Annotated in this window: 58 protein-coding genes and 2 pseudogenes (2 of these 60 only partly in view); 32 read left to right on the top strand and 28 right to left on the bottom strand. The window is 63.8% G+C overall.

The genetic code is table 11. The features are described 5' to 3' along the window. Window positions 1-66 carry the 3' end of a nucleotidyltransferase domain-containing protein gene (locus KCG88_RS26165; protein ID WP_246882838.1) on the top strand. It extends 582 nt beyond the left edge of the window, so the window shows 66 of its 648 coding nt (coding positions 583-648); its start codon lies beyond the left edge, outside the window; its stop codon occupies window positions 64-66. A 116-nt stretch (window positions 67-182) separates the two neighbouring features. Here KCG88_RS26165 and KCG88_RS26160 read toward each other — a convergent pair whose 3' ends face one another. Continuing rightward, entirely contained in the window at window positions 183-965 is a 783-nt protein-coding gene (locus KCG88_RS26160; protein WP_210713446.1) for a DeoR/GlpR family DNA-binding transcription regulator, read from the bottom strand. Window positions 966-1,282: 317 nt separating this feature from the next. Between KCG88_RS26160 and KCG88_RS26155 the strand changes: the two genes are divergently transcribed. From KCG88_RS26155 to KCG88_RS26130, 6 genes are all read left to right on the top strand, one after another. After that, window positions 1,283-1,846, top strand: coding sequence for a fimbrial protein (locus KCG88_RS26155; protein WP_047336420.1), 564 nt, complete (start codon window positions 1,283-1,285; stop codon window positions 1,844-1,846). Window positions 1,847-2,201: 355 nt separating this feature from the next. Then, window positions 2,202-4,583 carry a fimbria/pilus outer membrane usher protein gene (locus tag KCG88_RS26150; RefSeq protein ID WP_210713445.1) on the top strand — a complete coding sequence of 794 codons (2,382 nt, stop codon included), beginning with the start codon at window positions 2,202-2,204 and terminating at the stop codon, window positions 4,581-4,583. Between the two features lie 14 nt (window positions 4,584-4,597). Continuing rightward, window positions 4,598-5,335 (top strand): fimbria/pilus periplasmic chaperone, encoded by a 738-nt coding sequence (locus tag KCG88_RS26145; protein ID WP_042941188.1) that lies wholly within the window; start codon window positions 4,598-4,600, stop codon window positions 5,333-5,335. An 83-nt stretch (window positions 5,336-5,418) separates the two neighbouring features. Continuing rightward, a complete protein-coding gene (locus KCG88_RS26140; RefSeq protein ID WP_210713444.1) occupies window positions 5,419-5,931 on the top strand; it encodes a fimbrial protein in 513 nt (170 codons plus the stop codon). Further along, entirely contained in the window at window positions 5,928-6,431 is a 504-nt protein-coding gene (locus KCG88_RS26135; protein WP_210713443.1) for a fimbrial protein, read from the top strand. Before KCG88_RS26140 ends, KCG88_RS26135 begins: the two co-directional genes overlap by 4 nt. 19 nt (window positions 6,432-6,450) lie before the next feature. Then, a complete protein-coding gene (locus KCG88_RS26130; protein ID WP_210713442.1) occupies window positions 6,451-7,281 on the top strand; it encodes a hypothetical protein in 831 nt (276 codons plus the stop codon). Between the two features lie 17 nt (window positions 7,282-7,298). Here KCG88_RS26130 and KCG88_RS26125 read toward each other — a convergent pair whose 3' ends face one another. Together KCG88_RS26125 and mqo are read right to left on the bottom strand one after the other, a co-directional pair. Beyond that, entirely contained in the window at window positions 7,299-8,021 is a 723-nt protein-coding gene (locus KCG88_RS26125) for a GNAT family N-acetyltransferase (RefSeq protein ID WP_210713441.1), read from the bottom strand. Window positions 8,022-8,276: 255 nt separating this feature from the next. Beyond that, window positions 8,277-9,914, bottom strand: coding sequence for a malate dehydrogenase (quinone) (gene mqo / locus KCG88_RS26120; protein ID WP_047285888.1), 1,638 nt, complete (start codon window positions 9,912-9,914; stop codon window positions 8,277-8,279). A 719-nt stretch (window positions 9,915-10,633) separates the two neighbouring features. Here mqo and KCG88_RS26115 point away from each other — a divergent pair. Together KCG88_RS26115 and KCG88_RS26110 are read left to right on the top strand one after the other, a co-directional pair. Further along, window positions 10,634-11,221 (top strand): hypothetical protein, encoded by a 588-nt coding sequence (locus KCG88_RS26115; RefSeq protein WP_241774722.1) that lies wholly within the window; start codon window positions 10,634-10,636, stop codon window positions 11,219-11,221. 104 nt (window positions 11,222-11,325) lie between these two features. Continuing rightward, window positions 11,326-11,820 carry a PaaI family thioesterase gene (locus KCG88_RS26110; protein ID WP_011060723.1) on the top strand — a complete coding sequence of 165 codons (495 nt, stop codon included), beginning with the start codon at window positions 11,326-11,328 and terminating at the stop codon, window positions 11,818-11,820. Window positions 11,821-11,847: 27 nt separating this feature from the next. On the opposite strand, the gene KCG88_RS26105 is transcribed toward KCG88_RS26110, so the two are convergent. Then, entirely contained in the window at window positions 11,848-12,303 is a 456-nt protein-coding gene (locus KCG88_RS26105) for a tautomerase (RefSeq protein WP_210713440.1), read from the bottom strand. Between the two features lie 98 nt (window positions 12,304-12,401). Between KCG88_RS26105 and KCG88_RS26100 the strand changes: the two genes are divergently transcribed. From KCG88_RS26100 to KCG88_RS26080, 5 genes are all read left to right on the top strand, one after another. Continuing rightward, window positions 12,402-13,361 carry a helix-turn-helix domain-containing protein gene (locus KCG88_RS26100; protein WP_210713439.1) on the top strand — a complete coding sequence of 320 codons (960 nt, stop codon included), beginning with the start codon at window positions 12,402-12,404 and terminating at the stop codon, window positions 13,359-13,361. Between the two features lie 79 nt (window positions 13,362-13,440). Then, window positions 13,441-14,136, top strand: coding sequence for a hypothetical protein (locus KCG88_RS26095; RefSeq protein WP_210713438.1), 696 nt, complete (start codon window positions 13,441-13,443; stop codon window positions 14,134-14,136). A gap of 100 nt (window positions 14,137-14,236) precedes the next feature. Next, window positions 14,237-15,082, top strand: a complete 846-nt coding sequence (locus KCG88_RS26090) for a CAP domain-containing protein (RefSeq protein ID WP_210713547.1) — start codon at window positions 14,237-14,239, stop codon at window positions 15,080-15,082. Between the two features lie 214 nt (window positions 15,083-15,296). Then, window positions 15,297-16,349, top strand: coding sequence for an NAD(P)-dependent alcohol dehydrogenase (locus KCG88_RS26085; protein ID WP_042941187.1), 1,053 nt, complete (start codon window positions 15,297-15,299; stop codon window positions 16,347-16,349). Window positions 16,350-16,544: 195 nt separating this feature from the next. Continuing rightward, window positions 16,545-16,763, top strand: a complete 219-nt coding sequence (locus tag KCG88_RS26080; protein WP_241774721.1) for a hypothetical protein — start codon at window positions 16,545-16,547, stop codon at window positions 16,761-16,763. A gap of 85 nt (window positions 16,764-16,848) precedes the next feature. Here the strand turns inward: KCG88_RS26080 and KCG88_RS26075 are convergent, their stop codons facing one another. After that, window positions 16,849-17,523, bottom strand: coding sequence for an ATPase (locus tag KCG88_RS26075; protein WP_210713437.1), 675 nt, complete (start codon window positions 17,521-17,523; stop codon window positions 16,849-16,851). Window positions 17,524-17,769: 246 nt separating this feature from the next. Between KCG88_RS26075 and KCG88_RS26070 the strand changes: the two genes are divergently transcribed. Both KCG88_RS26070 and KCG88_RS26065 read left to right on the top strand, forming a co-directional pair. Continuing rightward, complete coding sequence (locus KCG88_RS26070; RefSeq protein ID WP_047336409.1) at window positions 17,770-18,411, top strand: LysE family translocator; 642 nt, start codon at window positions 17,770-17,772, stop codon at window positions 18,409-18,411. 13 nt (window positions 18,412-18,424) lie between these two features. Further along, a complete protein-coding gene (locus KCG88_RS26065) occupies window positions 18,425-18,910 on the top strand; it encodes a hypothetical protein (RefSeq protein ID WP_210713436.1) in 486 nt (161 codons plus the stop codon). On the opposite strand, the gene KCG88_RS26060 is transcribed toward KCG88_RS26065, so the two are convergent. Together KCG88_RS26060 and KCG88_RS26055 are read right to left on the bottom strand one after the other, a co-directional pair. Continuing rightward, window positions 18,911-19,093, bottom strand: coding sequence for a DUF1289 domain-containing protein (locus tag KCG88_RS26060; protein WP_047285867.1), 183 nt, complete (start codon window positions 19,091-19,093; stop codon window positions 18,911-18,913). A gap of 3 nt (window positions 19,094-19,096) precedes the next feature. Next, window positions 19,097-19,468 (bottom strand): hypothetical protein, encoded by a 372-nt coding sequence (locus tag KCG88_RS26055; protein WP_047286088.1) that lies wholly within the window; start codon window positions 19,466-19,468, stop codon window positions 19,097-19,099. A gap of 112 nt (window positions 19,469-19,580) precedes the next feature. Between KCG88_RS26055 and KCG88_RS26050 the strand changes: the two genes are divergently transcribed. After that, window positions 19,581-21,458: an amidohydrolase gene (locus tag KCG88_RS26050; protein ID WP_210713435.1), complete on the top strand. Its 1,878-nt coding sequence runs from the start codon at window positions 19,581-19,583 to the stop codon at window positions 21,456-21,458. Window positions 21,459-21,524: 66 nt separating this feature from the next. Here KCG88_RS26050 and betA read toward each other — a convergent pair whose 3' ends face one another. From betA to speB, 4 genes are all read right to left on the bottom strand, one after another. Beyond that, window positions 21,525-23,216 (bottom strand): choline dehydrogenase, encoded by a 1,692-nt coding sequence (gene betA, locus KCG88_RS26045; protein WP_047285863.1) that lies wholly within the window; start codon window positions 23,214-23,216, stop codon window positions 21,525-21,527. A 2-nt stretch (window positions 23,217-23,218) separates the two neighbouring features. Next, window positions 23,219-24,787 (bottom strand): cytosine permease, encoded by a 1,569-nt coding sequence (locus KCG88_RS26040; RefSeq protein WP_210713434.1) that lies wholly within the window; start codon window positions 24,785-24,787, stop codon window positions 23,219-23,221. Between the two features lie 140 nt (window positions 24,788-24,927). Beyond that, on the bottom strand, window positions 24,928-26,436 hold the full coding sequence (locus KCG88_RS26035) for an aldehyde dehydrogenase family protein (RefSeq protein ID WP_210713546.1): 1,509 nt from the start codon (window positions 26,434-26,436) through the stop codon (window positions 24,928-24,930). 86 nt (window positions 26,437-26,522) lie between these two features. Continuing rightward, window positions 26,523-27,500: an agmatinase gene (speB, locus tag KCG88_RS26030; protein WP_047285859.1), complete on the bottom strand. Its 978-nt coding sequence runs from the start codon at window positions 27,498-27,500 to the stop codon at window positions 26,523-26,525. Between the two features lie 153 nt (window positions 27,501-27,653). On the opposite strand from speB, the gene KCG88_RS26025 reads away from it, so the two are divergent. Next, the gene (locus KCG88_RS26025; RefSeq protein WP_047285856.1) at window positions 27,654-28,580 is read left to right on the top strand and encodes a LysR family transcriptional regulator; all 927 of its coding nucleotides are present in this window, start codon (window positions 27,654-27,656) and stop codon (window positions 28,578-28,580) included. 38 nt (window positions 28,581-28,618) lie between these two features. On the opposite strand, the gene KCG88_RS26020 is transcribed toward KCG88_RS26025, so the two are convergent. Then, complete coding sequence (locus tag KCG88_RS26020) at window positions 28,619-30,187, bottom strand: L,D-transpeptidase family protein (protein ID WP_210713433.1); 1,569 nt, start codon at window positions 30,185-30,187, stop codon at window positions 28,619-28,621. A gap of 153 nt (window positions 30,188-30,340) precedes the next feature. On the opposite strand from KCG88_RS26020, the gene KCG88_RS26015 reads away from it, so the two are divergent. The 5 genes from KCG88_RS26015 (at window position 30,341) to KCG88_RS25995 (ending at window position 34,908) form a co-directional block, all read left to right on the top strand. Next, window positions 30,341-31,066 (top strand): murein L,D-transpeptidase catalytic domain family protein, encoded by a 726-nt coding sequence (locus KCG88_RS26015; protein WP_047285851.1) that lies wholly within the window; start codon window positions 30,341-30,343, stop codon window positions 31,064-31,066. 105 nt (window positions 31,067-31,171) lie between these two features. Further along, window positions 31,172-31,489 carry a hypothetical protein gene (locus KCG88_RS26010; protein WP_210713432.1) on the top strand — a complete coding sequence of 106 codons (318 nt, stop codon included), beginning with the start codon at window positions 31,172-31,174 and terminating at the stop codon, window positions 31,487-31,489. A 53-nt stretch (window positions 31,490-31,542) separates the two neighbouring features. Next, window positions 31,543-32,064, top strand: coding sequence for an alpha-ketoglutarate-dependent dioxygenase AlkB (locus KCG88_RS26005; RefSeq protein WP_015635171.1), 522 nt, complete (start codon window positions 31,543-31,545; stop codon window positions 32,062-32,064). Window positions 32,065-32,151: 87 nt separating this feature from the next. Next, window positions 32,152-33,033 carry an alpha/beta hydrolase gene (locus tag KCG88_RS26000; RefSeq protein ID WP_210713431.1) on the top strand — a complete coding sequence of 294 codons (882 nt, stop codon included), beginning with the start codon at window positions 32,152-32,154 and terminating at the stop codon, window positions 33,031-33,033. A 246-nt stretch (window positions 33,034-33,279) separates the two neighbouring features. Continuing rightward, entirely contained in the window at window positions 33,280-34,908 is a 1,629-nt protein-coding gene (locus KCG88_RS25995) for a methyl-accepting chemotaxis protein (RefSeq protein ID WP_210713430.1), read from the top strand. An 11-nt stretch (window positions 34,909-34,919) separates the two neighbouring features. Here KCG88_RS25995 and KCG88_RS25990 read toward each other — a convergent pair whose 3' ends face one another. Then, window positions 34,920-36,254, bottom strand: a complete 1,335-nt coding sequence (locus tag KCG88_RS25990; protein WP_210713545.1) for a PLP-dependent aminotransferase family protein — start codon at window positions 36,252-36,254, stop codon at window positions 34,920-34,922. A gap of 107 nt (window positions 36,255-36,361) precedes the next feature. On the opposite strand from KCG88_RS25990, the gene KCG88_RS25985 reads away from it, so the two are divergent. Next, entirely contained in the window at window positions 36,362-37,258 is an 897-nt protein-coding gene (locus KCG88_RS25985; RefSeq protein ID WP_047285841.1) for a DMT family transporter, read from the top strand. Between the two features lie 414 nt (window positions 37,259-37,672). Here KCG88_RS25985 and metE read toward each other — a convergent pair. Continuing rightward, window positions 37,673-39,959 (bottom strand): annotated as a pseudogene (gene metE, locus KCG88_RS25980) (5-methyltetrahydropteroyltriglutamate--homocysteine S-methyltransferase). 145 nt (window positions 39,960-40,104) lie between these two features. Further along, window positions 40,105-40,434, bottom strand: coding sequence for a hypothetical protein (locus KCG88_RS25975; RefSeq protein WP_015635164.1), 330 nt, complete (start codon window positions 40,432-40,434; stop codon window positions 40,105-40,107). Between the two features lie 280 nt (window positions 40,435-40,714). Here KCG88_RS25975 and yfcF point away from each other — a divergent pair, with 280 nt between their 5' ends. After that, entirely contained in the window at window positions 40,715-41,347 is a 633-nt protein-coding gene (gene yfcF / locus KCG88_RS25970) for a glutathione transferase (RefSeq protein WP_210713429.1), read from the top strand. Window positions 41,348-41,419: 72 nt separating this feature from the next. Here yfcF and KCG88_RS25965 read toward each other — a convergent pair whose 3' ends face one another. Further along, window positions 41,420-41,950, bottom strand: coding sequence for a DUF1993 domain-containing protein (locus tag KCG88_RS25965; RefSeq protein WP_210713428.1), 531 nt, complete (start codon window positions 41,948-41,950; stop codon window positions 41,420-41,422). A 187-nt stretch (window positions 41,951-42,137) separates the two neighbouring features. Here KCG88_RS25965 and KCG88_RS25960 point away from each other — a divergent pair, with 187 nt between their 5' ends. Beyond that, window positions 42,138-42,575, top strand: coding sequence for a hypothetical protein (locus tag KCG88_RS25960; protein ID WP_047285833.1), 438 nt, complete (start codon window positions 42,138-42,140; stop codon window positions 42,573-42,575). Window positions 42,576-42,588: 13 nt separating this feature from the next. Here KCG88_RS25960 and KCG88_RS25955 read toward each other — a convergent pair whose 3' ends face one another. Both KCG88_RS25955 and KCG88_RS25950 read right to left on the bottom strand, forming a co-directional pair. Next, on the bottom strand, window positions 42,589-43,050 hold the full coding sequence (locus tag KCG88_RS25955; protein ID WP_210713427.1) for an isoprenylcysteine carboxylmethyltransferase family protein: 462 nt from the start codon (window positions 43,048-43,050) through the stop codon (window positions 42,589-42,591). Between the two features lie 38 nt (window positions 43,051-43,088). After that, window positions 43,089-43,646, bottom strand: coding sequence for a hypothetical protein (locus KCG88_RS25950; protein WP_210713426.1), 558 nt, complete (start codon window positions 43,644-43,646; stop codon window positions 43,089-43,091). 117 nt (window positions 43,647-43,763) lie between these two features. Between KCG88_RS25950 and KCG88_RS25945 the strand changes: the two genes are divergently transcribed. Both KCG88_RS25945 and KCG88_RS25940 read left to right on the top strand, forming a co-directional pair. Then, the gene (locus KCG88_RS25945; protein ID WP_210713425.1) at window positions 43,764-44,165 is read left to right on the top strand and encodes a GFA family protein; all 402 of its coding nucleotides are present in this window, start codon (window positions 43,764-43,766) and stop codon (window positions 44,163-44,165) included. A gap of 31 nt (window positions 44,166-44,196) precedes the next feature. After that, window positions 44,197-44,562 carry a hypothetical protein gene (locus tag KCG88_RS25940; protein WP_210713424.1) on the top strand — a complete coding sequence of 122 codons (366 nt, stop codon included), beginning with the start codon at window positions 44,197-44,199 and terminating at the stop codon, window positions 44,560-44,562. Here KCG88_RS25940 and KCG88_RS25935 read toward each other — a convergent pair. Continuing rightward, the gene (locus tag KCG88_RS25935) at window positions 44,559-45,182 is read right to left on the bottom strand and encodes a cell wall hydrolase (RefSeq protein ID WP_015635157.1); all 624 of its coding nucleotides are present in this window, start codon (window positions 45,180-45,182) and stop codon (window positions 44,559-44,561) included. The two genes, KCG88_RS25940 and KCG88_RS25935, sit on opposite strands and share 4 nt — an antisense overlap. 438 nt (window positions 45,183-45,620) lie before the next feature. Here KCG88_RS25935 and KCG88_RS25925 point away from each other — a divergent pair. Then, a pseudogene (locus KCG88_RS25925) lies at window positions 45,621-46,736 on the top strand (TonB-dependent receptor); the annotation flags it as partial. Window positions 46,737-46,794: 58 nt separating this feature from the next. On the opposite strand, the gene KCG88_RS25920 reads toward KCG88_RS25925, so the two are convergent. The 3 genes from KCG88_RS25920 to KCG88_RS25910 are packed head-to-tail and all read right to left on the bottom strand — an operon-like array spanning window position 46,795 to window position 48,743. After that, window positions 46,795-47,241, bottom strand: coding sequence for an NUDIX hydrolase (locus KCG88_RS25920; RefSeq protein WP_169893659.1), 447 nt, complete (start codon window positions 47,239-47,241; stop codon window positions 46,795-46,797). 57 nt (window positions 47,242-47,298) lie between these two features. Beyond that, entirely contained in the window at window positions 47,299-47,928 is a 630-nt protein-coding gene (locus KCG88_RS25915) for a DUF4375 domain-containing protein (RefSeq protein WP_210713423.1), read from the bottom strand. Window positions 47,929-47,954: 26 nt separating this feature from the next. Next, window positions 47,955-48,743: a hypothetical protein gene (locus KCG88_RS25910; protein ID WP_210713422.1), complete on the bottom strand. Its 789-nt coding sequence runs from the start codon at window positions 48,741-48,743 to the stop codon at window positions 47,955-47,957. 434 nt (window positions 48,744-49,177) lie between these two features. Here KCG88_RS25910 and KCG88_RS25905 point away from each other — a divergent pair, with 434 nt between their 5' ends. The 3 genes from KCG88_RS25905 to KCG88_RS25895 are packed head-to-tail and all read left to right on the top strand — an operon-like array spanning window position 49,178 to window position 50,354. Next, window positions 49,178-49,558, top strand: coding sequence for a hypothetical protein (locus KCG88_RS25905; RefSeq protein ID WP_047285813.1), 381 nt, complete (start codon window positions 49,178-49,180; stop codon window positions 49,556-49,558). Between the two features lie 27 nt (window positions 49,559-49,585). After that, the gene (locus KCG88_RS25900) at window positions 49,586-49,915 is read left to right on the top strand and encodes a cyclic-phosphate processing receiver domain-containing protein (protein WP_210713421.1); all 330 of its coding nucleotides are present in this window, start codon (window positions 49,586-49,588) and stop codon (window positions 49,913-49,915) included. Window positions 49,916-49,919: 4 nt separating this feature from the next. After that, on the top strand, window positions 49,920-50,354 hold the full coding sequence (locus KCG88_RS25895; protein WP_047336387.1) for a hypothetical protein: 435 nt from the start codon (window positions 49,920-49,922) through the stop codon (window positions 50,352-50,354). Window positions 50,355-50,389: 35 nt separating this feature from the next. On the opposite strand, the gene KCG88_RS25890 is transcribed toward KCG88_RS25895, so the two are convergent. The 6 genes from KCG88_RS25890 to KCG88_RS25865 all read right to left on the bottom strand — a co-directional run. Beyond that, complete coding sequence (locus KCG88_RS25890; RefSeq protein WP_047285808.1) at window positions 50,390-50,965, bottom strand: GNAT family protein; 576 nt, start codon at window positions 50,963-50,965, stop codon at window positions 50,390-50,392. A 12-nt stretch (window positions 50,966-50,977) separates the two neighbouring features. Beyond that, a complete protein-coding gene (locus KCG88_RS25885; protein WP_210713420.1) occupies window positions 50,978-51,829 on the bottom strand; it encodes an EcsC family protein in 852 nt (283 codons plus the stop codon). A gap of 84 nt (window positions 51,830-51,913) precedes the next feature. Next, on the bottom strand, window positions 51,914-52,213 hold the full coding sequence (locus KCG88_RS25880) for a barstar family protein (protein WP_047285805.1): 300 nt from the start codon (window positions 52,211-52,213) through the stop codon (window positions 51,914-51,916). Window positions 52,214-52,269: 56 nt separating this feature from the next. After that, the gene (locus KCG88_RS31020) at window positions 52,270-52,440 is read right to left on the bottom strand and encodes a helix-turn-helix domain-containing protein (protein WP_246882837.1); all 171 of its coding nucleotides are present in this window, start codon (window positions 52,438-52,440) and stop codon (window positions 52,270-52,272) included. Window positions 52,441-52,626: 186 nt separating this feature from the next. After that, window positions 52,627-53,559 carry an alpha/beta hydrolase gene (locus KCG88_RS25870; protein ID WP_210713419.1) on the bottom strand — a complete coding sequence of 311 codons (933 nt, stop codon included), beginning with the start codon at window positions 53,557-53,559 and terminating at the stop codon, window positions 52,627-52,629. A 356-nt stretch (window positions 53,560-53,915) separates the two neighbouring features. After that, window positions 53,916-54,557, bottom strand: partial view of an AraC family transcriptional regulator gene (locus tag KCG88_RS25865; RefSeq protein ID WP_210713418.1) — the 3' portion only. Its footprint extends 252 nt past the window's final position; 642 of the gene's 894 nt are visible here — the last part of the coding sequence; its start codon lies beyond the right edge, outside the window; it ends in the stop codon at window positions 53,916-53,918.

Below are 54,557 nucleotides of genomic sequence, written 5' to 3'. Positions count from 1 at the left end.
GACCGCTTGCGGCAGATGGCGCAGTGGATGAGCCAGGCACTGGCCCCGCCGCCATCCAGGAATTGACCCATGCAATTGCACCGCACCCGGCCACGGCTGCATCAAGGGTTCGATACGGCTCAACCCCGCGAGGCGCTGCCCCATCTACTGCAAGCGGCGCCGGAACGGGGGTCGCTGCCGGATCAGACCTGCAGCACCTCGATCCCCAACTGCCGATAACCTTCGATGTCCACACCCGGCGCCTCCAGCTCGGTCACCAGCCGATGCAGGCGGTTGCATGGCACCACGACGAAGGGCTCCATGGCCCCGAGCTTGTCGGCGGTGGTCACGGCGATGACCTCGCTGGCACTGTCGAACATTGCCTGCTTGATCGGCACCTCGTCGAAATGCAGGGAGCTGATGCCGATCTCCGGGTGGATCGCGCAGACCCCGGTGAACATCAGGTCGGCCTTGATCCCCTGAATCATGCGCAGTGCTTCATGGCCGCTGGCGGACAGGGTTGCCGGGTTGAGCTGGCCACCGGCGAGAATCACCCTGACCTTGGGGTATTCGGCCAGGGCCACGGCAATCATCGGCGAGGCGGTGACCGCGGTCAGGCTGATGCCCGCCGGCAGCGACTGGGCGATGTGCAGGGTGGTGGAGCCGGAATCGAACAGCACCGTCTGGCCGTCCTGCACCCATTGCACGGCATATTGCGCCAGGCGCAGTTTCGCCTCATTGGTTTCGCCGACCCGGGTGAAATAGTCCTTGCCGCTGTCCTTGGGCCGCGGCAGCGCGCCACCATGGACCCTCTGCACCAGCCCGGCGGCATCCAGCTCCGCCAGGTCGCGGCGGATGGTGTCTTCGGACACCGCAAAATGCCGGGTCAGTTCGGCGGCCATGACCTTGCCGTCGCGCTCCAGCAGTAGAAGGATTTTCTGACGGCGTACCGAAGGGAGTTCGGCGTAATGATGCTGCTCTTGCATGTTAATGCCTGCTTTTGCATTTTTTTGCGAGATTAGCCAGGTCCGGGGGCAAGCACAAGTCATCCCCCGGCCGGAACAGTAGTCTGAATGCACCCACTGGCCCCCTCTAAAAACATATCCAGATACATTCAGTGACGTTGAAGTTACGCCTCACAAACTACTTACCATCTTGTAGGAAAGGTCCTACCCGTCCGTGGGCACGGCCCTCTTAGAAGTCACTCAGTAACTCCTTAATATCAAACCCATGCGCTACCCACCTATTTAAAGGATGTTGTTATACAGCGCATGGTTTCTCTGTTTTCGATTAAGGATGAAAAATGAACTTCAAGAAAGCGCCTCTGGCAATCTTCGCAGCACTGGTACTCGGCAGTGGCTCGGCTTATGCGGTCGACGATCCTGTAACTCCGCCTGCTACCAGCAGTGCCGGTGGCAGCGGCAAAGTAAACTTCATCGGTAGCATTATCGATTCCCCCTGCTCTCTGGATGCCAAGAGCAAGGACCAAACTGTTCGTATGGATGAAGTATCCAACAAGGTACTGGCCAACAATGGCGAGTCCTCCATTCAGAGCTTCAACATCGAACTTCGTCAGTGCGATATCAGCAAAATGAAGAAGGTCAAGGTCACCTTCGGTGGCGACGCCGACCTCACCGACAATACCCTGCTGGGTATCGCCGGTTCGGCCAAGGGCGCAGGCATTGCCCTGACCAACGGCTCCGGGGCCCAGGTCAAGCTGGGTGAAGCTTCCGTTGCCCGTGACCTGCTGGTGGGCGACAACACCCTGGCGTTCGGCGCCTTCCTGCGTGGCACGACAGCCAAGGATGTAGCGGTCACCCCAGGTGAGTTCACCGCCACGGCCAACTTCATGTTGTCTTACGAATAACCGAACCCCGGAAGCATTCTAATGCTTCCGGACTTGAATATTCGAAAATACCGAGACTTCAATGTCTCGGTATTTAAAAAATAGCAACTCCATACCCAACTAAAAAATTCCGACCAACTGTAATAGCAACACTAAAACCCCCACAAGACATCAACGGCGCACAGTGCCTTGAAAGTTATCCCCAGAAACATCGGAGTTCCAACACAAGCTCCACCCCGTTTTTTATGCCATCGACTGAATTAACAGCCGATAACAAGCCATTTTCTTCAGTATTCAAACTATGACCGCAGGGAAGATCACTCTATCAATAGGGGTGCTAGTCAGTTCGCTGGGCTGGCCATTGGTCTCAATGGCCGTGGACTTCAACCTCGACGTCATGGATGTGGACGAACGCAGCAGCATCGATCTCAGCCGTTTCAAAACAGCGCATTACGTCATGCCCGGCCAATACCTGATGGGTATTCAGATCAATGATCGCAAACTGCCCGAACGCAGCCTGAACTTCTATGCCGTGGACCCGCAAGCCTCTACCACCCGCGTCTGCATCCCCATGGACCAGGCTGCCAGCCTTGGCCTCAAGGAAGACGTCCTGAACCGGCTGGCCAGTTGGCACGAGTCGCAAAACTGTGCGGATCTGGAAAGCATCCAGGGGCTGCGACTGGTCCCGGACATGGAACAGGGCGTGCTGCGTCTCAGCGTGCCCCAGGCCTGGATGGAGTATCGCGATCCTAACTGGAGCCCCATCAGTGAATGGGATGAAGGCGTTTCCGGGCTCCTGCTGGACTACAGCCTCAATACCTCCGTGAACCGCTACGCTAGCTCCGGCAGCACCCGGCAGATCAGCGGCAACGGCACCCTGGGGGCAAACCTGGGCGCCTGGCGTCTGCGCGGGGATTTCCAGGGCAGTCGCTACCAGACCCACGCCTACAGCCGCCAGGATTTTTCCTGGAGCAGCTTTTACGCCTTTCGTCCTCTGCCGCGGCAAGGGGCAAAGCTGCTGGTGGGCGAAGTCAGCCTGAACTCCAAGCTGTTCGACTCCTTTCGCTATCGGGGCATCAACCTGGCTACCGATGACCAGATGCTGCCCCCCAGCCTGCGCGGCTATGCCCCGGAAGTGGTAGGCGTGGCCAAGGGCAACGCGCGGGTCACGGTGCGCCAGGACGAGCGCGTGCTGTATGAAACCACCGTGCCGCCAGGGCCCTTTCGCATTCGCGACATCAACAGCGCGGTCAGCGGCAAGCTGGACATCGAGATCCGCGAAGATGACGGCAGCACCCAGAGCTACCAGATGGAAACCGCCAACGTGCCCTACCTGAGCCGGCCAGGGTACATGCGCTACAACCTGACACTGGGCCGACCGACCAGCTATGACCGGGAAGACACAGGCCCGACCTTCGCCACTGGCGAGATGTCCTGGGGCCTGAACAGCGACTGGTCGTTGTTCGGTGGCAGCCTAGTGACCTCTGGCTATACCGCGCTCGCCGGCGGCATCGGGCGCAACCTTCACCAATTCGGCGTGGTGTCCCTGGACGTCACCCATACCCGTGCCGACGTCCCCGTGGAAGGGCAACTGCGTGGCAATTCCCTGCGCCTGAACTACGCCAAGCGCTTCGATGAATACGACAGCGAAATCAACTTTGCCGGCTATCGCTTCTCCCAGCGCAACTTCATGACCATGAACGACTTCATCAACGCGCGAAACCTTGAGCGCTACCAAAGCAACAGCAAGACCGCCTACACGATCCTGGCCAACAAATCGTTCCGCGATCTGGGCTTCAGCGCCCACCTGTCCTACACCCATGAAGACTACTGGGACCGCACGGCCACGGACTACATCAGCGCCAACCTGAGTCGCTACTTCGACGTGGGCCGCTTCAAGGGGCTGGCCATGACCCTGTCCCTGACCCAGACCCGCAACGTCTCGGAAACCGACAACAGCCTGTCGCTCTCCCTCACCCTGCCCTTCGGCGATGGCCAGCGCATCGGCTACGACGCCTACGCCAACGACACCGGAGTGCGACATGCGGCCAGCTATTCAAACTACCAACCGGACCGCAACTACATGATCCGCGCCAGCACCGGGCTCGACAGCGACGGAGTGCAAGGCTACTACAGCCAGCAGACCGCCAGCGCCGACTACAGCCTCAATGGCAGCTATCAGAATGACGGCAGCCAGAGCATCGGCCTGTCCGTGCAAGGTGGCGCCACCGTCACGGCCATGGGCGCCGCCCTGCACCCACCGACCTACAACGGCGGCACGCGGATCATGCTCGACACCGATGGCGTGGCCGGGGTGCCCCTGCAAAACGGCGAAACCCGCACCAACGCCATGGGCGTGGCGGTGCTGCCCGCCTTCACCAGCTACGCCCGCACCGATGTACAGATCGACCTCAATCGCCTGCCCGACGACATGGATGCGAGCAAATCGGTAACCGACGCCACCTTGACCGAAGGCGCCATCGGCTACCGCAAACTGACCGTCATCCAGGGCAGCAAGGCCCTGGTCACCCTGAAACTGGAAGACGGCTCCTACCCGCCGTTTGGCGCCAGCCTGCGGGACGCCTCCGGGCGCGAAGTGGCAATTGTCGCTGACAGCGGGTTCGCCTATCTGACCGGTATCAAAGCCGATTCAGCGTTCCAGGTGTTCTGGGGCAATGGCAAAAGCTGCAACGTCGCCCTGCCCGCCAACCTGCAGTCCGAGCAGCGCCAAACCTTGCTCTGCACAACCCGATTCTGACCCGAGGCCCCCTTATGCTTCTCCATTCCCGTTTCTTGAAACACCTGACCGTCATGGGCTGCCTGCTCCTCCCCGGAGTTGCCCCGCAAGCCGCCATTTCCCTGGACCGTACCCGAGTGATTTTCGACGGTGAAAACAAGTCACTGAGCATCCGCATCCGTAACGACAACAAAGAAATGCCCTACCTGGCGCAGTCGTGGATCGAGAATGATCAACAACAGAAAGTAACCGGCCCGTTGATTGTCCTGCCGCCTTTGCAACGGCTGGAACCGATGTCGGGTGGCCAGATAAAGCTGTTGAAGTCCGCAGAAGTCGAGCAACTGCCAAAAGACCGCGAGTCGCTGTTCTATTTCAACTTGCGCGAGGTTCCGCCGCGCGCGGAAACCGAAAACACCATGCAGATCGCGCTGCAGACAAAAATCAAACTCTTCTACCGCCCGCAGGGCATTACCCCGGAACGAGGGGTTATCTGGCAGGAGAAGTTGAGGCTGAAAAAAGCCGGGCAGGGTTTCAACGTCGAGAACCCTACGCCTTACTACATCACCATCAATGACCTGAAGGACCTCTCGGACAAACGCAGCGAGACGGATTTCAGCCCCGTGATGCTGGCGCCCTTCTCAGCCCGGGACATCCATCCCGACAAGGGCCAGATCACACAACCGGTGCTCACCTACATCAATGACTACGGTGGTTACCATCAACTTGCCTACCGCTGCGATCAAAGCGCGTGCCAGTTCAAAAAAACCGACTGACAGCACCTGATGCGCCAGATCAATAGATTGTTAATCCACAGTACTCGCCCTTCGGGTCGGGACTTCGGCCAGCAGGTGGCTCAATGAACAACATACTGATGGGATGCTTCGCACTGGGTGCAGTATTGCTGCCAGCCGGTTTTACCGGCGCTGACGAAATACGCCTGAACTTTTCCGGAAACCTGATTGTTCCCTCCTGCGAACTGACCGTGGAGAACCCGGAACAGATGGTCAAGTTCGATGGCTACAGCAAGAAAGAGTTGATGAGCAGCGGCAAGAGTACCGGGGTGCCGTTCTACATCAGGATTAAAACCTGCGCCCAGGCCAACAAGATCAACCTCACCTTCAAAGGGCAGGAGGAGCCGCTGCTCAGCGGCGCGCTGGCGATCACCGGGGCTGCCTCGGGAATCGCCGTGGGCCTGGAAACCTCGGCGGACCACCCCATCAGGATCAACAGCGACACCTTGAGCTACAACCTTTCCGAAGCGTCCCGGGAGGAACTGGCCTTCAAGGCCTACCTGCTCAAGATCAAGGATAAAACCATCGAAGGCGGCAACTTTTCCGCCGTCGCCAATTTCGAGCTGGCCTACCCATGAACCTGGCTAACCACCTCAAGACCCTCGGCGCGCGGACTCTGGCGCTGGCCCTGGCCCTGGTGTGCGGCACCTGCCTGGCGGGAACCTATAACGCGACGGCGAACATCTCCGGAAGCATTACCCAACCCGGTTGCAAGTTCAGCCTGGGCAACTCGCTGGATGTAAGGTTCGGTGATATCGACGTCACCAAAATCGCCGCCGAGCACTACAGCGTCCCCATTGAACTGGACATCGACTGCGGTGCCGGGCCCTCCTCGATCGTGTTGAAGTTGACCGGTGTTTCCGGCTACAGCCCGGACGTTATCCAGACCGATGTGCAAGGCCTGGGCATCAAGTTGACCAGTCAACGATTGGGGACGGTCTGGCAAGCCAACACCAGCTTTCGCACCACCACCACAAACAACAACCATATCAACGCGACCTTGACCGCACTTCCCGGCACGCAATTTCAAACGGGCGCGTTTTCAGCCAACGTGAGTATTTCGGCAGATTATGACTAGCTCAAATATGGACGACAGCATGTTTACCGATACTCCCCCAATACTGCGAAGTCCTTATATGAAGTTTTTAATCGGTACTGTTTTGCTGTTGCTGACGTTTCCCGCAATGGGCGGGTTATTGGTAGAATACAATGAAAGTAACGACACCTACCGCTTTGTTGGAGACATGGACGCTATTGCCGTCAGCAACCAGTCCAAACTACTCTTACCCAGCGGCCTGTTTGAGTGGCCCACAAAGAACGGCATCTGGGTTTTCGTGAGCTACGGCGCGAGATTCTCGCAACCGCCCATCTATGCAGCCCCCAACCTGAGCCCGACTGACAATCCCAAGACTGTCCTCAACCAAGTAGCCTCAAGTCAATTATCCACGGGTATCCCTATATTCTGGGGATGGGATGGCAAGACCCTGCTGGCTTTGCTGATCTGCGACTACAAAACCAATGACCCCATGATGCGCTGCAAAATGGCCAGCTCGGCCAAAGGCGAGATCCCGCCTCCAAAGCCCGCGGAGCCGACCACAAACTGCAGTATTGCCGGTAGCATCGACCTGCACCACGGCAACCTGAGCCTGGAAGCCGTCAATACCAACAGGGCCTACACCACGGCCTACGTCACCTGCAGCCGCAGCGCCACGGTGTCCATCGCCATCGAAGGGATGGTCAAGCTCAATGGCGTGGAAGGCCTGTACTCACAGTTGTCGGTGGGCGGCATGGCTGTTGGCAAAGACTATAGTTTCACCGCCGACAGCAGTTACACGCCGGTACTGTTCGAGTCAGTCCTGAGGAGCAGTGGCACCGTGACCCCGGGCAACTTCAGCGGCAGTGCCCGGGTGGTACTGACCTTCCCTTGAGCCCTGGCACAACCGGCTCAAATCAAGCGAGGCGCCCGCTGAGTATTGGACAGGGCCGCTTCCCCTAGGCGCTCGCGCACCAGCGCCTGGGCCTGGCGGGTCATCTGGTCCAGTTGCCGGTCGCGCTTTTTCTCCGCCTCCAGCATGGCCTTGCGCCCGTGCTGGGCCAGCAGGTAGGTGTGGATCTGCCGCACTTCCACCGACTGGTAGATCGGTGCCACATCCAGCACCGCCAGCAGGCCGTCGCTGCCGTGGCCCCGGGTGTTCATCAGCACCTGCGGGCCGCGGGCGCCCAGCAGCTGGAAACCCAGGGCCTCGAAACACCCCACCTTGGCCACGTTGCAGGCGAGTTCCGCATGGGGGTAACGCGCCAGCATGGCTTGCAGCATCTGCCGGGCAATGCCCTGGCGCCGATGACCTTGCCGCACCGCCATATAGGCCACGGCGCAGGCCTGGGGATCGTCCTTGACCGGCAGGTACAGGGTGAAACCCAGCACCTGGTCCGGGGCCTGCGGGTCGGTGGCCAGCACCAGCTCCACCGCGATCCCACGGGAACCGTCCATGGCTTGCAGGTACAGATGCACTTCATAGCCAACGCCGTACTGGTACAGGTTGTACAGCGGGTTGCTCGGGGCGATGGCCACCGCGCTGACGTCGGTGATGTAGTCCACCACCATCTGCTGGATCTGGCTCTGGATGGCTTCGGGCGGCGGGGCTTGGAACAGGGTGATGCTGGACATCGAGGCGGTGACTCCGAGGGTTGGGGCATGCCCGGCTAAGGCGGGCGCGCCATGATAACCCGGCGCGGGTAACACAGGCGCACAACCAGGCAACGCATCGGGTGCGTGCATCGGCGCAAAAGCGCGAATGGGATCGGGAGCAAGAGACTGGCGGGCTGCGGCTATGGCGGGGCCATGGCCGCAACCGGCACAGGAGGCGGATGCACCAGGGCATCCGCGGTGCCCCGCCCGACGAACGCGGGCGGGGCCGAGGGCTTACAGCGCCATGTCGGCCGCTGGGTTGCTCTCTGGCTTGGCCAGGCTGGCCGGAGCTTGAGGCGCCGCGCCCTTGACCGGCGGTGGCGGGGTCAGTTGCAGCACTTCAGCGGTGTAGGCCCATTCTTTGGCCACACGCTCAGGGCTGTCGTTCAGGGCCGTACCGTAGCTCGGCACGATCTGCTTGAGCTTCTCCTGCCAGGCCGGGGTCGCGACCTGGTCCTTGAAGACTTTCTGCAGCACGCTGAGCATGATCGGCGCGGCGGTCGAAGCACCTGGGGACGCGCCCAGCAGGCCGGCGATGCTGCCGTCTTCGGAGGCCACGATCTCGGTGCCCAGTTTCAGCACGCCGCCCTTCTCTTCGTCGCGCTTGATGATCTGCACGCGCTGGCCGGCCTGCCACAGGCGCCAGTCTTCCTGCTTGGCGTTGGGGAAGTATTCCTTCAGCGCGGCGAAGCGGTCGTCATCCGACAGCATCAGTTGGCCGGCCAGGTATTCCACCAGCGGGTACTGCTCGATGCCCACCTTGGTCATCGGCCAGAAGTTGTGGGTGGTGGTGCTGGTCAGCAGGTCGAAGTACGAACCTTCCTTGAGGAACTTGGTGGAGAAGGTAGCGAATGGGCCAAACAGGATCACCCGCTTGCCGTCCAGCACACGAGTGTCCAGGTGCGGAACCGACATCGGTGGCGCGCCGACCGAAGCCTTGCCGTAGGCCTTGGCCAGGTGCTGCTCGGCCACGCTGGCGTTGTCGGTCACCAGGAACGAGCCACCCACCGGGAAGCCGGCGTATTCGTTGGCTTCAGGAATGCCCGACTTCTGCAGCAGGTGCAGGGCACCGCCGCCGGCGCCGATGAACACGAACTTGGCGTCGGTCTCGGTTTTCGAACCGTCCTTGAGGTTCTTGTAGGTCACGCGCCACGAGCCGTCTTTATTGCGCTCGATGTCCTGCACTTCGCTGGACAGTTTCAGCGCGAAGTTGGGCTGGGCCTGCAGGTGGGCAACGAACTGGCGAGTGATCTCGCCGAAGTTGACGTCGGTGCCGATCGGGCTCCAGGTCGCAGCGATCTTCTGCGCCGGGTCACGACCTTCCATCATCAGTGGAACCCACTTCTTGATCTGCTCGGCGTCTTCGGAGTACTGCATGCCGCTGAACAGCGGGCTGGCCTGCAGGGCCTCGTAGCGGGCCTTGAGGAACTTGATGTTGTCATCGCCCCAGACAAAGCTCATGTGCGGGGTGGAGTTGATGAACGAACGTGGGTTCTTCAGGACGCCGTTCTTGACCTGCCAGGACCAGAACTGCCGGGAAATCTGGAACGCTTCGTTGATCTCGATGGCCTTGGCGATCTCGATCTTGCCGTCCTTGCCTTCCGGCGTGTAGTTCAGCTCGGCCAAAGCGGAGTGGCCGGTACCGGCGTTGTTCCAGCCGTTGGAGCTTTCTTCTGCGACGCCGTCCAGGCGCTCGACCATCTCCATCGACCAATCCGGCTGCAGCTCATTGAGCCAGACCCCGAGGGTCGAACTCATGATGCCGCCACCGATCAGCAGCACATCCACTTTCTTCGGCTCAGCCGCGTGCGCGGTCGTGAGGCCTATCGACATCGCCAGCCCGATCAGGGCCGTGTTCACTTTCTTAAACATTCTGAGTACCTACGATAGAACGCCATCCGCCGCCCCATCCTCGATCCTGCGTACTCCGGTGATTGCGAAACAGTCATTTCGCAGGTCCTGGACCAACACATTCAAAAGAACTGGAGGGTGGGCACACAAGGCCGACGAGACAGGCTCGACCTCAGTTTTATATCGCTCCGGCGCTGACTTCTTGTCGTTCTTGGCTTCAGCTACTTGAGTGACAGTGTTTCTCAGGGCACGTCACGGGACGCAACCAACAGGCAGTTTCCCCCGGCTCGACCTTGCGCGCCGCAAACTGCCGGACGAACAAGAATGACGCCCGCAACTGCGGGGGCCAACAGGAAATTAGGGGTCGGGTTCAACCAAAGAGGTAAACGAACACTGCCTGGCATTACATTCGGCGGGGTCGTGCAGACACTCCCACAGCCTTGCAAGGGACCCGAACAGGCCACTTGAAGCTAAGCACGGGTAAGGTATTTCTGCACAAACGATGAACCGATTCAGCGCAAGAATATCATTACGGCATCAGCCTGTCTTGGCCGGAGCCACGAGCCGCCCGCCCGGGAAAACCTCGACGCAGTACGACACCTGCCGCAATCAATGCGTCACAACGACGCTGGCCGCCCCTCATTCAAAGCGGCAAATGCACCTTCGCCAACAGGCGACCTTGATGCATGATGGCACCGCGCCACAACACCACTTTCACCCATTTACTGCAAAGGACGGCCATGCAAGGTATCGACAGTGTTGCAACAGAATTCCGCGCGTTCCTGAATTCCTGGGAACAGGAGCGCCCGCACCTTCCCTCGGCCCTCAGCGTGCTCGGCAATGGTTTCGAGGGCTGGCTGAAGTTCGAATTCTATTTCTGGCTGATCCAGCACCGGGGGTTGGCCGGGCCCCGCGACGGCTGGCTCGGCGACGTGGGCGTGGAATACAAGGTGGCCCTGGACCAGCGCTGGTCCGACATGGACATACACCATAAGCAATGTGACCTGTGGATCCGCGATGCAGACAAGCGGCGCTTCCACTTCATCGAACTCAAGGCGCCCTTTGCCAACGCCAACCAAGGCAAGTTGTTCATCTCGGCATCGGACGACTACTGGTACATGACACGCCTGAAGGCCAAGGAGGAAAAGGTCGCCAGCGGCAGCGTGATCATCTTCGGCGTCGGCTTCACAGAGGATAAATGGACAAAGCATCTGAAGGCGGTCGAGGAATACACCGGCTGGGTCGAACACGCCTCCCGCGATATTGGCGAAGTACCCGGGGTCGAGAACCTGCGCTGGGCCGTGCTGACCATGCACTACCCCAGCTAGCTGCAATCCGGCCTTCGATCGTTCAGGCAAATTGGATAGGATGCTGCGCTGCAACGCCGGGAAAGCACCCGGCGCCGCGCCCCCAAGAACAACAAGGAACAACCATGCACCCGACCTCACTGCAAGACACCACCGCCCCCGAAGGCGTGTGCTTCGGCTGCGGCAGCAGCAACCATCACGGCCTGCACATCAAGAGCCACTGGCACGAGGACGGTGTGCACGTGGTGGCCGAGCACCTGCCCGACGCCAAGTACTGCGGCTGGCCGGACCTGGTCTACGGCGGCCTGATCGCCATGCTGGTGGACTGCCACTCCAACTGGACCGCCATGGCCTACCACTACCGCAACGAACAGCGCGAGCCCGGCAGCCTGCCCCGCATCGACTGCGTCACCGGCAACCTGGGCATCAAGTTCATCAAGCCCACCCCCATGGGCGTGCCCCTGACCCTGCGCGCCAGGGTCGAGGGTGAAGTAGGCCGCAAGAGCCAGGTGATCTGCGAGGTGTATGCCGGCGATGTGCTGACCGCCATTGGCGATTCGGTCTTCGTGCGGGTCGATACCAGCCAGCTCGCGGCAGCGGCCCACGGTAGAGACGCCTGAGCCGAGGGCCTGGGAAGGCGCTCGGAACTATCGCCCATGTAGGTGGGACAGGTGCCGATAGCCCGCCGCTCGGGCAAAATCCGCCAGTTGCCACAACGAACCGTTGGCCCCCCAGGTGCCATCAGCCACGTCATCCAGCAGGATCGAGCTCATCAGCAGTCGCGGATCGTCCTCTGCCAGACAGGCGGCCAGCGCCTGATGCAAGCCCTCGACATAGGCCTGGCGCTGGGCAGCATCGAGCACGCCTGCCGGAACCTTGACCCGGACCATGCAAGGAACCATCTGGGCACTGGAGTCGGCACCGCCACAACTCCAGAAGCCCGGCGCCAGCTCTTCCAGCAGTACCCAGCACAACGCCCGCTGACGGGGGGCATCACCCACTTGCTCCACCCTCAGGGCCACCTGGGTAACCTCTTGCAGGACCTTGGCACGCTGCCGGGCATCGAAAGCGCCCTGGGGGATCTTGATCAGAATATTAGGCATCGGCATCACCACTTACACAGAAAAGGAGCAGCTATTGAGCCTGTGCTCATGCCTGGCCAACAGCGACCGATTCGACATCTTTCATGCATAATCCGCCAATGAACGATTTCACCGTCTTGCTCCTTCCCGGTGCCTTTGCCTCCAGCGTCGCCCTGACCCTGGACATGCTTTCCAGCGCCGCGCTGCTGGCCCCACGCCTGGGGCTCGGGGCTCCGCGTTGGCGGGTCTGTGCCTTGCAGGCTGGCCAGGTAGCCCTGGGCCAGGGCCTGCTGCTCGAGGTCGAGGCCCTGGATGCCGGGGGCGATGATCGGTCCTGCTGGATAGTCCCGGGGCTGGGCATCGACACCCCCGAGGCCATCGCCCAGCGCCTGCTGCAAGCAGACGTTGCCCCGTTGCTGGATGCGCTGCGCGATCACCTGGAACTCGGAGGCGAAGTGGCGGCATCCTGTTCCGCCGTTTTCTTGTTGCAGGCCGCCGGGCTCCTGCCCGGGCGCCGGGTTACGACCTCCTGGTGGTTGGCGCCGCTGCTGCAAGAGTGGGCCGTCGACACCAAGGTGGATCCGGACCAGATGGTTGTGGTCGACCCTCCGCTAACCACCGCCGGAGCAGCATTTGGCCAATCGGATTTGATGCTGCATCTGCTGCGCAGCCGTTTCGGCACGAGCTTGGCAGACGCGGTGGGGCAGACACTGCTGATTGATCGGCGGCAATTGCAGGCACCGTTTCGGGTACCGGCAATGATGGCCCAGGGCAGTAACCTGATCAGCCGGCTTACCGCCCATATCGAAGCCGGCTTGCCGAACCTGCCCAGCGTCGGCGAACTGGCTGCACAGTTCAGCATGTCCGAACGGACCCTGGGGCGCCAGATACGCAAGGTCACCGGCCACAGCAGCTTGCGCCTGATCCAGAATGTGCAACTGAACCGGGCGAGGGCTCTGTTGCAAGGCAGCAAATATTCGGTGGAGCATGTGGCCGAACAGGTGGGATACCAGGACGCCACGGCCCTGCGCCGGCTGATGCGCAAGTTGCTCAACGCCACTCCAAGGCAATTGCGTTGAGCCCACCACGGTCCCCAGGCACGAGGACTTTTGATACATTGCCGCTCCCTTTCTTTCGAACAGGACACCTGCCCTGACCATGGACATTCAGGAAATCCAGCGCCGCCTGGCCAAACCGGCGCTGCAATTGATTCCCGGCGGTTTTCGCCCCTCCGGCAGCGACGAGGAAAGCTGGCTGGGCCGGGTCTTTCTGTTTCGCGAGGATGAAGAGCTGCCGCGCAACAGCGCCGGGGAAACCCTGCTGCCGTTCGCCCAGCTCTATCTGCCGGCGCTGCCCTTCCACAGCCCGCTGCTGGAAGGCGTGCGGGTGCTCACGGTGTTCGTCGCCAACCCCTTTCCCGAGCCCCTGGAACCCATGGGCGAGCGCTGGCTGATCCGCGAGTACCGTGCCGAGGATGTGCTGGTGCGCAAGGACCTGACTGCCCCCGGGGCCTTTCTCAAGCCCTTCCCGCTCAAGCCCGAAGCCGTGCCCGCGGACTTCCCGCTGTGGGACGGCGGTGGCGTGCCGGAGGACCTGGAGCGGGAAATCCTCGAACTGGAAAACTCCGGGCAGATCGAGTGCTACTACGACCTGGTGAACCATTGCTACCAGCACAAGCTCGGGGGCTACCCCTCGTTCTGCCAGTCGGGAGTCGATGTCGGGGACGGCTTCGAATTCGTGATGCAGATTTCCTCCGACGCCAAGATCAACCTCAACGTGGTGCACGGCGGCAGCCTGATGTTCTGGAAACACCCCGCCAGCGGCGAATGGGCGCTGTACTTCGACTTCCATTGAGGCGCAGCGGCTAACACCGATTTCATCCAGCGGCGGATGAAATGCCCCGGCGCCGGGTGCATCATGGGCGCTGTCCAATTCCCGGGAGACTTGCATGCCCATGCGCTCACTGTTCTTGCCCGCCACAGCCCTGGCCCTGGGCTTGCTGGCGGCCACCGGCGCCGTCGCCGACGACCAGTCGCAACTGATCGAATCGATCAACGCCTACCGCAGCCAGCCGCAACGCTGCGCCAACCAGGCCTCCTCGGAGCTGCCGCCGCTGACCGGCGACCCACGGCTGATCCTGCCGGTGGACAACGTCGGTGACCTGCAGCAGGCCCTGGCCCGGGCGGCCTACCCCATGGTCAACGTGCAGGCCATCAGCCTCTCCGGCCCCCGGGATGCCCAGGCGGCGATGCAGGCGGTACGCGAAAGCTTCTGCCAGGTGGTGCTGGACCCGCAGTTCGTCGATATCGGTGTCAATCGCCAGGCCAACCAGTGGCGCATCGTGCTCGCGCGACCGCTGCTGTCCGCGCGCCTGGGGGACTGGCAGGCCGAGGGCCAGCAACTGCTCGCGCAGATCAACAGTGCCCGCGGCCAGCCCCGGCAATGCGGTGGCCAGGGTTTTGCCGCCACCGCGCCCCTGGCCTGGAACGCCACCCTGGGCACCACCGCCGAGGAACACAGCCGGGCCATGGCCAACCAGAACTACTTCGACCACAAGGACCGCGACGGCCGCACCCCGGGTGACCGCGCGGAACTGGCAGGCTATGCCGGCCAGCAGGTGGGCGAGAATATCGCCGCCGGCCAGGACACGGTGCGCAAGGTGGTGGACGGCTGGCTGGCCAGCCCCGGGCATTGCGCCAACCTGATGAACCCGGCCTACCGCGAGCTGGGCGCGGCCTACGCGGTGGACCCGAAAAGCGATGCCGGCATTTACTGGACCGCGATGTTCGGCGCGCCCTGAGCCCAGTGCCCGGGGCATGGCTGCCACGCCCTGAAGCTGCAACCGGGCACCCGCGACAACGAAGGAGCACCACTCACTCGCCCCGGCCTTTGCGGTGCGCGGCCGGTTGGCCCGCACAACCATCGGTCGGCCGTCCTCACGGTGCCCTCGGGGCTTCTATGCTTGTAGCCCTGCCTTCGGATCATTCGCTCTCCCTCACACAGGAACGCTGATCATGCAAACCTTCGGTTACGCAGCGCAGTCCGCCGGGGTTCCCCTGGCGCCTTTCACCTTCCAGCGTCGCGCCCTGCGCGCCAACGATGTGGCGATGGAAATCCTCTATTGCGGGGTCTGCCACTCCGACCTGCACCAGGCGCGCAACGACTGGGGCGCCAGCCGCTACCCCATGGTCCCGGGCCACGAGATCGTCGGCCGGGTCACCGCCGTCGGCCCCGAGGTCAAGCAGTACAAGGTCGGCGACAGCGTCGCCGTCGGGTGCATGGTGGACTCCTGCCAAGTGTGCGACCAGTGCCGCAAGGGCGAAGAACAGATGTGCCGCGAGCACAATACCCAGACCTACAACGGCCTGGACCGCATCACCCGCGAGGTGACCTACGGCGGCTATTCCAAGCACCTGGTGGTGCGCGAAGAATTCGTCCTGCGGGTGCCCGAAGGCCTGGACCTGGCCAAGGCCGCGCCGCTGCTGTGCGCCGGCATCACCACCTATTCGCCGCTGCGCACCTGGAATGTCGGGCCCGGCAGCCGGGTCGGGGTCATTGGCCTCGGTGGCCTGGGGCACATGGCGGTCAAGCTGGCGGTGGGCATGGGAGCCAAGGTCACGGTCCTGAGCCGCAGCGCCGACAAGCGCGCCGACGCCCTGGCCCTGGGCGCCGATGCGCTGCTGGTGTCCAGCGATCCGCAGGCCATGGCCCGCGCCCAGTCGAGCTTCGACCTGATCATCGACACCATTCCGGTGCGCCACGACGTCTCGCCCTACATGCCCCTGCTGGACATCGACTGCACCCTGGTGATCGTCGGCCAGGTCGGGCCGATCGACGAACAACTGACCCTGCCCATGCTCCTGGGCCGGCGCCGGCTGGCCGGTTCACCCATCGGCGGCATTGCCCAGACCCAGGAAATGCTCGACTTCTGCGCGCGCAAGAACATCCTCCCGGATTGCGAAATGATCGCCATGCAGGACATCAACCAGGCCTTCGAACGCATGGAACGGGCCGATGTGCGCTACCGCTTCGTGATCGACATGGCGTCCCTGGGCAGCGGCGCCTGAACCCGGCCTGGCGCCAGCAGTGAACGCTCGCAAGTGAATGAATGATCGATAGCGGCACCCTTGCCTATTGCTTTGCACCGCCGTGTCGATAACCCGTCACACCGCTCCCTCTGGCGCGCCGCTGCCCCCACCCGGGCCGCGGCGCGCCAGAGGGGGCGAGCGACCTTCATTCGATAGCGAGACGATTCAATGGTTATGTTGCTGATCCTGTCAGGGCTGGCCCTTATGGTGGCCATGCAGTTCGCGATTTTCTGCGTGGCCCTGAAGAATTCTTTGGGCAATGCCATCCTCAGCCTGTTCATTCCCTTCTATGTGTACGTCTACGCCAGGAAAGACCCGCAAGCCCGGCCTTTTCTCTGGGGCTGGTACCTGGGCATCGCACTGCTGATCGCGGGGGTTCTGGCCTCGGCCTAGGGCCCGCGCCCCAGGGCGAGGCCGGCCAGGCACAAAGCAAAAGCCCCGAACATTCGGGGCTTTTTTCATCAGGCCTGCCTGCAACTCATTGGTTGGCCGCCATCTGCCCCGCTTCGCCCTGGCTCATCAGGGCCTTGAGCGATGCGTCGAACTGCTTCAGGGCATCGACCTGCAACTCGGTCTGCTGGTTGATCTGCGCAGCGATCTCAGGCGCCGCCTTGCCCCGTACCCAGACCGACGGCAGTTCCTTGGCCTGGATCCCGGCTGCCTGGCCGATGTACTGCAGGTTGGCGTCATAGAACTTGGCGATGAAGCGCGCCTCGACCTTGCTGTTGCGCTTGGTCACCAGCTGGTTGTAGGTGTCGAGCATCACCACCACATCGGGGTGGGCCTGGACCACCGCGTCAAGGCTGTCATAGACGGTCACCGAGCCGAAATGCTTCTGCAGCGAAGCCATCAGCCAGTCGATGGCCCGTTTCGGGTCCGAGCTGTTGACGAAGGCTTGGCTGATGCGCGGATCGAGGCCGGCATTCTTCGCCCCGTTGAGCGCCACCGCATGGTAGTGCTCCAGGTATTGCAGGGTGCTGATGGTGTTTTCGCTGTACAGCACGCCTACCGACTGCGCGTGTTGCAGGTCGGCGCTGCTGTCGGCCATGGGCAGGAAGTGGCAGGAGGCGTCGTCAGTGGCGAGGGTGGCCGCAGAAGCCCCGGTTCCCGCGATCAAAAGCACCACAAGGGTCACTAGAGTCGAGATTTTCATCGGGTCTTTCCTTCTGCAGCAAGCACGGTGTAAACGCTATCTTCCTCCTTTGCCGAAAAAACGGAACCTGCACTTTTTGATGATAACTATCGATTGCAGCAATGGTTGACAATGGGCACCGATGCGCCCCGGAAGCGTTGGCCTCCGCCGCTCGCACCCTTCGATAAAACCGTCAATTTCTGGCATACAGCTCGCCCGCGCCCCGATAGAATCAAGCCCCCTTTTTCTGCAAGACGAGTCCGGACCATGGATGCTCACTCGATACTGACCTACACCCTGGTGGCCGCCATCGCCATCGCCAGCCCCGGCCCCGCTACCCTGGTGGCGCTGCACAACAGCGTGGCCTACGGCGCCAAGTCCACGCTCTGGTCATCGTTGGGCAATGTCAGCGGGCTGTTCTGCATGTCTGCCGCGGCCATGCTCGGCCTCGGGGCGCTGATCGCCAGTTCCGAATGGATTTTCAATGCGGTGAAGATCGTCGGTGCCGGCTACCTGTTCTACCTGGGTGCCAAGCAGCTGTTCAGCAAGAGCCCACTGCTGAGCGAAGCCAGCGCAGGCAGCGCCAAGGTCGGCAAGCCGCCGCGCCTGAAGCTGTTCAAGTCGGCCTTCCTGACCGCCGCCACCAACCCCAAGGCGACCATCTTCTTCACCGCCCTGTTCCCCCAGTTCATCGACCAGCACGCCGCGCTGCTGCCGCAGTTCTTCATCCTGACCCTGATCTTCATGGCGCTGTCCCTGACCTCCCTCAGCGTCTACGCGGTGCTGGCCTCCCGGGCCAAGGGCGTGCTGACCCGGCCGGCCCTGTCCAAGTGGGTCAACCGGGTGGTGGGTTCCACCTTTATCTTCTTCGGCACCACCATCCTGGCCATGCGCCGGCAAACGGCCTGAGCCCTCAGACGCGATGCAAATAGACCTGCTCAAGGAATCGCTGCTGGGCCACTGGGAAACCACTGCCGGCGTGCTGCAATGCGAATTGCAGTTCGGCAGCCGCCTGGTCTACGTCCAGCACCCCAGCAACGAACCGCCCCAGCGCCGGCTCGCGACCGCGCAGCAAGGGGTGCAGGCCGCCTGGGACGACATCCCCCAGGCCCTGGCCTTTGCCGAGCGCCTGTGCGTGCCCGGCATGCGCAAGGTCTGGCAGCTGTACGCACAAGGCCTGCTGTCGTGCCCTCCACTGGAGGTCTACTCGATTCATTTCCAGATCAACAGCCCTTACCCGTCCTACACCATTTCCCAGAACCCGGATTTCGACTGGGAGACCAGCCTGACGGTGGAGGACGAGCAGGGACAGGTGCACCGCCTGTCTCTGGCCGAGTACGAACCTGGGGAAGACTTCTGGCTGAGCGTGCGGCGCCTGGGCGCCGGCCAATTCCAGAGCGATACCTGATCAGCCCTTCTTTTTCTGCAAGGCCTTGAGCCGAATGCTGGCCCGCTGCACGGCGGCCATCTTTTCCGGGCGCTTCATGCGCTTCCATTTGCGGATGTCGTCCTTGCTGCGCCCGCAACTCAGGCACAGGTCGCCACTGAGCTGGCACAGGGCGATGCAGGGGTTGTCGATTTCCTTGGCCATGGCTCAACCCCGGCCCGGGCGCAGGCGCTTCAGGCGTTGCGCCCAATCGCCACCATTGACCCGCCGGCATTGCTCTTCGCTGTCGAAGAACACACGGGTTTCCAGGGCGTCGAGGTGAACATCGGCCTCTTCCAGGGCCCGGGCCGTCAGTTCGAGCATCCGCGCGCACTGCCCGGCCGCCAGGGCCTGCTCCTGGTGGGCCTGGGTGTCGAAGACCCAGACCACCACCAGGCTCGCCGCAAAGGCGGCGTAGTCCACTTCGTGGGTCAGCCAGGAAAAACCGATGATCTCTGCCTTGGCGGCTTCGCAGGCTTCGGTCAGGGTGGCGGCCAGCAGGCGCTCCATGGCGGCCTGCTGGCGTTTGTCGAGGGGCATGAGAACCTTGAGCAAGGAAAAAAGGATGCACAAGATACCTCAAACCAGTCACCTGCGACGGCGCTTTGCGGCTAGGCTAGTGCGCTCCTGCCCGCTTCAAGGAAGAACGCCCATGCAAAAGACCTGCTTCGCGCTGCTCATCGCAGCGCTCCAGCTCGCCAGTGCCAGTGCACTGGCGGCCACGCCGCCGGTGGCCGACGCCATCTGGTTCAACGGCCCGATCATCACCATCGATGACCAGCACCCCAAGGCCCAGGCAGTGGCGGTGAAGGACGGCAAGATCCTCGCCGTGGGTGACCGGCAACACGTACTCAAGAACAAGGGCCCGGCCACGCAGATGCTCGACCTCAAGGGCGCGACCCTGCTGCCGGGCTTCGTCGACCCCCACGGCCATGTGTCGATGGTGGGTTTCCAGGCTGCCAGCGCCAACCTGCTGCCGCCACCGGATGGAGCCAACAACAGCATCCCCGGGCTCCAGGAAACCCTGCGCCGCTTTGAACAGCAGTCACCGATCCCCAAGCAGTTCGGCGTGCTGTTCGGCTTTGGCTATGACGATTCCCAGTTGCAGGAACAGCGCCACCCCACCAAGGCCGACCTGGACGCCGTGACCCGCGACCTGCCCGTCGCCATCGTCCACCAGTCCTCGCACCTGGGGGTGCTCAACAGCAAGGCGCTGGAACTGGCGGGGATCGATGCATCGACCCCCAACCCGGAAGGCGGGGTGATCCGCCGTGTCGACGGCAGCCAGGAGCCCAACGGGGTGCTGGAGGAAAACGCCTTCTTCAACGCCCTGATCAAGGTCTTCCCCAAGCTCACCGCCGACCAGGCGGTGGACATGCTCAGCGCCGGGCAGAAGCTGTATGTCAGCTATGGCTACACCACGGTCCAGGACGGCCGCTCTTCCCCGGACCAGGTCAAGACCGCGATCAAGGCCGCAGGCGATGGCAAGTTGCTGGCGGACATCGTCTCCTACCCGGATATCCTCACCCCCGGCGTCAAGCAACTGATGGTCGCGCCCTGGTATCACCCGAGCAACCAGCCGGTGGTGTACAACCAGCACTTTCGCATTGGCGGGGTCAAGCTGACCCTGGACGGTTCGCCCCAGGGCAAGACGGCCTGGCTGAGCCAGCCCTACTTCAAGCCGCCCCAGGGCCAGGACGCCAGTTATGCCGGCTACGGCGTGGTCAAGGACGCCGACGCCCTGGCCATCTATAAAGAGGCCCTGGCCAACCGCTGGCAGATCCTCTCCCACGCCAACGGCGACCGCGCCATCGACCAGTTGCTCGGCTCCATGCGTGCCGCGGAACAGGCCTACCCCGGGGTCGATGTGCGGCCGGTAATGATCCACGGCCAGACCCTGCGCAAGGACCAGGTGGCCGAACTCAAGCAACTGAAGATCTTCCCTTCCCTGTTCCCCATGCACACCTACTACTGGGGCGACTGGCATCGCCAGTCGGTGCTGGGGCCCGAACGCGCGGAAAACATCTCGCCGACCCAGTGGGTGCTCCAGGCCGGGATGAAATTCACCACCCACCACGATGCACCGGTGGCGCTACCGGACTCCATGCGAGTGCTGGCGGCCACGGTCAACCGCACCACCCGTAGCGGCTACGTACTCGGCCCGGACCAGCGGGTGACGCCCTTGCAGGCGCTGAAGGCCATGACCCTGTGGTCGGCCTACCAGCATTTCGAAGAGGACCGCAAAGGCTCCATCACCCCGGGCAAGCTGGCGGACTTCGCGGTGCTCTCGGCCAACCCGCTGACCGTCAAACCCGAGACCCTGAGCGAGATCCAGGTGCTCAAGACCGTCAAGGAAGGCCGGGTGATCTATGAGCGTCCGGCAAAGGTGGCAGGCTTGCCGCCGCCGTTCGGGATGCATGGCGATCCGTCATTGTCGGTGCCCCAGGGCATCAAGGCCGTGGCCCAGGGCGACGGCGACCTGGGCCCGGCCCTGGATGTGATCTACGACCGGCTGGCGCCCGCCCAGTGAGGTAAAACCCAACGTCGGCTGTCGTGTTCTGTACACGGCAGCCGGCGCAGGTTTTCCCCCTCGCGGTCATTCAACCCTCACCTTGCGTACCGGCGCCCCCGGACGCTGGCGACTTTCCCAATCCGGGGCCAACCCCACCGCAACCTCGTCAGCCACCAGCAGCTTACGCCCGCGCACCAGGTCGGCGGCACGCTCGGCGAGCATGATCGTCGGCGCATTGAGGTTGCCGTTGGGCTCGCTGGGAAACACCGACGAGTCGATCACCCGCAGGCCTTCAAGACCGTGGACACGCAGTTCGGAATCCACCACGGCCATCTCGTCCTCGCCCATGCGACAGGTGCCGCAGGGGTGATAGGTGCTCTCCAGGTTCGCCCGCACGAACTCGTCGATCTGTGCATCCGTGTTGACCTGCGGCCCCGGCGCAATCTCGCCGTCGCGGTAACGGTCCATCGCCGGCTGGCCGATGATTTCCCGGGTCAGGCGCACACAACGGCGGAAACCCTCGCGATCCTCCTCGCGTTGCAGGTAGTTGAAGAGAATTTCCGGGTGCTCGTACGGGTCGCCGGACCGGGCCCGCACATGGCCGCGGCTCTTGGGTTTGTTGGGGCCGGTGAGCACCATGAAGCCATGCCCCTTGATGGGTTTGTTGCCGTCATAGCGCATGGCCGCGGGCAGGAAGTGGAACTGGATATCCGGCCACCCCAGGCCCTGCTCGGAACGAATGAAACCACCGGCCTCGAAGTGGTTGCTGGCCCCCAGGCCGTCCTTGAACAGCAACCAGCGCAAACCGATCAGCAGCTTGCTCAGCGGGTCCATCTTGCTGTTGAGGGTCAGCGGCTCCTTGCAGCCGAACTGGATGTAGACCTCGGCGTGATCCTGGAGGTTTTCCCCCACTCCCGGCAGCACGTGCCGAGGCTCGATCGACGCTTTGCGCAACACCTCGGCCGGCCCGACACCGGAGCGTTGCAGCAGGTGCGGCGAACCGATGGGGCCGGCGGCGACCAGCACCTCGCGGTTGCACCGCACTTCATGGACCTGCCCCTGACGGTCATAGGCGACGCCCACCGCGCGCTTGCCCTCGAAGAGGATCCGGCGCGTCATCGCCTGGGTCAGCACCGTCAGGTTGGGGCGCCCCATGGCCGGTCGCAGGTAGGCATTGGCGGTCGAGCAGCGCACGCCGTTCTTCACCGTCATGTGCATGGCGCCGAAGCCCTCCTGCATGAAACCGTTGCAGTCTTCGGTCCTGATGTAGCCCGCCTCGACACCGGCATCGATCCAGGCCCGGTACAGGGGGTTGTGCATGTTGTTGCCATTGTTAGTGTGCAACGGCCCGCCCTGCCCGCGGTAGCTGTCACCGCCGGCCTCGTAGTCTTCCGCCCGCTTGAAATACGGCAGGCAGTGCCGATAGCCCCAGTCCCGCGCCCCCAGGGCTTGCCACTCATCGAAGTCATGGGCGTGGCCGCGGATGTAGACCAGGCCGTTGATCGAGGACGAGCCCCCCAGTACCTTGCCCCGCGGGCAATGGATACGCCGGCCGTCGAGGTAGGGCTCAGGCTCGGTCTGGTAGCGCCAGTTGTACTTGCTGGTGTTCATCGGCATGGAAAAGGCGCTGGGCATCTGGATCAGCACGCTACGGTCGCTGCCCCCGAACTCCAGGACCAGCACCGAGGTGCCCGGGTCCTCGCTCAAGCGGTTGGCCAGCACGCAGCCGGCCGATCCGGCACCAATGATGATGTAGTCGAATGTTTGCCTGCTCATGGTCATCTCCCGACCGTCAATTGATTGAGAATCGGCAGCGCCTCGCGGGGTTGCGCGAGCCCTTCGGCGCACGCTCCCGCGGCGTCCTCAAGGCGCAGGATCACCGCCTCTTCGTGCGCCAGGTCCAGCGAACGGCTCAGGCCGTAGTAGGCCACCCCGGACACCACCAGCCCCACCAGCCAGGCAACGTCGATACTGCCCAGGGCCCTGGCCAGCGGGCCGACATAGACCTCGCGCTGCTCCACGCCGTCGTAGATGTAGAAGAAGGGGATCATGCTCGCGAAGCCGATGGCGTAGGCGACGATCCCGCGCAGGCCCCAGCTGCCGTAGAGGTTGCCCCGGGGCATGAAGAAGTGCGTGATGGCGTAGCGCCCCTTGCGCACGAAGAAGTAGTCGGTGAGGTTGACCGAGGTCCAGGGCACCAGGAAATACAGCATCACCACCAGGTAGATGCTCAGCACCGACAGCCCCTGGTTCGAGCGCTGGATGCTCAGGGCCACGCCCAGTTGCAACAGGATCACGAAGAGAATCGCCAGGACCCGAGCCTTGCGCGTCGGCTTGATGCTGATGATCGAGTCGACACAGGTCAGGGTGGTCAGCTTGGCGCTGTAGATGTTCATGGCGATTACCGGCAGGAACGCCAGGATGGTCACCAGCACCACCGCCGTGCCCACCAGCGGTGACAAGGTGTTGCCCACCTGCCCCAGTGCCACCAGCACATCGGTGGAATGCAGGTGGTCGGCCAGCCAGCCGCCCACGGCGATCATCCAGGCGCCGGACAACGAAGCCCCGAGGAACACCACGGCAATCAGTTTGCCGCTGTGGGTGTGCTTGGGCAGGTAGCGCGAGTAGTCGGACACATAAGGCGCATAGGCGATGTTGTAGCTGGCCGCAGCGGCGAACTGGGCGACGCCGCCGGACCAGTTGAAGCCCAGGGGCTGCGGAGCCACGCCGCCTGCCGCCACGGCCAGCGGTTGGGCATCGGGCACCCAGTGCATCAGTACCGCCAGGCTCACCAGGCCATAGAGCGGCAGCGACAGGTACAGCGCCCACTTGAAACTGCGGTGCATCCAGTCGTGGCCAAGAATCGCCAGGACCGCCCCCGGCACGGTCACCGCCAGGGCCACCAGCAGCGGATCGAAGCCGAACAACGTCTGCAGCCCCTGCATCATCAGCACCAGGTTGACGATGTTGAAACCGGCGAACACGAACAGGGTCGCCAGCAGCACCAGGATCACCCCGCGGTAGCCGAACTGCGCCCGTGACTGAATCATCTGCGGCAAACCCAGGTGCGGCCCCTGGGAACCATGGAAGGCCATGAACAAGGTGCCGAACATGATGCCCAGGGTGCCGGTCACCGTGGTCCAGAACGCCGTGAGGCCGACGCTGGGCCCGACAAAGCCGATGGTCATGGTGAAGAAGGTGAAGTTGCCCAGAAACCAGAACGGCCCCTGGCTGGAGAGCTTGTCGGTGCGTTCGTTTTCCGGGATGTAATCGATCGAATGGACTTCGACAACGGAGCCGTTGTCGGCATTGGAGACACTCGGAGCAGGCTGGGCATTAGTGTTCATGATGGGCTCTTATTGTTGGTCGATATCATGACGCGGCACTGGTGCGGTACTCGATGCCTGGGCACCTCCTGCAGGCTTTGATGGGGGGATGTACGGGCGCCCCAAGGGCGCCCGAAGTCGGTACAAGGCAGGCTCGCCTGTCAAGGCAGGGTGATCCAGACCGCCTTGGTTTCCATCAGGTGGTCGAGCTGCTCCGGCCCCAGGTCCTTGCCGAACCCCGACAGCTTGTAGCCACCAAAAGGCATCGCGGGGTCGATGGTGCTGTGGGCATTGACGTACACCGAGCCGGCCCGCAGACGCGGAATCAGGCTGTGAACCCGGCCCAGGTCGTTGGAGTAGATCGCCGCCGCCAGGCCATAGAGCGAGTCATTGGCCAGGGCCAGCGCCTGCTCGTCATCGTCGAAAGGCGCGGTGACCAGCACCGGCCCGAAGATCTCTTCCTGGACGATGCGCATGTCATTGCGGCAATGGGCAAAAATGGTTGGCTCGACAAAGTACCCCGGCCCCTTGAGCGGCTGGCCGCCGTAGACCAGCTGGGCGCCCTCGCCCTTGCCGATCTCGATGTACTCGCAGACCCGCTGTTTCTGCTGGGCCGATACCAGGGGGCTGATGAAGCAGTCCGGGTCCAGCCCCGGGGCCACCTTCAAGGTCCGGGTGTAGGCGATCAGCTCATCGAGAAACGCGGCATAGATGCTGTGGTGGATATAGGCACGGGTACCGGCATCGCAGACCTGCCCCGAGTTGAAGAACACACCGTTGGCCACGGCCTCGGCGGCCGCGCGCAAGTCGGCGTCGGCCAGCACGAGCACCGCCGACTTGCCCCCCAGTTCCAGGGTCAGGCGCTTCATGTCGTCCAGCGCCGCGCGCCCCACGGTACGGCCTACCGGGGTCGACCCGGTGAAGCTCAGTTTGTCGATCCCCGGGTGCGCGGCCATGGCCGCACCGATCACGCTGCCGCGCCCGCTGACAATATTGATCACCCCGGCGGGGATACCCGCCTCTTCCACCAGCTCGGCGAAGCGCAAGGCCGAGAGCGACGTCAGCTCGGCGGGCTTGACCACCACCGTACAACCGGTGGCCAGGGCTGCGCCCAGCTTCCAGGCCAGGGTCTGCAACGGGAAGTTCCAGGGCACTATCACCCCGACCACGCCCACCGGCTCCTTGCGCGTGTACGCCAGGTAATTGCCCGGCAACGAGGGCTCGACGGTGCGCCCGTGGAGCTTGCTGGCCCAGCCGGCGAAATAGCGCAAAGTGTCGACCGTGCCCTGGATATCGACATCCCGGGCACTGGCCACCGATTTGCCCATGTCGATCGATTCGATTTCCGCCAGTTCCGTAGCGTTGTCCGCAATCAGTTGCGCCAGGCGGTGAATCATCGCCTCGCGCTCCAGCGGCTTGAGCAGGCTCCATTCGCCGCCGTCGAACTGCTTGCGGGCCGCGCGCACGGCACGCTCCAGGTCCTCCACGGTGCCCATGGGAATATGGGTGAGCAGGCCCTCGGTGGACGGCTCGCGGACCTGCGCGGTCTGGCCGTCGCTGGCATCGACCCAGGCGCCGTCGATGAACATCTTCTGCGCCTTGCCGAGAAAGCGCTGAGTGGCCTCGCTGATTGCGAACTGTTGCAGGTACTGCTTGACGATCGTGTCCATGTTCATGCCCTCTGCCCGACGCTGGGCGTCGAGTCACTGTGCTTCGTTGATCGCCCCAGGTCGATGCCGGAGGCAGGTGTGTCTCATTACCGGGAGCGAGCCTGGGCGCGCTCATGGAAGATGAAACCGAGGCTGTTGAGCAGCAGCTGCGCCGCCAGAATCGAGGTGATGCCCGAGGGGTCGTAGACCGGCGCCACCTCCACCAGGTCCATGCCGACGATCCGCCCCTGGCTGCGCCTGGCCAGGGCCTGGATGATCTCCAGTACTTCGTAGTAGAGGAACCCGCCATGGCTGGGCGTGCCGGTGCCGGGGGCGATCGAGGGATCGAAACCGTCAATGTCGATGGTGATGTAGTAGTCGATGCCCTCGGGGATCAGCGCCAGCACGCCTTCGGTGCCCAGGCGCCGGACCTCGCGGACCGAGAGGATCTTCGACCCGGCGGCATGGGCCGCCTCGTAGTCGTCGCGGTTGGATGAGGACACGTTGCGGATCCCCATCTGGGTCATGCCGACAATGTGCTGCATCTCCGAAGCCCGGCGCAGTGGGTTGCCGTGGCCATAGCGCACGCCGTGACGCTCATCGACAAAATCCAGGTGGGCATCGAAGTGAATGATATGGATCGGCCCGCGCCCCTCGAACGCCTTGATCACCGGAGCGTGCACCGAGTGATCGCCCCCGAGCACCACCGGCATGGCGCCGGCCTGCAGGATCTTGCCCACGGCGAACTCGGTGTTGGCGTTGCTGGTGGCCATGTCGGTGTGAACGATATCCGCATCGCCCACGTCCACCATGCGCACATCCTCCGCGGTCAGGTACATCACATCGTCTTCGTGGTCGTAGGCCCCGGCGTGGCCGAAGGAAAACAGGGTAGACGCCTCGCGGATCCCGCGCGGCCCGAAGCGCGCACCGGAACGCCATTGGGTGCCCATGTCGTTGGGCACCCCGAGAATCGCCACATCGGCATCCAGGGTGTCCCAGTCGGTGCACACCGGGGATTTGGCAAAGGTGCAATGGCCCACGAAAGGCAGGTTCAGGCGGCCGGACTCATAACCGTGCTTCGACATGTTCAGCGTCTCCATTTCTTGTTATTCGCTGGGGCGGGCGGGTGCGGCCGCCGCCGTTGAATCGACTATGAGCGCTGGTTTATATGGAGAAAATGCTGAACATCAGATACTCATATCGGCATTGCCGATGTGTCCACAGGTGGGAGCTGTCCAGTGATTCAACTGCACGATGTCGATCTCAAGCTGCTCAGGGTATTTGCCACCATCGTCCGTTGCGGCGGCTTTTCCGCGGCGCAGGCGGCGCTCAATACCGGCCAGTCGACCATCAGCGAACAGATGACTCATCTGGAGACGCGGCTCGGGGTCAAACTCTGCCAGCGCGGACGCGGCGGGTTCCGCTTGACCGAGCAGGGGGTGGCGATTCATGAGGCGACCCAGCGCCTGCTGTCGGCGGTGGAGAACTTCTGCATGGACGCTGATGTGCTCAAGCAGCGCATCAGCGGCCAGCTCAACCTGGGGATCATCGATACCACCATCAGCGACCCCGACTCACCGCTGCCGCGGGCTACCCAGCGCTTTGTCTCCAGGGGGCATGACGTGCACCTGAATGTCTACGTGGGCACCCCGGCGGAGCTGGAAGAGCGGGTGCTGGACGGGCGCCTGCACCTGGCCATCGGGCACTTCCCGATCCACGTACCGGGCCTGTTGCACAGCGCCTTGTACCAGGAGGCCCTGGGGCTGTACTGCGGCCGCTACCACCCGTTGTTCGCCAGCCAGGCCGAGACCGTCGAACTGCTTGAGGAAGTGGCCGCGAGCCGGGTTGTCGCGCGCGGCTACATGCAGCAACACGACCTGCAATGCCTGGGTGTCAGCAAGGCCGCCGCCACGGTGGACAACATCGAGGCCCTGGCAATCCTGATCATCTCCGGCGCCTACCTGGGCTTTCTGCCCACCCATTTCGCCGCCCAGTGGGTCACCTGCGGCGACATGCGCCAACTGGCGCCCGAGCGCCTGCGGTTGATGTCACCCTTTGATGTGATCACTCGACGCGGCAGTACACCGCCGCCGATCCTCGAGGTCTTTCTGGAAGACCTCGCCGCCTGTTCGCGTAAACCCGGGCCCTCATACCCAGGAAGCTGACGCACCGCCCTGCCCCTGGCCCTTGCGGTCGCACGCCATCAGCGCGAGCCAAGGGCCAGTGCCAGGGGCATATCCCGCCCGTAGATGTCCGGGGCATACAGCAGTTGCCCATGGCTGTCGGCCTGCACCGTCCAGTAGCTGAGCAGGATCGGCACCGGCTTGGCCAGGCGGAACTCGTGGGTCAGGCCGGTGGCCAACAGCTCGTTGGTGCGCAACCGCTCCGCCGGGCTGAGCAGCCAGTCACGCAGTTGCAGGGCCTGCTCGACCCGCACACAGCCGGAGCTGAAGGCCCGCGGCCCCTTGCTGAACAGCGCCTGGCTCGGGGTGTCGTGCAGGTACACCGAGAACGGGTTGGGGAAGCGGATGGCGATGCGCCCCAAGGGGTTGCGCGGGCCGGCGCCCTGGCGCAGGAGGATGTTGCCGGGGCGGTCCCAGTCGATGTCTTCGGCCGCCAGGGGCTGGCCGTTGGCATCCAGCACCTGCAGATTCTGGCGGTTGAGGAAACCCTGGTCGCGGCGGATTTCCGGCAGCTTGTCTTCCTTGAGGATGGTCGGCGGCACGGTCCAGGTGGGGTTCAGGGTCAGCCGGGTGACCTGGGATTTGAGCAAGGGCGTCTGGCGCTCCGCGCGGCCGACCTGGGTGCGGGTCTGCCAGACCACCGCGTCGTGCTGATAGAAGGTCAACTGGGCGGCGGCAACGTTCACCAGCACCAGGTTCGGCTCGTAATCCTGGGCCAGCCAGCGCAGGCGTTCGAGGTTGATGCGCAACTGCTCGCGGCGCTCGGCCGGGCTGATGTTCATCTCTTTCAGGGTGCCTGCGCCAACCACACCGTCGGCCTGCAGCGAATGGCCCAGCTGGAAGTTCTTCACCGCGCTGACCAGCTCGCCGCTGTAGGCGTTGTCCGGGTTGACCACCGGGCTTTGCAGGTAGCCGCCGTGGTACAGGCGCAGGGCCAGGTCCGGCACCCGCTTGTCCTGCATGTCCGGGCGCAGCAACGGGCCGCCGGCCACGGCCTGCCACTGGGGCAAGGGTTGCTGGCGCTCATGGGCATAGGCCTGGCGCAGGTTGCGGTATTGCGCAAAGCTGGGGCGCGCCTGCTCGAAGGCCGTGGCGATGTGGGCGATGCCCGGCACGGCAATCGCCAGCAGCGCGCTCTGGCGATCGTCCGGCAGCGGCTGGGCCCGCCACATAGGCTCGAAGCGGCTTTGCGCCAGGCGGCCGTAATGCAGGTCCTGCAGGGCTTGCAGGTACTGATGGGTGATATCGATATCGCTGCACAGGCCATCTCCCGCCGGGCTCGCCTGCGGCAGGCGGTAGTGGCCCGGGTCCAGCCCGTCGTCCACCAGTTGCGCCAACTGCGCCTGCAAGCTGGCCAGGCGGCCCGCCACGGACCACACCTGCTGTTCGCCCTGTTGCTGGTAGAAGCCCTGCAACAGCTGCTGGGCCGGGGTATTGAGCCGCGGCGCCAGGGCCGGGCAGGCCACGGCCAGTTGCGTCAGCGCCGTTTGCATCGGGCTCGCCGACAGCTGCGGCAGCTCACCGGCCAGCGCGACCAATGGCGCAGCGAGCAGGCACAGGGTCAAGTAACATGCGGTTTTTTTGAACAACTGCTTTACTCCAATCCGTGGGCGCCCGGCGGGCGGCCAACCATTACGGCAGATGCGGAAAACAATCGGGCCTGGGCATTAAACATATAGACCAGACTGCCGGGGGAACGACAGGACGTCAGGAGCCAAAGTGACCATGGGGACGCTCTATACATGTTGAATTTCTTGTGCCGGTTCTGCCTGGTGGCCATTGCCCTGGGCGCCTTTTCCATTTCGTCCTACGCCGCCAGCAAAGTCCAACCCGCCGCCAGCCCGACGCTGTATGCCAGCCTCGCCCACGCCGCCCCGCAACTCAATCCCCAGGCCCTCAAAAGTGCCCTGAACGCCATGCAATGCGCGGTAGGCAGCGGCGCCCGACAAGCCCGCCACCTGGCGGTAATCGACTACTCGCGGCCCTCCACCGAACGGCGCCTGTGGATCTTCGACCTGCGGACCAAAAAACTGGTGCTGCGCGACCTGGTGGCCCACGGGCAGAAATCCGGGGAAAACTTCGCTACCCAGTTCTCCAATCGCCTGGGCAGCTACCAATCCAGCCTGGGCCTGTTCCGCACCCAGGAAAGCTACGAAGGCAGCCATGGCTACTCGCTGCGCATGGACGGCCTGGAACCGGGCTTCAACGACCGGGCCCGGGACCGCGACATCGTGATCCATGCCGCCGACTACGTGAACCCCTTGTGGAGCCAGCGCCAGGGCCGCATCGGCCGTAGCCAGGGCTGCCCCGCGGTGCGCCCGCAAGTGGCGCGCCAGGTGATAGACAAGCTCAAGGATGGCCAGTTCATGTTCTCCTGGTACCCGGACCAGCGCTGGTTGAAAACCTCGCCCTACCTCAACTGCCAGCCACGCCAGGTGGCGAGCATCCTCAGCGCCAACGGCGGCTGAGCACGGCCGGATGCTCCGGCGCCTGCCCTCTTCGCAGTTGCGCCGCACGCCGGCGACGGGATACCGTTACCGACCTGGAACGCCACCTCGCCCGAGCTCCACACCATGCCTTCCCCACACACCCTGCTTCTGCATCAGCCCGGACCACGCCCGGCGTTCTACCGGGTGGCCGAACACCTGTGGGGCGCTGGTTGCAATGTGGATTCCGATGGTGACAGCCGGACCGCCGACGATGACCAGTGGACCGAGCTGACCCTGATACTGCGCAATTCCAGCCAGCAACGGCTGGACATCGAGCCACTGTCCCTGGCGCCCCTGGTCCTGCTGATCCGCGCTTCCCAGGCGGACCTGGGGCAAAAGGCCGCACAGTTTATCCAGTCGGTGGCAGGCGGCACACTCCAGGCACCCATCAAGGACCGATAAGGATCACGCCCTGCCCCCCGCAGGCGCTGTCCTTCACGACAGGCAGTACTCCCATGACTCCACCCGAGATCGACTTTTTCCCCGACTTCATCGCCGACCCGCACCGGCTGTTCAACCACCTCAAGGACTCCGTGCTGTGGGACGAGCGCATGCGTGCGCGCAAGACCGCCAGTTTCGGCGCGCCCTACGACTACTCGCAGATCACCTACCCCGCCGTGCCGATGCCCGAAGCACTGGAACAACTGTGCGGGCCCATCGAGCAACTGCTGGGCTTTCGCCCCAACAACTGCCTGCTCAACTGCTACCCCGACGGCCAATCCTCCATGGGCTTTCATTCCGACGCCAATGAACAGTTGGTGACAGGCACCGGGGTGGTGATCGTCTCCCTGGGCCATGCCCGGGCCATGGTCTTTCGCCACAAGGAAAGCGGCGCCACCTTCGACTACAGCCTGGCCAGCGGCTCGCTGCTGCACATGTCGGACGAACTGCAAAAGCACTGGCTGCACGCGATCCCCAAGGCGCCGGACGCCGGCGAGCGCATCAGCCTGTCGTTTCGCCAGCTCAAGACCGGCTAGTGCTGGACTCGGTCAGGATCGGCCCTTGACTCAAGGGCCGGGCCATCGACAATGCCCGGCTGTATTCAGCGTTTGCCCCGAGGCCCCATGCAGTTGCTTCCCTGGTCCTACCCCTGTCCCGAAGGCTTCACCCTGCGCGGCCTGCGCTCCGCGCCTTCGGGCAAGCCGCTGCTGCACTTTCTGCACGGCAACGGTTTCTGCTCCATGGCCTATCAGCCGATGCTGGCGCTGCTGGCCGAGTCCTTCGACCTGTGGCTCAGTGACGTCCAGGGCCACGGCGATACCGACCACGGAGGCCCGTTCCTCGGCTGGAACCGTACCGCGGAACTGGCAGCCGAAGCCTTCGAAGCCGGGCTCGATGCCTATGGCCAAGTACCGCGCTATGCGCTGGGCCACAGTTTTGGCGGGGTGCTCACCTGCCTGATCGTCGCCGAACGCCCGCAACTGTTTCGCAAGGCGGTGATGCTGGACCCGGTGATCTTCACCCCCTCCATGATCGGTTCCCTGGGTGTGCTGTCGGCCCTGGGCCTGAACCGCCGCCACAGCCTCGCGCGCAAGGCCGCCGCCCGCCGCCGGCGCTGGCCGGATCGCGCCGCCGCCAAGGCCGCGCTGGCCAACCGGGGCATCTTCAAGGGCTGGAGCGACGCGGCCCTGGCCGCCTATGTCGAACACGGCCTGAAGGACGACGAACAAGGCGTGGCCCTCAAATGCGCCCCCGAGCGCGAAGTGGATATCTACAGTTCCTTTCCCCGGCGCCTGTGGCGCTCGCTGCGCCAGGTGAAGACCCCAAGCCTGGTGATCCACGGCCGCGACAGCTACCCCTACGTGGCTCGCTCGATCAAGCGCTGGGCGGCCATCAACCAGCACCTGAGCACCCAGGTGATCGACGGCCAGCACTGTTTCATGCAGGTCGACCCGGTCACCAGCGCCCGTTCCATCCAGGGCTTTCTCCAGACCGAAGGCCGGTGAAAGCCGCGGGCCAGGCGCCCGCGATAGATGTCACCGTGCTATCATTGGCGGGTTTTCCAGGCAGGCCGTGCAACCTGTCGACCCTGGAAAGCACTGGACAAAGGCGCCGATCAGATGCGCCTGCCGCCTGCCTTGTGTGCAAAAAGCCGACGGTGCCGTGGGGCCTAGCCCCAGCGCGCACCGCACCGATGCAAACCGCGACTCGCCTCGCCGGTTGTACTTTTTGCCGCCACAAGGAACACAGTCATGCTCTTGAGAACGATGAACATTTCCCGCCGCGCAGGGTTCAGCTTCGCCCTGATCGCCCTGCTGGCCCTGGCCCTGGGAGGTTTTTCCCTGCTGGAAATGCAACGCATGAACCAGCAATCCCTTGAGGTCGACCAGAACTGGCAGCCATCCATCGTTGCCGCCAATGCCCTGGCCCTGACCAGCACCCAGATCCGAACCCTGACCCTGCGCATGCTGGTGGTGCGCGACAGCGGCGACGTGCAGGCCTTGCTGTCGCGCCTCAGCGAGCTGGAGCAGCAGCAGGATCGGCAACAGCAGGCCTATGAAAAACTGATCAACGTCGACGACGAACGCGCCGCCTACGAGCGTTTTTTCGAAGCCGAGAAGCTGTACCTCAAGGACCAGCACCGAATCACCGACCTGATGCGCCAGGGCCACAAGGAAGCGGCGATCGACATCGTCGACGGCGGCCCGTTCCTGGCCAATGCCGACGCCATGCTCAAGGAATTGCTGACCATCATCGACGTCAACACCCGGGGCGGTATCGCCGCGGCGGCGCAAAGCAACCAGGTGTTCAAAGGTGCGGTAGGCATGGTCCTGCTGATCATGCTGGTCGTGGTGGCCCTGACCGTGGCCCTGGCCCTGTTCCTGACCCGCAGCATCGTGCGCCCCCTGGGCCAGGCCGTGGAGGTAGCGGAAACCATCGCCCGCGGTGATCTCGGCCAGAGCATCGCAGTCAGTGGCAAGGACGAACCGGCGCGCCTGCTGCACGCCCTGCAGACCATGCAAGCCAGCTTGCGCGGCACCCTGCAGCGGATCGCCGATTCGTCCAACCAACTGGCCTCCGCCGCCGAGGAACTGCACGCGGTCACCGAGCATTCCAGCCAGACCCTGCACCAGCAAAGCAACGAAGTGGAACAGGCGGCCACCGCGGTCAATGAAATGACCGCCGCCGTGGAGGAAGTGGCGCGCAATGCGGTGAGCACCTCCGAAGCCTCCCAGGAAACCGACCACACGGCCCATCACGGCCGCGAGCAGGTACAGCACACCGTCGACTCCATCGGCCAACTGGCCGAAGACGTGACCCAGACCTGCCAGCGGGTGGAAAACCTGGCGGTGGACGTGCGCAATATCGGCCAGGTGCTGGAAGTGATCCGCTCGATTGCCGAACAGACCAACCTGCTGGCGCTCAATGCCGCCATCGAGGCCGCGCGAGCCGGGGACGCCGGACGTGGCTTCGCCGTGGTCGCCGACGAAGTGCGCGCCCTGGCCCATCGCACCCAACAGTCGACCCAGGAAATCGAAAGCATGATCAACACCATCGAGGAAGGTACCGAAGGTGCGGTCAGTGCCATGCGCAACAGCAACGAGCGGGCCCACCTGACCCTGGAAGCCGCCCGCGCTTCGGGGCTGGCCCTGGACCAGATCACCCAGGCCATCACCACCATCAACGAGCGCAACCTGGTGATCGCCAGCGCCAGCGAGGAACAGGCCCAGGTCGCCCGCGAAGTGGACCGCAACCTGATCAATATCCGCGACCTGTCGACCCAGACCTCGGCCGGGGCCAACCAGAGCAATGCCGCCAGCCAGGAGCTGTCACGCCTGGCGGTGGACCTCAATGCCCTGGTGACCCAGTTCAAGCTTTGACGCTTGCCGCTTCAGAAGGCGTAGCGGCCGATCACCTGCCGGACCCTGGCTAGCGCCACGCCCAGATCGGCCATGGCCACCGAGCCCAACGCCAGGCGAATGGCGTGGGGCACCGGGCCGGCGCCGACAAAGGGCTCGGCGGTGGACACCGAGACCTTCTCCCGCAGCAGCGCCATGGCCACCTGATCGGCCCGGACTTCCTCGGGCAAGGGCAGCCAGAGGAAGTAGGAATTCGGATGGCTGACGTAGGCCAGCCCGGCCAGGGCTTCCCGGGCCAGGGCCTGGCGGGCCTGGGCATCCTCGCGCTTCTGGTGCTCCAGGCGCGCCACCGTGCCGTCCTCGATCCAGGCACAGGCCATGGCGGTCATCACCCCCGGGGTGTTCCAGGTGCTGGTGCGGATCGCACGCTCGATCAGCGCCACCCAGGCCGGCGGCGCCACCACATAACCGACCCGCAGGCCGGTGGCCACATTCTTCGAAAACCCCGAGATGTAGACCGTGATCTCTGGTGCCAGGGCAGCCAGCGGCGCAGGAGGATCCTGGGCCAGGAAGGCGTAGGCGGCGTCTTCGATGATCAGCAGCCCGTGGGCCCGGGCAATCGCCACCAGGCGCTGGCGCCAGGCCAGGTCCAGCACCCAGCCCATGGGGTTGTGCAGGGTCGGCATGGCGTATACCGCGCGCACCCGCCGCCGCTGGCACAGGCGCTCGAAGGCCTCCAGATCCGGCCCCTGCTCGCTCAGGGGAATGGCCAGCAGCTCCAGCCCGTGGGCCTCGGCCACCACCTTGAACCCGGGGTAGGTCAAGGCATCCACCGCCACCACATCACCGGGCTTGAGCAATGCCGTCAGGGTGGTCGACAGGCCGTGCTGGGCGCCGCTGACCAGCAGCACCTGCTCGCCCTCCACCACCAGCCCATGGCCCGCCAGGTAGCGCGCTACCGTGGCCCGCTCATGACTGCGCCCGGCGTGGGGCTGGTAGCGCAGCAAGGCTTCCAGGTCGCCGGTCGCCGCCAATTGGCGCAAGGCGCTACGCAGCAGTTCGGCCTGGCCGGGCAACGCCGGGTAGTTGAAGTTCAGGTCCAGGGTGCCCGGTGCCGTGGCGGGCTGGTCCACGCCCTGCCCTGGCGGCAAGGCGGTTTCCCGGACATAGGTCCCACGCCCGGTTTCACCGCTGACCAGGCCCATGGCTTCCAGCTCGGCATAGACCCGCGAAGCAGTGACCAGGGCCAGCCCTTCCCGCGCCGCCAGTTCGCGATGGGTGGGCAGGCGGGTGCCGGGGGCAAGGAGGCCGGTACGGATATCGGCGGCAAAGGTGTCCACCAGTTGTTTGTAGCGGGCACGGGCCATAGGCGCTGTATCCATGACAATTTTTTGATTGTGCTGATTTTCAATCCTAGGATGGGCTCGACACAAGCCCCGCCGCTGCGGCCCCCACTTCTTGAGCACTCCCCCGAATGGAACGGACATCGACCCTGCAATCCCCGGCCCTGGAAAAAACCGCCAGTGGCTGGCTCAACGGCTTTATCGGCGTGCTGATCTTCAGCGGCTCACTGCCGGCCACCCGGGTCGCGGTGCTGGAGTTCGACCCGCTGTTCCTCACCGTGGCCCGGGCCACCATCGCCGGGCTCCTGGCGTTGTGCATCCTGCTGCTGTTCAAGCAGCGCCGTCCGAGCCGCGCCCAACTCCTGCCCCTGACCATCGTTGCCCTGGGCGTGGTGCTGGGCTTTCCGCTGCTCACGGCCCTGGCCCTGCAGTACGTGACCTCGGCCCATTCCATCGTGTTCCTCGGCCTGTTGCCCCTGGCCACCGCGGTGTTCGGCGTGCTGCGCGGCGGCGAGCGGCCGCGCCCGGTGTTCTGGCTGTTCTCGGTGCTCGGCAGCCTGTTGGTGGTGGGCTATGCCCTGTCCCAGGGCCTCAGAGCTTCACCCGAGGGTGACCTGCTCATGCTCCTGGCCGTGCTGGTATGCGGCCTGGGTTATGCCGAAGGCGCCAAGCTGTCGCGCACCCTGGGCGGCTGGCAGGTGATCTCCTGGGCCCTGGTGCTGTCGCTGCCACTGATGGCCGCACTGACCCTGTTCAGCATGCCCGCCTCCTTTAGCGGCATCAGCCTGCCGGCCTGGGTCAGCCTGGGCTACGTATCGCTGTTCAGCATGCTGATCGGTTTTGTCTTCTGGTACCGCGGGCTGGCCCAGGGCGGGATCGCCGCCGTCGGCCAGTTGCAGTTGCTGCAACCCTTTTTCGGCCTGGCCCTGGCCGCCGGCCTGCTCCACGAGCACGTCAGCCTGGGCATGCTCGGGGTCACCGTGGCGGTGATCCTCTGCGTGGTCGGGGCACGAAAGTGTTCCAAATAGGTACAAGGCAGTGGCAGCGCTTGCCGGGCTGCCACTGATTGCGCGGGGATATGAAGCAAGAGCCGCGAAGGGCTTGGGGGGTCAGGTCGGAGAGATAGTCGCGAGCGCACCGAGCGCGATGGTCAAGGCTAAAAATCCAAACAAGAAAAACGCCATCTTAGTCATCAGGCCTCCTGAACAGTAGGTATGCGGTGCAGCGGGCCCGGTCTCCAGCCGTAAAGCCGGCCGGGCGCGCCATTTTCAAACCATGGCTGTTCTGATAACAGACGCAGATGCGCAAGAAAAATACGGATCAGATACGCCGCGCCGGCCTCCGCCACCTGCTTGCTCGCCCTCGCACCACTTGCCCCCGATGCCATGCTGGACGCAGAAAACCGGAGCACGCCGACGTGCTCCGGTGGCGGGGTTGGCCGTTCAGGCCAGTTCTTTACGCAACTGACGGGCCGCGGTGACCATGTGCACCAGGGCTGCTTCGGTTTCCGGCCAGCCGCGGGTCTTCAGGCCGCAGTCCGGGTTGACCCACAGGCGCTCGGCAGGAATGCGCTGGGCGGCCTTGCGCAGCAGGTTGGCCATTTCCGAGGCATCCGGCACCCGTGGCGAGTGGATGTCATAGACACCCGGGCCGATCTCGTTCGGGTAGGCGAAGGCTTCGAAGGCGTCCAGCAGTTCCATGTCCGAACGCGAGGTCTCGATGGTGATGACGTCCGCATCCATGGCGGCGATGGACTCGATCACATCGTTGAATTCGCTGTAGCACATGTGGGTGTGGATCTGGGTTTCATCACGCACGCCGGAGGCGCACAGGCGGAACACTTCGGTGGCCCAGTCCAGGTAGTGCTGCCACTGCGCCCGGCGCAGCGGCAAGCCTTCACGGAACGCGGCTTCGTCGATCTGCACGATCCTGATGCCGGCAGCTTCCAGGTCCAGCACTTCGTCGCGGATCGCCAGGGCCAGTTGCCGGGCCTGCACTTCGCGGCTCACATCTTCGCGCGGGAAAGACCACATCAGCATGGTCACCGGGCCCGTGAGCATGCCCTTCATCACCTTGTCGGTCAGGCCCTGGGCGTAGCGGACCCATTCCACGGTCATGGCTTTGGGGCGGCTCAGGTCACCAAAGATCACCGCCGGCTTGACGCACCGGGAACCGTAGCTCTGCACCCAGCCGAAACGAGTGAACACATAGCCATCCAACTGCTCGGCGAAGTACTCGACCATGTCGTTGCGCTCGGCCTCGCCGTGCACCAGCACGTCCAGGCCCAGGCGTTCCTGCACCAGCACCGCGTGGCGGATTTCGCTGTGCATGGCTTCGGTGTATTCGGCCACGCTCAGCTTGCCCTGCTTGAACGACTGGCGCGCCAGGCGGATCGAGGCGGTCTGCGGAAACGAACCGATGGTGGTGGTGGGAAACAGCGGCAGGTCGAGGCCGGCGCGCTGCTTGGCGATACGCTGGGTGAAGGCCGAGCGCCGCTGGCTGTCCTTGGGAGTAATGGCCGCCACCCGAGCCTGTACCGCCGGTTTGTGGATGCGTGGCGAGGCCGCGCGGCTGGCCTGTACGGCGCGGCTCTGCTCCAGGGCCTTGAGCACCGCCTGGGCCTGCGGCTGGTTCACCGCCTGGGCCAACCGCCACTTCCTGGCATTTCTGCACGGCGAAAGCCAGCCAGCTCTTGAGCTCGGCGTCCAGCTGGTCTTCACGGTCCAGGTCCACCGGGCTGTGCAACAGCGAGCAGGAAGGCGCCACCCACAGGCGCTCACCCAGGCGCTCATGGGCGTGCTGCAGGGTGGCCAGGGCTTTTTCCAGGTCGCAGCGCCAGACGTTACGCCCATTGACCAGGCCCAGTGACAGCACCTTGTAGGCCGGCAGGCGATCGAGGATGGTCGGGTACTGCTCGGGAGCACGCACCAGGTCGATGTGCAGGCCATCCACCGGCAGGTTCGCGGCCAGGCCGAGATTCTCTTCCAGGCCACCGAAATAGGTCGCCAAAAGTTTTTTCAGCGGCTCGCGCTGGATCTGGTTGTAGGCGCGTTCGAACGCGCTTTTCCAATCCTGGGGCAGGTCCAGCACCAGGATCGGCTCGTCGATCTGCACCCACTCCACGCCCTGGGCCGCCAGGCGCTGGAAGATCTGGCCGTACAGCGGCAGCAGGCGGTCCAACAGCTCCAGTTTGTCGAACTCGGCGCCCTTGGCCTTGCCCAGCCACAGGTAGGTCAGCGGACCGATCAGCACCGGCTTGACGGCGTGCCCCAGGGCCCGAGCCTCCTCGACCTCTTCGAAGAGCTGCTCCCAGCCCAGCTGGAACTGCTGGTCGGCGTCGAATTCAGGCACCAGGTAGTGGTAGTTGGTGTCGAACCACTTGGTCATTTCCTGGGCGTGGGCACCGCCGCAGCAGCCGTCGCTGACGCCACGCGCCATGCCGAACAGGGTCTGCAGGGTGGCCGGGCCATGCTGCGGACGGAAACGCGGGGGAATCACGCCGAACATCAGGGAATGGGTCAGAACCTGGTCGTACCAAGCGAAATCGCCCGCGGGCAGCAGGTCGATACCGGCGTTTTTCTGCAGCTCCCAGTGAGTCTTGCGCAGATCACGGCCCACGGCGCGCAGGCCGGCTTCGTCGAGTTCGCCCTTCCAGAACGCCTCTTGCGCTTTCTTCAGTTCACGGTCGCGGCCAATGCGCGGAAATCCTAGAGAATGGGCCAAAGCCATGACATGCAACTCCCCTGTGTTTGATGGGAGCCATTGTCGGCACTCGGCCCTTGGTGAGACAAACTCATTTTAATCGTGATGATCACAAGTTCCACTCATGATCAAACGGCCAAATCGGACGCTGCCGCAGCAGGCCGCGCCCTCGTCAGCGGCGAGCCAACTTATACCTCAGGCAATCCTCGTTAAAGCTTTTGCGCAGTGCCTCGGGCTTGATCCGCGAGGGGCTGTCGTAGGTCTGCTCGGTGATGCCCAGGGCCATCATGCGCATCCAGCCCTTGCTGAACTTGTAGGTCTGGATCTTCTGCCGCGCCGCATACAGCGACACCCCGGACAACTTCAGTTCCTGGGCCCTGGCGGCAGTGCCCGCCCCCCAGCTGCAGACATATCGGTCATTGGCCGCCAGCTCCCGGGCCTGGGCCGCAGAAGCCCCGCCCAACAGGGCAAACGAAGTCAGCGTAATCAACACATGGCGCATTTTACGGTCACCTAACCACCTGAAAATAAAGTGATTTTGGCGACACTTCAGACTGCCCGGGGCCAGTACTATGCCTTCTCGATCAAGGCAATGTGCCTGCCAATGCTGGCCACCCACGCAGGGGCGGCCCAGTGGCCCTAGGCCCATACCGCGCGGCATAGCATCAGCCTCGCCAACTGTTCGCCAGTATTCCTGCGAGGAATGCACGGATAAAAAACCTGCATTTTATTTATCGACCAGGATCTCCTAGCGTGTGCGCTCCCCCCTTGGAGAGACCGCCGTGACCGCTTCCCGCCCGCGCCTGTACGTCGATGCCCAGTTCACCAGCCCCTATGCCCTGTCCGTGTTCGTGGTGCTGCGGGAAAAGGGTATCGACTTCGACCTGCTGCCCCTGGACCTGGACGCCGCGCAGAACCGCGCGCCGGCCTACGCCCGCCTGTCCCTGACCCAGCGCGTGCCGACCCTGGTGCTGGACGATTTTGCCCTGTCCGAATCCTCGGCCATCGCTGAATACCTGGAACAGTTGTACCCGCACAATCCGGTCTATCCCCAGGACCTGCGCCAGCGCGCCAAGGCCCGCCAGGTCCAGGCCTGGCTGCGCAGCGACCTGTTGCCGATCCGCCAGGAGCGCACGACCCTGGTGGTGTTCTACGGCTGCAAGGGCGAACCGCTGTCGCCCCAGGCCCAAGCGGCGACGAATACCCTGGTGGAGGCCGCGCAGGAGCTATTGGCGGATGGCCGCGACTTCCTGTGCGGCCAGTGGTCGATCGCCGATGTCGACCTGGCGCTGATGCTCAACCGGCTGATCCTCAACGGTGACCCGGTGCCGGCGAACCTGGTGGACTATGCCCAGCGCCAGTGGCAACGGCCGGCGGTGCAGGAATGGGTGCAGTTGCCGCGGCCGGCGCTGTAGGACCTGGAGCGCCGGGTGATGCGGCCATCGGCGTTGACCTGACGCTGGCCGGTGAGCCAGCAGCCGGCGCGGCTAGGCCTCTTGCGGTTGGCGCAGGTAGGCGAACATGTGCTGGGCGTAATCGGCCTTGCCCAGGGGCACACCGTTGTGCCGCAGGATGTTGTAGGCCGTGACCAGGTGGAAATAGAACTGCGGCGTCGCCCAGTTGCGCGCGAACTCCTCGCCGTTCATGTCGAAGGCAACACCGTTTTGCAGCTCGATGGCGATGGCCCGCTGGCCACTGCTGTCGATCAGCTCGCGGTCCGCCGCCGCCAGGAACGCCAGGGTGTCTTCGATCAGTGCCCTGGCCTCGGCCATACCGGTCGGCGCCTGCAATGCAGTCACAGGCTGCCCGCTCAGGCGCTGTACCGCTTCCCGGGCCTGGGTGCAGGCAAAACGCACCTGGGCCGCCAGGTCATACATGTCCGGTGCCAGCCGTGACTGCAACAGCACCTGGGGTTCGAACCCCCGCGCCCGGGCCTGCTCTTCGCCCTTGGCGAGAAAGCCCTCCAGGGCGCGCAGCATCTGGGCAAAACAGGGAACGGTGAGGGTGTAGATCGACATGGGTGTTCCTCAATGAGATCAAGACACAGGGGCCGGGTGCTGCCCGTCGCCCCGCCATAAAAGCCGATGGATCCTAGCAGATGTTCCCCCTCTCTCAAGCCGCGGACAACGCCAGAAAAGTACCCCTGGGCCGATCCGGCTGGTATGGTGCGCCCCTTGAGAAATACACCGCCTGACAGTGAGGAAAATGACCTTGAGCAGTGAAGCAAAAATGACCGGGGACCTGTTCGAAGTCGACAAGCGCCTGGCCCTCAAGCCCATCGTCGATTTCAACAGCTACCTGCGCGCGGCCTTCGCCGATGGCCCCTGCTCCTGTGGTCGCTGCGTCGCCAGCCAGGGTGACGAGAGCGGCTACGACTACCAGCACACCTTCAACTTCGCCGGCCGGGTGGCCAACCGGCGCTTCGCCTCCACCGCTGGCAGCGATGTGCTGCAGGCCCTGAAGAAAGCCTGGCTGTCCTTCACCAAGGCCGAGCTGCCGGCGAGCGGCGATCTGGACCTGGCAACGGTCAAGGATTTCGTCGACCCCCAACTGCACCAATTGCTGGTACCGCTGTTCGTCGCCAGCGGCCTGACCCGCGAAGTGGATGGCCAGTTGCAACTGCAGGCGCAAGTGGCGGCTTGAACAACCGTACCGCCTAAAGCCAGCGCCGCACACGCTGGCGATACGCCGCAAAATCAGCCCCGAACAACTGCCCGAGCGCCCGTTCTTCGGGGTAGATCTGAAAGCGGTTCATGTACAGGACGAACCCCAGGACGCCGAGCAGTACCAGGGGCGAGGCCAGGTACAGCCCCCAGGCCAGCAGCCACAGAGCAAAGCCGACATACATCGGGTTGCGTGTGTACTGGTAGATCCCCGAGGTGACCAGGGCCGAGGCACTGGCGGGTTTCAGCGGGTTGACCGTGGTCTTGGCCCGGCGAAAGGCAAGCCCTCCGGCCAGGACAAACAGCAGCCCGGCCATCACCAGCGGCAGCGCCAGCAACAGGCGTGTGCCCAAGGCCGGATCCAGGCCCGGCAACCTGCGCGCAAGCAGCCCCATCAACACGGCGAACAGGACCGTGACGAGGGGTGGTGGAATGCGGTTTTCCAAGGCCTGCATGGTGCCTCTCTCCTCTGCCCGGGTTCAGGTCCGGGGCGTTACAGGTTGTCCGTCACCCGGCACAGCTTGCTGTCTTTCAACGGGGCCGCAGCATATGCCTTCGAGCCAAGCGGCGCCTGCTTGAGCATCACCGCGCACTTGTACATCCCCGAGGCTTCCAGCTGGTAGTCCATGCCTGCCTTGGGCACGAAGCTGAACAGGTTGTAGCACTGGTTGCCCAGGTAGTGGAACGCCATGGGTTGCCCCGCCGGCACCAGCACTTCGGTCCGGGTACCGGGCACTGCGGGAGTCTGCGGCGCCGCCATGCCCAGGCTTTCACCTTTACGGTTGGCGTAGCCGTCCCGGGCAGCCACCATGACCCCGGCCCCGGGCAGGCGGAAATCCACGCAGTCGGACCTGGGCACACCGCGCACCATGCCGTCGCTGATCACCCGCAGGCGCACGGTTTCGCCACCCGGCGGCGTGGAATAGGGCGTGGAAAAGGACCGCACATCGGTCAGGGCGCCGCAGCCGGCCAGCGCCAGCAGCAGGCCGGCGAGCCCCGGCAGGCGCACGCGCCCTATGCAGGTGTTGAGAGGGTGAGGCGATTGACTCACTATGTCGCTCCTTGCGGGTCGGGTTCCTGGGCAACTGCTGCGATCAGCAGCCGGCGTTTTATAAAGGGTTCACCCACCCGCGGCAAGGCTGGCCCTGAAACTTCGGAAACCCTGACCATGCAAAACCAGCATCAAGGCAGTTGCCTGTGCGGCGCGGTGACTTACCAAGTGTGCGGCGCGCTGAAGGCCGTCACCCACTGCCATTGCCACAAGTGCCAGAAGGGCCACGGCGCGGCCTTTGCTTCCTACGCCAGTACGCCGCGTGAGAATCTGGAAATCCGCGACCAGAGATCAACGCTCAAGGTGTACGAATCCTCCCCTGGCGTGCTGCGCCAGTTCTGCTGCCACTGCGGCTCTTCGTTGTTCTGGCAGGACACCCAGGGCGAATATCGCCAGTGGATTTCCATCGCCATTGCCACCCTGGACACCCCCTTCGCAGCCCTCAGGCAACAGCATTACTGCGTGGCCATGAAGGCCGACTGGTATGCAATCACCGATCAGTTCGAGCAAGTGCAATAAGCCGCGCCGCGCCCAGAGGAATGCCCCTGTCATGACCCGGCACTTCAACTACGTTTGGCTTCTGCCGTTGCTTGAACACCCCTACGAATCGGTTGCCGCCGACCTGCCTGGCGCCCTCGCCGGGCTCAGGATAGAGCCCCCGCCGGGTGAACCGCCGTGCCTGCGCCAGTTGCTGCTGACCGCCCTGGGGTCCGGCTCCGAACACTGGGAGCACGGTGCTGTGGCATGGCTGGAAGCCGGCTTCCCGCTGGATCGCGAGCTGTGCGAAAGCCTGCTGCACCAGGTCTCGCAAAAAATGTTCAGCCAGCCCATCCGCCATCGGCTGACCACCCTCGGCAAACGCTGGCTACGCCAGGACGACCAGGCTCGCACCCGCGACTCAACCCCACACAACTAGCGCGCCGCGACGTCCTTGGGTTTGTAGAAGCTGAAGCTGCCGATCTCGGTGGTCTTGATATAGGCCCTGGACCAGTCCGGCGAAACACTGCGGTCGTGAAAGAACAGAGCGCCGCCGGTACGGTCCTTGAGCTGCTGGTTCAGCGCCTTGCGGGCAATTTCCTTGGCAATGGTGTAGCGGCCCTCTTCTTCCACCTGGTCGGGCCGACCATCGCACCACCAAGAGAATTGGCAGGGGCTTTTTTCCGAACCCTGCTTGACCACTTCGCACACCGTCCCGGGAAAACCCTCATGGCCCAGGCGGTTCAGAACCACATTGGCCACGGCCTCCATATCGGCGCTTTCACCACCCTTGGCTTCCCAGTAGATAGTCCGCGACAGGCACGTGATGGCGTCGTCCACCGGGGCCTGGCCGGCCGGGTCCACGGCCTGCACTTCGGTCTTGGTGATGGGGGCGGCCTGGGGCTCGGCCTTCGGGCTCTCCTTGTCCGCGGCTTTCTGCTCCAGCGCCTGGGCCTTGTCCTGGGCAGCGGCCTGGACCGCCGGCTGGGGGTCGGCGGCCCAGAGCTGGGCTGCGGGCAACAACAAGGCAAAACACAGGGTCCTGACAATCCAGCGCATGATCGATCCTTCCCGAAAAACCTTTACCCCCTGCCAACGCCGCCCCTGAACGTACCTGGCGGCAGAGCGGCGCAACCGGTTACAGCCTGGCCGGCACGATGGCGCGTCGAGGGGGAGCGAACGGGTCACCGGGGGCCATGTTGAATCGACCATGGGCCGCGCGAATCATTCCCTGGTGCCGCAAGCCCTGCACAAAGCCCAGGACAAGGCCTCCGTGGAAACCCGCCGTCAATGATAATAATTCTCATAAAAATACCCAGCCATTCACGCTGAGCCGTATCAGGTAGTGGGAGCAGTGGGCGATGGAAACCGGAGACGACCAGCAACAACTCAGCGCGCTGTTCATTGCGCAGCGCGGGGGGCTGATCCGCATGCGTGCGCGGGTAGTGGGTTGCGCCAACCTGGCCGAGGACCTGGCCCAGGAGACCTACCTGCGGGTGGTCCGGCACCTTCCCGTTGATCAACGCCACCGGCGGGCACAACAGCATGTCGCGCTCCTGCAACAACGGCGCGGCCTGGAGCGGCTGGGAGCAATACACCCGCACCGCTTTTGCCATGCTCGAACACGACCTGGGGGATGGCTGGGTCACCAAGCTGCAACTGGACCACAAGATCAACCGCTATAACGCCGAGCTCGGCTCGATCCAATTCGACAAGCCACAGACCGATGGCACGGCCAAGGTCAACGCACAGAAGTACACCGGCGACACCGCCAGCGATTCCGCCGACCGGTACCTGAGCGGCCCCTTCAATCTGTTCGGCCGCGAGCATGAACTGGTGCTGGGCGGGCGCGTGGTCAACTATCACCTCACCGGCCTGACCCCGTCCTACAAGGAAAGCGAACGTTTCGTGCCTTACGTCGGCGCGGTCTACGACAGCTACACCGATATCTTCATGCCCCAGGAAAGCTGGAACAAGGACAGCAAGCTGCTCAACCCGGACGAAGGCCAGAACTACGAGCTGGGGCTCAAGGGCGAGTTCTTCGAAGGCCGCCTCAACAGCAGCCTGGCCTACTTCGAAGTGCACGAGACCAACCGCTCGGAGCCGGACGATGCCTATAACAACCAGTCGCCCACCCCCGACAACTGCGCGTTCAAGGGCGCCAAGGCCGTGACCAAGGGGTACGAACTGGAGATTTCCGGCGAACTGAGCCCGGGCTGGCAAGTGCAGGCCGGCTACACCCACAAGATCGTGCGTGATGACGAGGGCGACAAGATCTCCACCTTCGAGCCGCAGGACCAGGTCAACCTCTACACCAGCTACAAGCTCAAGGGCGACCTGGACAAGCTGACCGTCGGTGGCGGCCTGCGCTGGCAGAGCGAGGGCTGGTATTCGGTCTACAACGCACCGCGCAAGATCAACGAAGACATTTCCCAGGAGGCCTACTGGCTGGTGGACCTGATGACCCGCTACCAGATCACCCAGAACCTGTCGGCGACCCTCAACGTCAACAACATCTTCGACAAGTCCTACTACACCAACGTCGGTTTCTATAATTCGGCGGCCTACGGCGAACCCCGCAACTTCATGCTCAGCCCCCGCTGGGACTTCTGAGCCGGCGGCCCTGCCCGGCCACCGCGCCCGGCAGGGCACCAAGCAGCATCAATGCCCCTCAGCCAAGCAGGCCCGCCTGCTTGAGCAGGTCCGCCAAGCCCGCGGGAACCAGCGGCGTCTGCTCGGTGAAGCTGGCGCTGCCCTGCCAGCGGGCCACGAAGGGCGCGCCATCGCTTTCCCGGGCATCGAGCTGGGCACGCTGGTAGACACTCGGGTCGTCGAAGCGGGCGTCGTAGACCTGGACGAATTCATGGCCGGGCTTGCCGGCATAGGTGAACAGGCTTTCCAGGGTGCCGATCAGGCGCAGGCTGTTGATCGACAGCCCCAGCTCTTCCTGTATTTCCCGAACGATTGCCTGGGCACTGTGCTCGCCAAAGTCGATGCCGCCACCCAGGGGGCGAAACAGCATCTGTTGCTTGTCGGCATCAAAGAACTGATTGACCAGGATCTTGCCCTGGTGATGGAAGATGCACAGCGCGAGCGCGCGGATGCGGGGTTCAGACATGGGGTGAAGTCCATTTGCCGAGACGAGGCGCGGCATTAGACCACGGCGCCAGGCCCCTCAGCCAACGTAAAAATACTTCACCGCCAAGGCCGGGACCTCCTCCATCGCCGACCACAGTTGCTCGTCCAGTTCGCCACTGATCAGCTCATGTTCCTCGTCGCTCAGCAGCCCGGGAATGTCCCACAGTTGCTCCAGTTGCGGGTGGTCTTCCAGGTGCGCGATCAGTTGGCGCTGGCGGCTGACCAGGGCCCGAGTGTTGCGCGCGCCGATCGCGGCCAGGGTGCTGAGCGCCAGCTCGCAGGTCTGCTGCCCCCAGTTGCAGAAGAACTGCAGGAAGCCGCCGTTGTAGCCGTCCGCCTCCAGGCGCCACAGCGCGACGATGGCCTGGTCGTCCGCCGGCAGTTGCTGCAGTTGCCAGTCCAGGGCCTTCAGGCGAGCCATGGACTCATCGCACAAGCCTTCCCAGATCCAGTCGATGGCGTTGACACTGAGCACCGGCTCGCCCAGGTGCGGCCAGGACACGGACCAGCCCCGATGTGCGATGGCAAAATCCGCCCGCTGCTCGGGCGTGGCCTCCCGCAGCCGGCTGTAACGGCTCAGGGGCTGGCGCAGCCGCAAGCCGTCGGCCCAACTCAGGCAGAGCATTTCATCCTCGAAGGCGACGTGGGTGATGGGGCTGAGGTTCATCAGGCAGGACCTTTGGGCAATGTAATTCAGTCGCAGGCGGCCGAACGGCGGCGCGGGCCGATGCCGTGGAGCACCGTGAACAGCCCCCCGGCCAGCAGCCCCAGCAGCAGGAACGGAAAGATCCCACGGTTGAGCAAGGGGATCCAGTAGTCCAGCCCCGAAGCCCCCTTCAGGGACCCGGCGAACAGCCCCGGGGCGCCGGACAGCAGCCAGATCAGCACGCCACTGAGGCCACCGCCGATCACATAGCGCCAGCCAGTGGCGAGAAAGCGGTCCACCAGCCACAGCACCGGCCAACTGACCAGCATGCTGATCCAGGCGCCGATCACGGCCCCCAGCAAGAATACCGGCAGGCTTTCCGCGCCCTTGGGATAGAGCGTTACCGCGACGCCCCCCAGGGTCAGCGCCCCCGACAGCGGCACCGCCAGCAGCCGCCGCAAGCCCTGCCCTCGCCCATGGGGCGGCACGGACAGCTGATCAATCCCACGGCTCAGCAGGCTGTACAGGCCAGCCAGGGCCAGCCCGCCCGCCAGCGGCAGCAGCAACAGCTGCATCCATGAAGTACGCACCAGCACCGTGGCCACCAGGCTCAGGGTCAGGCTGATCCACAGGTAGCGCGCCCTGGCCTGCGGGCAGCGCCGCTCAGTCCACAGCAACAGGGGAATGCCCAGGATCATGGCGATCACACTGCCAAACAGAAACCCGGAAAACAGCTCCGTGCCATTCCAGCCCTTGATCAGGCCCTTGATCACGGCGTAGACCAGGCCAGCGCACAGGGGCAGTGCAAACAATCGCAGTTCGGCGTTGGGCCGCATGGGGTTCTACCTGGGGTGGCAACGGGTGCCGGGTTGAAGGAAGGAGCGTTTCTACACAAGTGCGGCGGACTAATCCAGTGCCGGAGAAACAATGCAACCTTGAGCCCGGCAATGGCTTATTGCTCAATATCGGGGTATACAACTGGGCGAAAATTCATCCAGACATCCACCGTAAAAAACCATCCACCGCAAGTCGCTGCACTGCTGTCAGAGCAGAACAAGCATTGGCTTACAGGCAGCCGCCGAGTCCTGTTGCAAGCTCAACAGCAGCTCTGCGACCAGGGCGTGCCCAGCACGATCACCTTGGCGCCTGAAACAGCCGGCGCCATTCCTCTGGACAGGCCACTCTGCCACCCTGACGCGGTCCTATTAGCGCTGCGGCGCAGGTTGCAATGACCCAGCGTTGACCGACGCGATACGAAAGGAAACTTGACGTGCTGGCAAGACTGAACGGACAGGAACTGCATTTCTTTGGCACACCCAAAGCATTCAATGCCATGGCACGAGCCATTCGCAAAGGCCGGCACGGCGACTCTCAATCAATGCCGCTGGAGCAGGAGCAATCCAGTTTCAGCACCTTGTTCCTGAGTTGCTCCGGTCAATCGAGCAGGATCTGGATTGAGCACAGCGAGGTTCATATCCAGTATGCCGAGGCCAGTAAACACCGACTCTACCCTTGCTTCTCCATGCCCGCTGAAACAGCGCCGGGTGCGCTTTTTTTCATCGACAAGCTGCAACAGGATCACCCACCGCTGCTCACCGACGACTCGCTAAGCCTTGTGCTGCATGTCATCGCGAACGACGCCGATGCTTGAACTGCATCTGAAAGAGTAAACAGGCCCATGAAAATCTACCTTGACGACGAACGCCAAACCCCGCAAGGCTGGGTTCGCACCTACTGGCCGGACGAAGTTATCGCGCTGCTGAAAGCCGGTGGCGTCGAGGAAGTCAGCCTCGACCACGACCTCGGAGATGATCAGCGCGGCACCGGTTACGACGTGATCCTGTGGATCGAAGAGGCCGTGGTCCTTAATGGTTTTCATCCGCCGCGTATTCACATCCACTCGGCCAATGCCAGCGCCGTGGAAAAGATGCGTGCAGGTGTGCAAGCGATCGATCGGCTCGCCCGCAACAACGGATGCCGCCAATCAACCCATGACGCAGGCATCTGACCCCATGAGCGGCAACTTGTATGGATACATCCATTGCTTTGACCCTTCGCCGGCTGCCGAAGCGCACAATCGTGCGGTACTGCAAAGCCTGCCAGTGACGGGGGCGCAGATCACCCGGGCGCTTTTCAGCGTGCTGCCAAACAGCCGGGGGCACTGCTACTACGGGCATATGGTGCACTTCGCCACCTACCCCAAAGGCAGTTACATCTTCGATGATTCGTGGCTGGCCGAGTACGAAGCCCTGCTGGAGCGCCTGTTCTGGGACAACTCGGAGGTGGTGCATACCTACTGCGGCCAACGGCGCACCTGGGACTCCAGTAAGACCCACGGGCTCGCGCAACCGACAGGCTTGAAGATCAGTAACCGGAAGGTCTTCCCCTCCTACCACGACCTGGAGCCCGTCGAGGACAGTGATGCGCCGACGCCGGGCAACAGCTGAGCTGCCAGCGCCCGCCTGATATTCGCGCTATTGGGCTACGCAGAACCTGCGGCGAGCGGCGCCAGACTGAGCCAGTCGGCCCTCAACAACCCGTACTGCACCAGATCATGATGAGTCCCCAGCCAGTATCCCGCCTGACGTGAAAGTCCTTCGCGAACAAAGCCCGCCCGCTCCAGCAATCTGAGGGACGCCCGGTTTCGCGGATGCACCTGGGCCTCGATACGGTTGAGCGCCATATGCTCGAAGCCCCAGCCAACCACGGCCTCCAGCGCCTCGGTCATCAGCCCCTGCCCTTGCGCCGCACGCCCCAGCTCGAAACCGACGGCGCAACTGCGCCACTGCCGGTTCCATTTGAACAGGCCGCAGGTACCCAGCAGGCCCGGCTGGTTGTGGCTTTCGATGGCCCATCGCGTCCCCGGGTTGGGCAGGCTGCGCCAACTGGCAAACAGCGCCAGCAGTTGCTCGGCCTGCGGGTAGTCGGTGATGGGGTCGGTGCCGAACCACTGCATGGCATCGGCGTCGCTGTGGATCGCGAACAGTGCCGGGACATCGGCCGGGCACAGTTCCCTGAGGATCAGGCGCGGGGTGCGGATAACGGGAAAGTCGCTCATGGGGATACCGCCCTAGCCTGCCAGCTGCTTGCGCAGGATCTGCGCATACTCGTCCTTGACCTGCTCAAAGCCGTACTTGTGCTCCAGGCGCTTGACGGTGAAGTGCCCACGGGCCATGTCCTGGTAGAAGTCGGTGAACAGCGCATTGATGGTGGCGCCGGTAAAGGCGCCGATCACCGGCACCGCCTGGGCCGCGAACTTGCTGGAGATGGTCACGCCGTAACGGCTGGCGACTTTCTCGATCAGCAGTGCCAGCCACTTGCCCACCTGCCCCGGTGACAAGCTGCCCACCGCCCCGGCACCGCGCTTGGCGGCAATGGCCGCCAGCTCCTTGGACAGTTGCTGCATGGCCTGGGTGGTGAAGCTGCGGGTGATGTAGTAGCCGGTTTCCGTGGCGTCGTCGGCCTGGCTGTTGCCGCCCATGGCGAACACTTCGATGCAGGCCTGCTTGGTGGCAAAATCCGCCAGATCGAAGCCTTCGCTGCGGGCCACATCGGCCACCGAGCGCATCATGATGGTGGTGGAAATCGGCAACTCGACAAACAGCGCGGCAAAACCGAAGGCCCCGCCCACAGCGCCGGAAGTGGCCGCGTACATCTTGTGCAGCAAGGTCGATGCCGGTTTTTTGGGCGCGTTGTCCAGGCTCCACAGCGCCGCATCGGCGGAGCTGTGCAGGGCTGCCACCACAGCGCCGTTGATCTTTTTCGCCACCACCGCTGGCAGCGCCTTGACCGCACTTTCGATGGGCGAGCCCAGCAGCCCGGACAGGCGCGCCGTCAGTGAAGGCGACTCCAGCAAGGCGACGGCGCGCTTGAGGTCCTGGTAATCCTCGGGATGGTCTTTGATGCTCACAGGCGTCTCCATGGGTGGCTGTTCGCTGCCTCGGGAAAGAATAAACCCTTGCCAGGCGGCGTCGTGGCTCAATTGCGCGTCCGGCGATAGGCCGGACTAAGGCTTGGCGGGCGCCAACAGCAGGTCCGCAGCCAGCGTCGGGTATTGGACCTTCATCCGTTCCAGGCATTGCAGCAGCAGTTGCGCGTCCCGGGGCAGGCGCCGGGACAATGCTGGCCAGCCGCTGATATGCAACTGTTCGGGCATTTCCACCAGCCCGGTAATGGCGTCCCAGAAGGCATCCCAGTTACAGCCGTACCACTGGGGAAAACCCAGGGCATCGCGCAGCACCAGGTGCAGTTCAGCGCTGCTCGTCACCTGGCTCAGGTCGATGTGTTGCAGGGGCAAGCGGCTCATTCGTCATTCCTTGGGGTGATGGCTTGAAGGGGCTTTCGCTGGCTGCCACAAGGGCTTCAGGCCAGCGGCTGGACACCCAGCTGGCGCTGCAACTGCTCCCAGCCCAGCTTGCAAAAGCTCTCCAGCAGCTTGGTCAGGTGCGAACTGGCGGTCTGCGGTGTCATCCCCGCCGTTTCAGCCAGGGCGCTGGCGGACAGCGAGCGGCCATCGGACAGGATGATGAGCATGCCCCCCCGCACCGGCTCGGCGAAGGTTTCGCCGCGCACTTCGGTCCAACCCAAAGCATGGTGTGCAAAAAGGTTCGTATAGTCGCACCGCACTGCGGCAAAGGAAATACGCCCCCACGGACCTCAAGCACAGGCGCGACAAAGCCGCCGTCGCCGGCCAGGCGACAGCGGCGGCTGCCTCACCCCTTACAGGCGCTGCTGGAAGAATGGCACCAATTGCGCCATGGCCAGCGCCACCGTGTCGGCGCGGTCGTACAGGTCGTAGTGGGACCCGCCTTCAGCGACCACCAGATGCTTGTCCTTGGAGGCCGCACGGCCATGGATTTCCAGGCCGTCGCGGTAGGCACCGAAGCCGCCGGGCTTGTCGCCGACCACCACCATCAGTGGCTGGGTCAGCAGCACCTCGGCCTGCAGGAAGGCATCCCAGCCAAAGGCCGCGCTATTGAAGGAAAACAGACCGCTGGTGGCGCCGTTTGGCTGCTGGCCCCGGGCGGTCTTGTAGTACTCGGTGGCTTCCAGTACGTCGATGTCGCTGATGCCGTTCTGCTGCGCCTCGGCTACCGATGCTGGCAGGTAGTCGATCACATGACGCGCCTCGCCCCGGGCCTCGGCGGTGCGCTGCTTCGCCATGGCGTGCAAGGCGCTGACCGGATCGAAGTTGCTGAAACCTTCGCGGATCAGGCGGCCGAAGTTGACCCCGGTAATGGAAGCCAGGGCCTTGATCCGGTAGTCGGTCATTGCCGCCTGGATGGTGTAGCCACCGCCACCACAGACACCGATGGCACCGATGCGCTCGGGGTCGACATAAGGCAGGGTCACCAGGTAGTCGATGGCGAAACGGATGTCCGACACGCGAATGGCCGGGTCTTCGATAAAGCGTGGCTGGCCGCCGCTGGCGCCCTGGAAACTGGCGTCGAAGGCGATGACCACAAACCCGGCCCGGGCCAGCCCGGCGGCGTAGATGTTGCCGGAGGTCTGCTCCTTGCAACTGCCGATGGGATGGGTGCTGACGATGGCCGGGTAGCGCTTGCCCGGGTTGAAATCCGCCGGCAGATAGATGTCCGCGGCGTTGCTCCAGCCGAAGTTGAGGAAGCTGACGTGTTCGATGCTGTTGCTCATGACCGTACTCCTTGAGCCGCCCTGGGCAGGCTCGTCTGGATCGATAGGCGGACCGCTCGCTCCCGTGTGCGGGAGTGCGGAGTCGGGCGTTACCGAAAGCGCCCGGGACACGGCAGGCCTTGGGGCTGCTGCGTCGTCGGGCACCAGTATAGAAATGGCACGCGGCGAAACCTTGCCTATTCTGACGGCAAGTTTGCCTGTTTTGCGGATTCTGCCGGCTCACCCCGAAGGCCGTTTCGCTGCAACACAAACAGCTAGAAACAAGCCTATCCGTGGCGGATCGAATGGTTAGGCGCCCAGAGCCGCGCCACAGCCGGTTTGCCTATTTCGCTGAACCCTGCACTGCAACCTGGCCCTTACCCGGCCTCGCGCATCCTGCGGATATCCCGCTGCGGCGGCGCGCCGAACACCCGGCTGTATTCCCGGCTGAACTGCGAAGCACTTTCATAGCCCACCAGCCCCGCGGCGCGCCCTGCATCGATGTTCTGGCTGAGCATCAACTGCCGGGCTTCCTGCAGGCGCAACTGCTTGTGGAACTGCAGCGGGCTGACGCCGATGATGGCGCGAAAATGCTGGCGGAAGGTGGACGGGCTCATATGGGCGCGCTGCGCCAGATCATCGACGCGCAACGGCTGGGTGAAGTTCTGTTTGAGCCAGGCCACGGTCTTGAAGATCTGCTGGGTCGGCGAACCCACCGCCAGCAACTGCTGCAACGCCAGGCTGTAGGGCCCGGCCAACAGCCGGACGATGACTTCCTGCTGGATCAATGGCGCCAGCTGGGGAATCAGCGGCGGCTCGTCGAGCAAGCCCACCAGTCGCTCCAGAGCGCTGGCCAGCCCCGGCTCCAGCTCATCCACCACCACCGTCCGATAATCGCTGGCCCGCGAAGGCGGTGGCGGCTGCATCTGCGCGGCGGTTTGCAGGATCTGGTGCATGTCCAGAGTCAGCATCATGCCCAGGAAAGGTTCGGCCGCCGAGCCCTGGGTCACCCGGGCCAC

Source organism: Pseudomonas sp. MWU349 (genome assembly GCF_017947325.1).
Classification (GTDB): Bacteria; Pseudomonadota; Gammaproteobacteria; order Pseudomonadales; family Pseudomonadaceae; genus Aquipseudomonas; species Aquipseudomonas protegens.
Note: the sequence above shows the minus strand (reverse complement) of the source record. Positions and strands in the feature narration are given on the sequence as shown.

Excerpts from the sequence above, each read along its gene's own strand:
- KCG88_RS26160 (WP_210713446.1), bottom strand. The coding sequence starts at position 965 with ATGCAAGAGCAGCATCATTACGCCGAACTCCCTTCGGTACGCCGTCAG.
- KCG88_RS26155 (WP_047336420.1), top strand. The coding sequence starts at position 1,283 with ATGAACTTCAAGAAAGCGCCTCTGGCAATCTTCGCAGCACTGGTACTC.
- KCG88_RS26145 (WP_042941188.1), top strand. The coding sequence starts at position 4,598 with ATGCTTCTCCATTCCCGTTTCTTGAAACACCTGACCGTCATGGGCTGC.
- KCG88_RS26140 (WP_210713444.1), top strand. The coding sequence starts at position 5,419 with ATGAACAACATACTGATGGGATGCTTCGCACTGGGTGCAGTATTGCTG.
- KCG88_RS26135 (WP_210713443.1), top strand. The coding sequence starts at position 5,928 with ATGAACCTGGCTAACCACCTCAAGACCCTCGGCGCGCGGACTCTGGCG.
- KCG88_RS26130 (WP_210713442.1), top strand. The coding sequence starts at position 6,451 with ATGTTTACCGATACTCCCCCAATACTGCGAAGTCCTTATATGAAGTTT.
- KCG88_RS26125 (WP_210713441.1), bottom strand. The coding sequence starts at position 8,021 with ATGTCCAGCATCACCCTGTTCCAAGCCCCGCCGCCCGAAGCCATCCAG.
- mqo (WP_047285888.1), bottom strand. The coding sequence starts at position 9,914 with ATGTTTAAGAAAGTGAACACGGCCCTGATCGGGCTGGCGATGTCGATA.
- KCG88_RS26115 (WP_241774722.1), top strand. The coding sequence starts at position 10,634 with ATGCAAGGTATCGACAGTGTTGCAACAGAATTCCGCGCGTTCCTGAAT.
- KCG88_RS26110 (WP_011060723.1), top strand. The coding sequence starts at position 11,326 with ATGCACCCGACCTCACTGCAAGACACCACCGCCCCCGAAGGCGTGTGC.
- KCG88_RS26105 (WP_210713440.1), bottom strand. The coding sequence starts at position 12,303 with ATGCCTAATATTCTGATCAAGATCCCCCAGGGCGCTTTCGATGCCCGG.
- KCG88_RS26100 (WP_210713439.1), top strand. The coding sequence starts at position 12,402 with ATGAACGATTTCACCGTCTTGCTCCTTCCCGGTGCCTTTGCCTCCAGC.
- KCG88_RS26095 (WP_210713438.1), top strand. The coding sequence starts at position 13,441 with ATGGACATTCAGGAAATCCAGCGCCGCCTGGCCAAACCGGCGCTGCAA.
- KCG88_RS26090 (WP_210713547.1), top strand. The coding sequence starts at position 14,237 with ATGCGCTCACTGTTCTTGCCCGCCACAGCCCTGGCCCTGGGCTTGCTG.
- KCG88_RS26085 (WP_042941187.1), top strand. The coding sequence starts at position 15,297 with ATGCAAACCTTCGGTTACGCAGCGCAGTCCGCCGGGGTTCCCCTGGCG.
- KCG88_RS26080 (WP_241774721.1), top strand. The coding sequence starts at position 16,545 with ATGTTGCTGATCCTGTCAGGGCTGGCCCTTATGGTGGCCATGCAGTTC.
- KCG88_RS26075 (WP_210713437.1), bottom strand. The coding sequence starts at position 17,523 with ATGAAAATCTCGACTCTAGTGACCCTTGTGGTGCTTTTGATCGCGGGA.
- KCG88_RS26070 (WP_047336409.1), top strand. The coding sequence starts at position 17,770 with ATGGATGCTCACTCGATACTGACCTACACCCTGGTGGCCGCCATCGCC.
- KCG88_RS26065 (WP_210713436.1), top strand. The coding sequence starts at position 18,425 with ATGCAAATAGACCTGCTCAAGGAATCGCTGCTGGGCCACTGGGAAACC.
- KCG88_RS26060 (WP_047285867.1), bottom strand. The coding sequence starts at position 19,093 with ATGGCCAAGGAAATCGACAACCCCTGCATCGCCCTGTGCCAGCTCAGT.
- KCG88_RS26055 (WP_047286088.1), bottom strand. The coding sequence starts at position 19,468 with ATGCCCCTCGACAAACGCCAGCAGGCCGCCATGGAGCGCCTGCTGGCC.
- KCG88_RS26050 (WP_210713435.1), top strand. The coding sequence starts at position 19,581 with ATGCAAAAGACCTGCTTCGCGCTGCTCATCGCAGCGCTCCAGCTCGCC.
- betA (WP_047285863.1), bottom strand. The coding sequence starts at position 23,216 with ATGAGCAGGCAAACATTCGACTACATCATCATTGGTGCCGGATCGGCC.
- KCG88_RS26040 (WP_210713434.1), bottom strand. The coding sequence starts at position 24,787 with ATGAACACTAATGCCCAGCCTGCTCCGAGTGTCTCCAATGCCGACAAC.
- KCG88_RS26035 (WP_210713546.1), bottom strand. The coding sequence starts at position 26,436 with ATGGACACGATCGTCAAGCAGTACCTGCAACAGTTCGCAATCAGCGAG.
- speB (WP_047285859.1), bottom strand. The coding sequence starts at position 27,500 with ATGTCGAAGCACGGTTATGAGTCCGGCCGCCTGAACCTGCCTTTCGTG.
- KCG88_RS26015 (WP_047285851.1), top strand. The coding sequence starts at position 30,341 with ATGTTGAATTTCTTGTGCCGGTTCTGCCTGGTGGCCATTGCCCTGGGC.
- KCG88_RS26010 (WP_210713432.1), top strand. The coding sequence starts at position 31,172 with ATGCCTTCCCCACACACCCTGCTTCTGCATCAGCCCGGACCACGCCCG.
- KCG88_RS26005 (WP_015635171.1), top strand. The coding sequence starts at position 31,543 with ATGACTCCACCCGAGATCGACTTTTTCCCCGACTTCATCGCCGACCCG.
- KCG88_RS26000 (WP_210713431.1), top strand. The coding sequence starts at position 32,152 with ATGCAGTTGCTTCCCTGGTCCTACCCCTGTCCCGAAGGCTTCACCCTG.
- KCG88_RS25995 (WP_210713430.1), top strand. The coding sequence starts at position 33,280 with ATGCTCTTGAGAACGATGAACATTTCCCGCCGCGCAGGGTTCAGCTTC.
- KCG88_RS25990 (WP_210713545.1), bottom strand. The coding sequence starts at position 36,254 with ATGGCCCGTGCCCGCTACAAACAACTGGTGGACACCTTTGCCGCCGAT.
- KCG88_RS25985 (WP_047285841.1), top strand. The coding sequence starts at position 36,362 with ATGGAACGGACATCGACCCTGCAATCCCCGGCCCTGGAAAAAACCGCC.
- KCG88_RS25975 (WP_015635164.1), bottom strand. The coding sequence starts at position 40,434 with ATGCGCCATGTGTTGATTACGCTGACTTCGTTTGCCCTGTTGGGCGGG.
- KCG88_RS25965 (WP_210713428.1), bottom strand. The coding sequence starts at position 41,950 with ATGTCGATCTACACCCTCACCGTTCCCTGTTTTGCCCAGATGCTGCGC.
- KCG88_RS25960 (WP_047285833.1), top strand. The coding sequence starts at position 42,138 with ATGACCTTGAGCAGTGAAGCAAAAATGACCGGGGACCTGTTCGAAGTC.
- KCG88_RS25955 (WP_210713427.1), bottom strand. The coding sequence starts at position 43,050 with ATGCAGGCCTTGGAAAACCGCATTCCACCACCCCTCGTCACGGTCCTG.
- KCG88_RS25945 (WP_210713425.1), top strand. The coding sequence starts at position 43,764 with ATGCAAAACCAGCATCAAGGCAGTTGCCTGTGCGGCGCGGTGACTTAC.
- KCG88_RS25940 (WP_210713424.1), top strand. The coding sequence starts at position 44,197 with ATGACCCGGCACTTCAACTACGTTTGGCTTCTGCCGTTGCTTGAACAC.
- KCG88_RS25935 (WP_015635157.1), bottom strand. The coding sequence starts at position 45,182 with ATGCGCTGGATTGTCAGGACCCTGTGTTTTGCCTTGTTGTTGCCCGCA.
- KCG88_RS25920 (WP_169893659.1), bottom strand. The coding sequence starts at position 47,241 with ATGTCTGAACCCCGCATCCGCGCGCTCGCGCTGTGCATCTTCCATCAC.
- KCG88_RS25915 (WP_210713423.1), bottom strand. The coding sequence starts at position 47,928 with ATGAACCTCAGCCCCATCACCCACGTCGCCTTCGAGGATGAAATGCTC.
- KCG88_RS25910 (WP_210713422.1), bottom strand. The coding sequence starts at position 48,743 with ATGCGGCCCAACGCCGAACTGCGATTGTTTGCACTGCCCCTGTGCGCT.
- KCG88_RS25900 (WP_210713421.1), top strand. The coding sequence starts at position 49,586 with ATGAAAATCTACCTTGACGACGAACGCCAAACCCCGCAAGGCTGGGTT.
- KCG88_RS25895 (WP_047336387.1), top strand. The coding sequence starts at position 49,920 with ATGAGCGGCAACTTGTATGGATACATCCATTGCTTTGACCCTTCGCCG.
- KCG88_RS25890 (WP_047285808.1), bottom strand. The coding sequence starts at position 50,965 with ATGAGCGACTTTCCCGTTATCCGCACCCCGCGCCTGATCCTCAGGGAA.
- KCG88_RS25885 (WP_210713420.1), bottom strand. The coding sequence starts at position 51,829 with ATGGAGACGCCTGTGAGCATCAAAGACCATCCCGAGGATTACCAGGAC.
- KCG88_RS25880 (WP_047285805.1), bottom strand. The coding sequence starts at position 52,213 with ATGAGCCGCTTGCCCCTGCAACACATCGACCTGAGCCAGGTGACGAGC.
- KCG88_RS31020 (WP_246882837.1), bottom strand. The coding sequence starts at position 52,440 with ATGCTCATCATCCTGTCCGATGGCCGCTCGCTGTCCGCCAGCGCCCTG.
- KCG88_RS25870 (WP_210713419.1), bottom strand. The coding sequence starts at position 53,559 with ATGAGCAACAGCATCGAACACGTCAGCTTCCTCAACTTCGGCTGGAGC.